The following is a 41754-nucleotide window of genomic DNA, read 5'->3' as shown; positions in this document are numbered from 1 at the left end:
CGGTATCTCCGACGAGTTCGGCATCATCCGCCACATGGTCAACCTCGAGGTGGTCAACACCTATGAGGGCACGCACGACATCCACGCCCTGATCCTGGGCCGTGCGCAGACCGGCATCGCGGCCTTCTGATCCTTGCCTCCCGGGCGGGCACGCATGAGATACTGCGCGCTCGCCCGGGGCCGCTGACCCGGGAGTCATGTGGACAGGAATGCAATGGCTTTGCGCAGTTGGAGATCGAATCGGAAGCTCGGTGCCGCCTTCGCGGCATGCACGCTGGTGCTCGTCACCGTGTCCGCCTACGCGATCGTCAAGAGCCGCCATCTGAACGAGCTGCACCGTACCCTGGCCTCGCGGGCCGAGGTCTATGGTTCCACCATCGGCGGCGTGATCGACCGCTACGAATTCCTGCCGCTGGCGATCGCCCAGAGCGACCTGGTGTCCGCCCTGCTGGAGCATGAGGGCGGCGTGTCCGCGGGCGAGGTGAATGCCTACCTCGAACGCATCAACCGGCGCGCCGGTGCCTTCGCCGTCTATGTGATCGGCCTGGACGGCACCACGCTGGCCTCGAGCAACTGGAAGGAGCCGACCTCCTATGTCGGCCAGAACTACGGCTTCCGTCCCTATTTCAAGCAGGCCGCGGCCGGCGGCACCGGCCGCTATTACGGCATCGGCGTGTCCACCGGCGAGGCCGGCTATTTCATCGCGCAGCCCGTGTGGCGGCACGAGCGGGTGATCGGCGTGGCCGTCGCCAAGGTCAACCTCGACTGGCTGGAGCGCTCGTGGCGCTCGCACGGCGGCAGCGAGCAGATCCTGGTCAAGGACGGCAACGGCGTGATCCTGCTGTCTTCCTTCGAGGGCTTCAAGTTCAAGCTCGAGGCGCCGCTGTCCGAGGCCGCCCAGCGCAGCATCCGCGAGCAGCGCCAGTTCTACCGCGAAGACCTGACCTTGTTGCCGCACCAGGTGAGGGAGCGCTTTGCCGACGGCGCCTCGGTGCTCTCCTTCGACAATCGCACCGACTACCTGGCGGTCAGCCATCGACTGGCGCCGCTGGAGTGGGACATCACCGTGCTCGCCGAACTCGACCAGGTGCGGGCGGCGGCCAGGAATGCGGCGATTGCCGCCGCCCTCGGCTGGGCCTTACTCATGCTGGGCGCCCTGTATGCCGGCCAGCGCCGCAGCCGCGTCCGCGACCGCCTGAATGCCCAGCAGGCGCTGTCTCAGGCCTATGCCGAACTCGAGGTCAAGGTGGCCCAGCGCACCGCCGACCTGCAAAGCGCCAACCTGCGCCTGCAGGCCGAGGTGAGCGAGCGCGAACGCGCCGAGCGGACCCTGCGCTATGCCCAGTCCGAGCTTGTCCAGAGCGGCAAGCTGGCGGCGATCGGCCAGATGGCGGCCGGCGTCACGCACGAACTCAACCAGCCATTGGCGGCGCTGCAGACCTTCTCCGACAATACCCGGGTGCTGCTGGCGCGCGGCCGCATCGACGACGCGCTGGACAACCTGAGCACCATTTCCGACCTGGTCAAGCGGCTCGGCTACATCACTTCGCAACTGAAGGGGTTTGCCCGCCGCAGCGACGACGGCAAGCAGTCGGCCAGCGTGCGCACCGCCTTTGCCCAGACCATGCTGCAGATCCGCACCCGTCCGGGCAGCGAGCGCCTGGTGCTGACGGAGGAATGGCCCGGGCACGACGTACTGGTGCCCTGCAATCCGATCCGGCTCGAACAGGTGTTCACCAACCTGGTGTCGAACGCGATCGAGGCGGTGGCGGCGCCGGGCGAAGTGCATATCGCCGTCGTCGTGCGGCAGGACGGGGAGCAGGTCACGATCGAGGTCAGCGACAACGGTCCGGGCGTGCCGGTATCCCTCATCGACCGCATCTTCGAACCCTTCTACACCACCAAGGAGCAGGGACTGGGACTCGGCCTGTCGATCAGCGCCGGCATCGTCCGCGCCGCCGGCGGCGCGCTGACGGTCCGCAACCGCACCGCGAGCGAAGGCGGCGGCGCCCAGTTCATCATCAGCTTCACCTGCCATAGGGAATCCCATGCTTGAAACCAGCTCCGACGGCATGCAAGTGCTGTACGTGGAAGACGATGCCGTGGTCCGCAAGGGCGTGCGCCAGGCGCTCGAACTGGCCGGGCTGAACGTCATCGCCTGCGCCACGGCCGAGGAGGCGCTGCCCCACCTGTCGCCGGCCTTCCGCGGCATCCTGCTGAGCGACGTCAGGCTGCCGGGCATCGACGGCCTGAAGCTGCTGAAGATGGCGGTCGAGGAGGATGCGACCCTGCCGGTGATCCTGGTGACCGGCCATGGCGACGTCTCGATGGCGGTCGACGCCATGCGCCAGGGCGCCTACGACTTCATCGAGAAGCCGTTTTCCACCGACCTGCTGCTCGAAGTCTGCCGGCGCGCGCTCGACAAGCGGCGCCTGGTGCTGGAGAACCTGGACTTGCGGCGCCAGCTGGACAACCGCGCCGGCATCGAGGCCCGGGTGATCGGGCGCAGCAGTGCGATGACCCGGGTGCGCCAGCTGGTGCTGAACCTGGCCCCCAAGGATGCCGACGTGATCATCCTGGGCGAAACCGGCACCGGCAAGGAATTGATCGCGCGCTGCCTGCACGAGTTCAGCGAACGCAGCCAGCATCCCTTCGTGGCCCTGAATTGCGGCGCCCTGCCGGAGTCGATGTTCGAATCGGAACTGTTCGGCCACGAGGAGGGCGCCTTCACGGGCGCCCAGCGCCAGCGCATCGGCAAGATCGAGTATGCCAACGGCGGCACCCTGTTCCTCGACGAAATCGAAAGCATGCCGCTGGCGCTGCAGGTCAAGCTGCTGCGCGTGCTGCAGGAACGCAAGGTCGAGCGGCTCGGCTCGAACCGCCTGATTCCGGTGAACTTCCGCGTCATCACCGCGGCCAAGGAAGACCTGGCGGCGCTGGCGGAGCAGGGCAGCTTCCGCGCCGACCTGTATTACCGCCTGAACGTGGCCAGCCTGACCCTGCCGGCCCTGCGCAACCGGCGCGAAGACATTCCGCTGCTGTTCGAATTCTTCGTGCTGCAGGCGGCGCGGCGCTACGGCCAGCCGGCCCCGCTGGTGGGCGAGGAACTGCTGCATGCGCTGATGGCGCATCGCTGGTCCGGCAATGTGCGCGAACTGCAGAACGTGGCCGACCGCTTCGTGCTGGGACTGCTCGACGATAGCCTGGCGCCGGCCGAAGCCAGGCGCGAAGTCTCGCTGGCGGAACAGGTCGACGCCTTCGAGCGCTCGATCATCGAAGAGGCGCTGCGCCGCCATGGCGGTAACATCATCGATGCCGCGCAAAGCCTGAACATCCCGAAAAAGACCCTGTACGACAAGCTGAAGCGTTTCGACATCTCAACCGCGCAATTCCGCTGACGCGTATTGCTTATCGCTAAGGCCTGGGCCTATGATACGCAACGCTTTCAGGACCCCGCCATGCCGATACCCCGATTCCTCGCCGCCGCTGCCTCCTTGTCTTTCTCGTTCGCCCTGCTGCACTCGCCGGTCCAGGCCGCGCCAGCCGGCGAGCCGACCAAGGTCTTGCACATGTTCCTGTCGACCAGCGAGGCCGGCCTCGATCCGGCGGTCGGCTCGGATCTGGCCACCTTGTCGCTGCTGGAAAACCTGTTCGACCCGCTCCTGCGCTACGACTACCTGGCGCGGCCGGTAAAACTGCAGGGGAATACGGCAACCGGCCTGCCGACGGTGGACGACGGCGGCCGCACTTACACCTTCCGCATCCGTCCCGGCATCCATTTCACGCCGGACCCGGCCTTCAAGGGCGGCAAGCGTGAAGTCACGGCCCAGGACTATGTGTACAGCTTCAAGCGCCTGTACGACCCGACCCTGCATTCGCCCTTCGGCTACATCTTCGACGGCAAGCTGGTGGGCGACGAAGCGCTCAAGAAGAATTTCAGCTATGCCACCGAGATCCCGGGCCTGCAGGCGGTCGACCGCTACACCCTGCGCATCCGCCTAAAGGAACCCGACAACAACTTCCTGTTCTACATGGCGATGCCGGCGGCGTCCGTGGTCGCGCGCGAGGTGATCGAAGCCTATCCGGGCCAGGCCGGCAACCACCCGGTCGGCACCGGTCCCTTCATGATCGGCGACTGGAAGCACAGCGACCGCATCGTGCTGCTGAAGAATCCGGCCTCCAGCGCCGTCTTCCACACCAGCCTGGGCGAGCAGAACGATGCCGGCGACAAGGCCCTGGCCGCGGCGCTGGAAGGCCGGCAGCTGCCGCGCGTGGACCGCGTCGAGGTCAAGATTGCCGAGGAATTCCAGGGCCGCATGCTGGGCTTCCTGAACGGCGAATACGATTACCTCGAGCAGGTGCCGGAATCGATGACCGACATGGTGATCCAGGACGGCAAGCTCAAGTCCGAGTTGAGCGCGCGCGGCATGCAGCTGACCCGCTTCCCGGTGCTGCAGACCTACTATATGTGGATGAACATGCAGGACCCGGTCGTCGGCGGTTATACCAAGGACAAGATCGCGCTGCGCCGCGCCATCTCCCTCAGCTACAACAACGCCGAAGACATCGCCCTGCTGAAGAAGGGCTTCGCGATGAAGGCGGATTCGCCGCTGCCGGCCGGCGTGCTGGGCTACGACCCTGATTACCGCAGCCCGGTACCCTACGATCCGGCCCTGGCGAATGCCCTGCTGGACCGCTACGGCTACGCCAAGCGCGACCCGGACGGCTTTCGACGCCAGCCGAACGGCGAACCCCTGACCCTGGTGATGAGCAGCGAAGCCACGGTCGGCGGCCGCCTGCGCGACGAGCTGTGGCGGAAGTGCCTGAACGCGATCGGCCTGCGCGTGGTCTTCAAGTCGGACAAGAAGCCCGAGATCATCAAGGCTTCGCGCCTGGGCAAGGTGCAGATGTTCGAGAGTAACTGGGTGGCCGACTTCCCCGACGGCGACAACTTCTACCAGCTGCTCTACGGCCCCAACGCCGGCCGCGCGAACTATGCGCGCTTCAACCTGCCGGCCTATAACGAGCGCTACGAACAGGCGCGCGCCCTGCACGACGGTCCCGAGCGGCAAAAGCTGTATTTCGAGATGAACCAGCTGATCCACGCCTATAACCCATGGGTGCCCCTGACCCATGTGCTCTCGGCCGATATCCGTCAACCGTGGCTGAAAAACTACAAACGCCACCCGGTCGAATTCACGCAATGGCGTTATCTGGACGTCGATGTTGCGGAAAGAGCACGCGCTACCCGAGGGAAATGATAGTTTTTGCTAGATTTTCCCTAGCTAAACATTCCCTGTAGTTATACTCAGCTCCGGATTTTTCATTGGAACGCGCAAATACGTCCGCGTACCCTCGAAATCAAAATAACGTAATGCAAAGACATTACTTGACAGTACAAAATCCCAAAAGACAGTCGCAGCACTACCCAAGGAGAGACGCGTGAAGTTGAAGAAGTTAGCACAGATGATCGCCCTGATCGGCATCGTCAGCCCGGCCGTTGCACAGGAAGTGCCGGCGGATAAGCCGATCCAGCGCGTTGAAATCACGGGTAGTAGCATCAAGCGCATCGCCAAGGAAGGCGCGCTGCCGCTGGAAATCATCAGCCGCAAGCAGATGGAAGACCAGGGCATCGTCACCGCCGAGCAGTTGATCGCCAACCTGAACGTCAACGGCAACGGCTCGGACAACCTGGCCTCGAACTCGGACGTCACCTCCGGCGCCCAGCGCGGCAACAACGGCGCCTCGAGCGCCAACCTGCGCGGCCAGGGCGCCGACTCGACCCTGGTGCTGCTGAACGGCCGCCGCGTGGCGACCTATGGCATGAAGGGCTCGGCGGTCGACCTGAACTCGATCCCGTTCGCCGCGGTGGAGCGCGTCGAGGTGCTGAAGGACGGCGCTTCGGCGATCTACGGTACCGACGCGATCGGCGGCGTGATCAACTTCATCACCAAGAAGAATTACCACGGCCTGGAAGCCCAGGCATTCGAAGATGCCACCCAGCACGGCGGTGCGAACATCGCACGCGCCTCCCTGACCGGCGGCTGGGGCGACCTCGACAAGGACGGCTACAACCTGCTGGTGACCGGCGCGCGCGCCGAGAACAATGCCTTGAAGGGCAGCCAGCGCGACTTCGTCAACACCTTCCAGCCGAACCGCGGCGTGTCGGTCGACACCCGCGGCGCACCGTTCGCGAACGTGTTCGGCGTGTCGCCGACCTCGTACGGCAAGACCCTGCTGGGCACCAACGCCAGCGGCGTGGCGGCGGCAGGCGGTACCCAGCTGTACAACGGCATCAGCGTGCTCGACCTGCCGGGCGGCAAAGGCTGCAACAGCATCGACGGCATGGCCGCCTATGACGAAAAACTGTGGGACACCCCGAGCGCCGCTTACGGCTGCGCATGGGATACCGGCCGTGCGGCCGTCCTGCAGCAGCCGGTGACCAGCAACAATGGCCTGGCGCGCCTGACCATCCAGCGCGGCGAGCACCAGCTGTTCGCCGAACTGGTCGGTTCGCAAGTGACCTCGAAGAAGAGCTTCTCGCCGAACCAGATTTCGCCGTCGACCGTCAACTTCCCGTACAGCTCGTTCTACCCGAGCACCGGCTCGGCGTACAACATGGTGTACAACGAGCTGGTCAAGGTATTCCCGAGCATTGCCGCCAACTATGGCTCGCCGATCGCCTACCGCTGGCGCTGCATGGAGTGCGGCAACCGCGAGATCGAGACCGAAAGCAAGGCAGGCCGCCTGCAAATCGGCGCCGATGGTCCGCTGACCCTGTTCGGCCGCCGCTTCGACTACCGCGTCGGCCTGTCGAAGGCCTACAGCGAAGCCGAATCGCACCTGGGCAAGGGCTATAACTACACCGCCGCCCTGGCCAATGCGCTGGGTACCGGCATCATCAACCCCTTCCTGCTGCCGGGCGAGAAGCAGAGCCAGGCCGCGATCGACCTGATCAAGAGCACCTCGGCCGAAGGCGTCACCATGTACGGCGGCCGCACCACCCTGACGCAGGCCGACGCCGCGCTGTCGGGCGAGGTGTTCCAGCTGCCGGCCGGCGCCGTCATGGCCGCGATCGGTACGGACCTGCGCCGCGAAGGCTACTCGTTCAACGGCGACGGCCGTGCCGCGTCAGCCCGTCCGGCCATCCTGAACGCGCCGTTCGACGACCAGAACGCGCTGAAAGAACAGAAACGCGACATCAAGGCGGTCTACTTCGAGTTCCTGATCCCGGTCACCAAGTCGCTGGAGCTGAACATCGCCGGCCGCCAGGATCATTACTCCGGCTTCGGCAACACTTTCAACCCGAAATACTCGTTCCGCTTCCAGCCGATCGATTCGCTGATGTTCCGCGGTTCGTACAACACCGGCTTCCGCGCACCGTCGTTCAATCAGCTGTTCAACGGCATCACCGAGTCGCAGTACGCCGGCAAGGACTTCGCCGACCCGGCCAAGTGCCCGACCCTGAAGGTCGACAGCAGCAAGCCGGGCTGCGAATCGGTCACCCCGGTCATCTGGACCGGCGGCAGGACCAACCTGGGTCCGGAAACCGCCAAGCAGGGCACGCTGGGCGTGGTCTGGCAGCCGCTGGCCAACTTCTCGATGAATGCCGACCTGTGGGAAATCCGCAAGCAGAACACCATCGACTCGTTCACGCTGGCGACCATGACCGCGAACTACAACCTGTTCAAGGACCAGTTCCTGCGTGACGGCGCCGGCAACCTGACCGTCGTCGACCAGCGCTGGGTGAACGCCGGCGAGCGCATCACCCGCGGCCTGGAACTGGGCGCCCGCACCAACGGCAAGCTGGGCCAGGGCACCTGGACCGCCAGCATCGACGGTACCCGCCTGCTGGAGAAGAAGTCGCGCGCGACCACGAACAGCGCCTTCGGCCCCAGCGAAGTCGGCCTGTTCACCTTCACCGGCGACCTCGGCCTGAAGTGGAAGCACACCGCCTTCCTGACCTACAAGCAGGGCGACTGGAACACCACGCTGACCAACGTCTACCGCGCGGGCTACAAGGACCAGRTGCTGCCGGGCGTGGCCAACGGCGTCGTCCATCCGGCCGACCTCAATCCGGACGTCAAGGCTTACTCGATCTTCCACCTGAGCCTGAGCTACACCGGCGTGCCGAACACCACCATCACGGCCGGCATCAAGAACCTGTTCGACAAGGACCCGCCGTTCGCGATCACCTACGACAGCAACTCGGGTGCGGGCAGCACCTGGGAGCCGCGTGTGGCCGATCCGCGTGGCCGTTCCTTCACGCTGCTGGCGAACTACAAGTTCTTCTGATCGCCCGTATCGCCAACGGCCCGTCGACCGGGGAGCATGTCTCCCCGGCCCGCGGGCCGTTTTTCATTGTTTAATTCAGACGCTAGCGCATATGTCGAGTCACAGCACCATCAGCAGGCGCGGTTTCGGCAAGCTGGCAGCCGCCTCGCTGCTGCTGCCGGCGGCGTTGTCAAGCCAGGCGGCCACGCGTCCGCGCACCTCTCCCATGAAACACCTGATCAAACCTCCCCGCCTCAACAAGGGCGACCTGGTCGGCCTGATCGCACCGGGCGGCTACACCAGCGACGCCTCGATCCAGAAGGCCGTGAAAAACATCGAAGCGCTGGGCTTCCGGGTCAAGCCGGGCAATTACCTGCGCGAGGTCTGGGGCAATTACGGCGGCACGGTCGCGGCCCGCATCGCCGACCTGCACGGCATGTATCGCGACCCCGAGGTGAAAGCCATCTGGGCGATCCGCGGCGGCTCCGGCTGCATCTCGCTGCTCAAGCACCTGGACTTCGACCTGATCCGCAAGCACCCGAAGATCCTGCTCGGCTACTCGGACATCACGGCCCTGCACCTGGCCATCCACCGCCACGCCGGCGTGGTGAGCTTCCACGGCCCGGTGGCCTCGAGCACGCCGTCCGATTACTCGAACCAGCACATGCTGGCGGTGCTGATGGATCCGCGCGCCAGCTACACGATCCCGATGTCGGCGGAGAATGCGCGCCGCGCGCTGCAGGAGCCGCAGTACGCGATCCGCACCGTGCATGGCGGCGTGGCCACCGGCCCGCTCATGGGCGGCAACCTGTCGCTGGTGAGCGCGCTGGCCGGCACGCCCTATGCCGCCGATTTCCGCGACAGCCTGCTGTTCATCGAAGAGGTGAACGAAGAGCCCTACCGGATCGACCGCTGGATGACGCAACTGGACCTGGCCGTGGGCCTGGACAAGGCGGCCGGGGTCATGATCGGCATCTGCGAGAACTGCGGTCCGCAAGGTCAGGGCTCGTCCTTGAGCCTGGATGAAACGCTCGACGTGCACCTGCAGTCCCTGCACGTGCCGGCGGTGAGCGGCTATTCCTTCGGCCACATCCGCAACCAGTTCACGATTCCGGTGGGCGTGCGCGCTACCCTCGATACGGCGGCGCAGACTTTGACCTTGCTGGAGCCCGCGGTAAGCTGATTCAGCGGGCGTTGAAGACCATGCAGGTGGTGGTCGCATGCGCATACAGCCTGCCCTGCGCATCGACGATCTTGCCTTCGGCGGTGGCCAGCTGGCGGCCGCAATGCAGGACGGTGCCGATCGCACGCAGCGGCCCGCCGTCCAGGCGCGCGCCGCGCACCAGGTTCACGCTCAGTTCCGCCGTGGTGTAGGCCTGGCCCGGCTCCAGGCTGGTCTGCACAGCGCAGCCGACCGCCGAATCGAGCAGGGTGGCGTACCAGCCGCCGTGCACGGTGCCCATCGGGTTCAGGTGCTTCTGCTGCGGCGTGCCCTGGAAGACCGCCTCCCCGCGGCTGACGTCGACGAGGCGGAAGTCCAGGGTCTCGGCGATCGGCGCGTAGGGAAAGCGGCCTTCGAGCAGGGCCTGCATGATGGCCAGGCCCGTCATCGAACGCGCCTGATCGGCCGGCACCACGCCGGCACGCGCGCTGTTCCGCTCCGCCCGTGCCCGCACTTCCTCCAGCTGCCGCTGCCATTGTTCCATCGTCGCCTGTGCGTCCATGCCGCCTCCTTTTCATGATCAAAGGAGCATTCTGCACCGGCGGCGCCAAGTCTGCTGGCGGCGGCTTCAGCTGCCCAACAGCGTCCTGCAGCGGCTCACCAGGAATTCGCGCAGCACCCGCACCGCCGGCGACACCTGCTTGCGGTTCGCCACCAGCATCGTCAGCGGCGCATTGACGCCTTCCCACTCCGGCAGGATCAGGCGCAGGCGGCCGCTGGCAAGGTCGGCATGCACGTCGAGGCGCGAGCGGTAGCAGATGCCGAGGCCCGCCAGCGCCCAACGTTTGACGATCTCGGAATCGTCGGCCACGCGGTCGCCCTGCACGGCGATCTCGATCTCCTCGTCTCCCTTGCGGAAGCGCCAGCGGTCGTTGACGGCTTCGTCCAGCATGAAGCACAGGCAGTTGTGGTCTTCCAGTTCGCGCGGCGAGGCCGGCACGCCATGCCGCGCCAGGTAGGCGGGCGACGCGCACAGCACGCGCCGGTTCTCCGCCAGCAGCGGCAGCGCCACCATGCTGGATTCCGGCTGCACGCCGAAGCGTAGCGCGATGTCGACCGGCTCGCGGTAGATGTTGGCGAGGCGGTCGGTGAGTTGCAGCTTCAGCTTCACGCCCGGATAGCGCGCCTGGAAATCGTTCAGCCAGGGCAGCACCACGTGGCGCCCGAGGTCGGAGGGCATCGAGATCTGCAGCTGGCCTTCGATGGCGTCCTGACCGGCCCGTACTTCGTCTTCCGCTTCGCGCAGGCCGTCGAGTAAAGGCTTGCTGCGCGCGAGCAGGCGCTCGCCGGCCAGGGTCAGGCGCATGCTGCGCGTGCTGCGGATGAACAGGGCCGCGCCGAGGTCGGCCTCCAGGCGCTTCAGGCTGGCGCTGGCCACCGCCGGCGAGGTGTCGAGCATTCTTGCGGCGGCCGACAGGCTCCCCTGTTCGGCGGTGGCGACGAAGGTTTCCAGGTCCTGCAGCTTCTTGATTTTCAAGATTTCTTTGAAAGTGATATCCGGATTGCCCAGTTTATCAAAAAGCCGCGGCTGGTCAGAATGGCATCCATCGCATCGTTATTTCGACAAGGAGCCTGCACATGAAAGCCATCGGATACCAGAACAACCTGCCCATCGACCAAGCTGAGTCGCTGGTCGACATCACGCTGCCGGACCCGGTCGCCGAAGGCCACGACCTGCTGGTCGAGGTGCGCGCGGTGTCGGTCAATCCGGTCGATACCAAGGTGAGAAAGAGTGCAAAGCCGGAAGCGGGGCAGTGGAAGGTGCTGGGCTGGGATGCGACCGGCGTCGTAAAAGCCGTCGGCCCGGACCTCACGCTGTTCAAGCCGGGCGACCGCGTCTGGTACGCCGGCTCGATCGCCCGCGCCGGCAGCAACAGCGAGCTGCAGCTGGTCGACGAGCGCATCGTCGGCCGCATGCCGGCCTCGCTGGATTTCGGCGCCGCCGCGGCGCTGCCGCTGACCGGCCTGACGGCCTGGGAGATGCTGTTCGACCGTCTGCAGGTGCCACGCGACGATAGCGGTAAAGGGAAGACGCTGCTGGTGATCGGCGCGGCGGGCGGCGTCGGCTCGATCCTGGTGCAGCTGGCGAGCCAGCTCACGCAATTGACCATCATCGGCACTGCCTCGCGCCCTGAAACGCGGGAATGGGTGCGCGAACTGGGCGCGCATCACGTGATCGATCACAGCAAGCCGCTGGCTTCGGAAATTGCGGCCGCCGGCCTGCCCCAGCCGGCGTACGTGGTCAGCCTGACCCACAGCGACCAGCACTTCGACCAGGTCGTCGAGGCCATCGCGCCGCAGGGCAAGTACGCGCTGATCGACGACCCGACCACGCCGCTCGACATCATGAAATTCAAGCGCAAGGCGGTGTCGCTGCACTGGGAGCTGATGTTCACGCGCTCGCTGTTCAATACGCCCGACATGATCGAGCAGCACCGCATCCTGGATCGGCTGGCGGAGCTGGTCGATGCGGGGACGATCCGCACCACGGCGAACGAAAACTTCGGGCGCATCAATGCGGAGAATCTGCGGCGGGCGCATGCGCTGATCGAGTCGGGGCGGGCGCGCGGGAAGATCGTGCTGGAAGGGTTTTGAAGCGGTGATCAGAAACGATGCTGGATGCCGGTGGTGATACCGCTTTGCGTCGTCCCGCTGCCCGGCTCGTCACGCGACAGGCCGACCCGCTGGCCATGCTCGGCCCTGGCGTGGGCCGCTACCAGATAGAGGTCGGTGCGCCTGGACAGGGCGTACAGCGCGCGTGCCACCAGCATGGTCGGGTCGGCATCCCGGGCTGCCGGCAGGTTCCTGGTGTTGATGTGGTAGGCGGCACCGGTCAGCGTCACCTTTCCTGCCACGTAGGTGATACCGCCCCAATAGGTATCGCCGCGCACGTCCGCGGTCGCGGCCCTGCTCGCCTGCAGCTTGTAACCGCGCATGGCAGCGGTGTAGCGCCACCGGCCGGTCTGGTAGCTGGCGCCCAGGTGGAAAGCGGTGCTCTTGTCGCGATTGCCCGTGGCGGCAACGGTGCTGCCGTTGATCTGCTCGTAGGCGGCCATCAGGCCCAGGCCATTGGAAAGCCAGGAGCCGCCCACTGCATACTTGCGGCCGTCGGCCGCGTTGCCGGCCTGTTCGCCCAGGCCGATGCTGGCGCCATAGGTGAAGCCACTGCTATGGCCGGTGTACTTGACCAGGTTGTCGAAGGCGGTCGTCATGCCGTACTTCGAGGGGCCGGTCGCGGAGCCGGTGGTGGCCCACGAATACCTGGATGCGTAGCCCAGCGGGTCGAACTTGCCAACCAGGTCATAGGTCGTGGTGAAGGAACGGCCGATGACCACGCGGCCGAAGGCACCTTCCAGGCCCACGTTGGCCTGGCGCTTGAACAGCGGGCCGTCGGTGGCGCCGGTGTCCATCAGGATGCCGCCCTCGAGGTTGAACACCGCCTTCAGGCCGTCACCCAGCTCTTCGCTGCCGCGCAGGCCCCAGCGCGCGGTGTTCTTGCCACCCGAGATCACCCGTACCATGCCGCCGTCATTGGCGCCGCTGTGGTTTACGGCTTCCACGCCGGCATCGACCAGGCCATAGACCTGCACCCTGCTCTGGGCATTCGCGGAATTGTTCAGGAAAAGCGCTGCCAGGACGGCGAGCGCGAGGGCCGACTTCTTCATATTGTCTCCGGGAGTAGATGTGATGCACGGCTGGTTCTTGCCGGCTGTTAGGCCGCCGGCTTCGAGTCCGCTGGTTACTGCACGCCCAGGACTACGCGCCGGCAACCCTGGGCCTGGTGTGGGGGAGGTGTCAGCGCACCGTCGGACGGCGCGCCAGCGCCACAGCCTCGGGCTCCGCTTCATGCTTCCGGGACGAGCCGCGATACAGGATACAGGTGGCGAACAGGCCGCACAGCGCCGCAGCCGTCAGCCAGTAGCCCGGGGCAGCCTTGTCGCCGGTCTGCTGAATCAAATAAGTCGATACCGCCGGCGTGAAGCCCCCGAATACGGCCGTGGCGAGGCTGAAGGCCAGCGAGAACCCGGCGACGCGGATTTTCTCCGGCATGACTTCGGTCAGTGCCGCCATCGCGGCACCGTTGTACATGCCGAAAAAGAACGAGAACCAGAGCAGCACCATCAGCATGCGGGCGAAGCTGGGTGCGGAAGCCAGCCAGGACAGCGCCGGGTAGGCGGTGCAGATGGCCAGCAGGGTAATGGCGATCATGATGGCGCGGCGCCCGATCCGGTCCGACAGCGCGCCGCCGACCGGCAGCCAGAAGAAGTTGGACAGCCCGACGAACAGGGTGACGGCCAGGCTTTCCGCGGTCGACAGTTTCAGCACCGTCTTGCCGAACGTCGGCGTATAGACAGTGATCAGGTAGAAGGTGGTGGTGGTCATCGCCACCAGCATCATGCCCGCGATGACGGTCTTCCAGTTCTGGAGCATGGTCCGGTACACCTCTCCGGCGGATGGGCGGTGCGTGCGTGCCTTGAACTCCTCCGTTTCCGTCAGCGAACGGCGCAGGAAGAAGATGAGCGGCACGATCATGCAGCCGACGAAGAAGGGAACGCGCCAGCCCCAGGCAGCGATTTCATCCGCGCTCAGCCATTTGTTGATCCCGTAGCCGAGTGCTGCCGCCACGACGATGGCAACCTGCTGGCTGGCCGATTGCCAGCTCGTATAGAAGCCTTTGCGTCCCGGCGTGGCGATTTCGGCGAGATACACCGAGACGCCGCCAAGCTCGGCGCCGGCGGAGAAACCCTGCAGCAGCCGGCCGACCAGCACCAGGGCCGGCGCCAGCAGGCCGATGGTCTGGTAGCCGGGAACGCAGGCAATCAGGACCGTACCGCTGGCCATGATGGCGAGCGTGACGATCAGGCCCTTGCGCCGCCCCACCCGGTCGATGTAGGCTCCGAGGACGATCGCGCCGAGCGGCCGCATCAGGAAGCCGGCACCGAAGACGGCGAAGGTCATCATGAGCGAGGCGAATTCGCTGGCCGCAGGGAAAAATACCTTCGAAATATAGGTGGCATAAAAGCCGAACAGGAAAAAGTCGAACTGTTCCAGGAAGTTGCCGCTGGTGACGCGCAGGACCGCGCCGATGGTCGAGCCGCGGCTGGCCCTGCCGTGTGCGTGTGCCGAAGGTGTATGCATGCTGTTGTCTCCTTGTGTTGTATGCATGGCGCGCGGCGGTCGGCCGCGCGCGAATTAATCCGCGCCCAGGTTCGGTCCTTTCGCCTGCCGCTTCTCGATGGCGGCTTTTAACAGGGATGCGGAACGATAGATGCCATGTGCAAACTTGCCGTAGGGGAGTGTTGCAAACAATGCCATCACGACACCGAGGTGCAGGGCGAGCAGCAGTGCCATCGAAGCCGTGTCGCGCCAGGCCAGCAGGGCCAGCCCGGTGATGCTGATGAGCAGCAGCAGCACGATGAAGCCGCGGTCCATCGGCCGCTGCGCCGTGTCGCCGTGGTTCGGGTCGCGGCGCAGGTTCAGCCACAGCAGTCCGGCCGGCCCGATCAGCAGGCCGATGCCGCCCGCGGTGCCGAGCAGCACCGGCACGCTGAAGAAGGGGTAGGGCGCTTCCAGTCCGAGAACATAATGGTAGAGCGTGGCCACCGAGGTGGCGGCGAAGCACAGCATGAAGCCGTAGAAGGTGGCATGGTGGAAGCGGCGCCGGGCCAGGGTGAAGCCGTCGTCGGCCTCGTTGCAGCCCTCGCCGTGTCCGCCGTCCAGGTAGGTGAGCGTCAGGACATTCTTGGTCGCTTCGGCCACGGCGGGCGCCGTCGCCGTGCCGGCCTCGACGTCGCGCCAGAAGCCGGTCACGCCAATGCCGAGGGCAAGCACCGCGAATCCGAACACCGCGCCGAACATGGCGGCAAGCTGGTTGTGCGGGAAGATCGCGTAGAAGTTGCTACCCGACGGGGAGGCGCCGAGGCCGCCGTTGGCCATGACGGAAAGCACCAGGAACAGCGCCAGGCTGGCGGCCAGGGCCAGCGCCACCGCCAGGCCGTTGCGCTTGTAGAGCGCGCCGGCGGCGGCCGGCCAGGCATAGGCCGAATAGGTATCGAGGCGTACCTTGGCCATTGCCTTCGGGACGTTCACCGCGAATTCATGAGGCGGTGCGTATTGGCACGAGTGGTAGCAGGCTCCGCAGTTGTGACACAGGTTCGCGAGGTAATGCACGTCGGCCTTGCCGAACTCCAGCCGGCGCGTCATGGCAGGAAAGACGGCGCAGAACCCTTCGCAGTACCTGCAGGCGTTACAGATCTGCATCTGGCGCGCGACCTCGGTCTCGTTGTCGGTCATGCGGGCAATCGGAATGACCCGCGAACGGCCCGTTGCCGCGGGCAGCGGCGATGCGCTGTCGTGGGCCTCGCGGACCAGTGCTTCAAGCTTCTGCATGTTGAACTCCAGAATGGCGCGATGTTGCTTGCGTTGCCTGTGCCGCCTGTGCGGCCTGGCTGCCGGCAATGCGGCCGAAGGCGGTGCCGATGGACATCCCCACCCCTGCCGTGTAGCCCTTGCCCAGCACATTGCCGGCCATCATTTCGCCGGCGACGAACAGGTTGTCGCTGGGCTGTCCGTCGAAGTGGACCTGCGCCTTGTCGTTGACCTTCAACCCCAGGTAGGTGAACGTCACCCCCGGCCGCAAGGCGTAGCCGTAGAATGGCGCGGTGTCGATCGGACGCGCCCAGTGGGTCTTGGGCGGGGCCAGTTGCTCCGTATGGCAGTCGTCCAGCCTGGTGTGATCAAAGGTGCCGGTGCGGCAGGCCGCATTGTAGGCGCTGATCGTGGCGACGAATTCGGCTTCCGGCAGGCCCAGCTTCCTGGCCAGTTCGGGCAGGGTGTCGGCCTTCTCGCCCGGGAACACCGGCGGCATGAAGCGGCCGACCGCCTTGGCGTCGATGATGGAATAAGCGATCTGCCCCGGCTGCTGGGCGACCAGGCGGCCCCAGATCGCATAGCGCTTCGGCCAGAAGTCCTCGCCCTCGTCATAGAAGCGCTGCGCATCGCGGTTCACGACCACGCCCAGCGACACGCAGTCGATGCGGGTGCAGATGCCGCCGTCGTACAGGGGCGCGCGGGCATCGATGGCAACCATGTGCGCCTGGGTCGGATCGCCGATCTTGTCGGCCCCGGCGTCGATCATGAACTTGAGCAGGTTTCCACTGTTGAAGCGCGTGCCACGGATCAGGAAATTATCTGCCGGCCATTCACCGCGCTCGTTCTGTCCCCATGCTTCGCGCAGCCATTCGCGGTTGGACTCGAAACCGCCGGCAGCCAGGACGCAGGCCCGGGCTTGGAAGCGTCGGCTGCCGCTGCGTGCGGCGACGAACCTGCCGCCCTCCAGTTCGATCGCGTCCACCGGCGTGTCGTACAGGACGTGCACGCCGAGCGCCTCGGCGCTGCGGTAGTAGGCATTTACGAGCGCCTTGCCGCCACCCATGAAAAAGGCGTTGGTTCGGGCCACGTGCAGGGCGCCGGACAGTGGCGGCTGGAAGCGCACGCCATGTTTCTGCATCCACGGGCGGCAGGTGGACGATGCGCGGATGGTGAGGCGCGCCAGGTGCTCGTTGGTGATGCCGCCGGTAACCTTGAGCAGGTCTTGCCAGTATTCTTCTTCCGGGTAGGCCTCCACGAGCACGTCCTGCGGACCGTCGTGCATGCAGCGCAGGTTGCGCGTATGTTGGGAATTGCCGCCGCGCCATTCGCGTGGCGCCGATTCGAGCAGTAGTACCGAGGCGCCTGCTTCGCGCGCCATGAGGGCTGCGCACAGCGCCGCATTACCCCCGCCAATGACAAGAACGTCAACCATCCTCGCCGTCTCCTTGATGATATCGAGAGGCGACTGTAGACGTCAGCAGTTTCTGCCGCTATCACATGCGCGGCAATAGGTCTTCAGTTTTTGTGAAGACTTGGTTCGCGCAGCGTCGCGCCCGGCCAGCGGCCGTCCGCCACCAGGGCCCTTGCGACCTCGATAAGCAGGACGCGCGCGGCCAGTCCGGCCGGCGACAATTCGTCGTCGGACACACTGACGATGAGGTTGGGCCGGGTCGCATCGCTGTCGGCGACCGGGACACTGGCCAGCTCCGCGTTTTCCGCCCGCGCCAGCGCGGCACCCGGCTGGATCGTGGCGCCTATGCCACCACGGACCGCATCCATCAGCATCGCCAGGCCGTCGACTTCGGCCGCGATGTGCGGCTCGTACTTGGCGTGCCTGAACGCCGTGTCCAGCAAGGACCGCAGTCCGTGCTTGCTGGTCGGCAGTACCAGTGGCAGCTCGCCCAGTTGCCCAAGCCGCGCTTCCCCGTCCTGGGGCATGCCAGGCAAGTTGGTGTGTCCGATCACGAACAGCTGCTCATCGAGGACCGGCAACACGCTCCAGCGTTGCGCCGGTTCTTCCTTGAACAGGATCGCCAGGTCGATCTGGCGTGCGCCGAGCATCGATGCGAGGTGTCCGGACAGGCTTTCCACCATCCGCAGCCGCACATGCGGATAACGCTCGCGCATCGCCTTCATGAAGGCCAGCCCCATGACGCCGGCTGTGCTGGGCGCCATGCCGACGCTGACGTGGCCGGAAAGGCGGGCTTGGCGAGCGGCGACGGCGGCGTCGTCGATGTGGCGCAGTGCGAGTTGGGCCTGGCGCAGGAACGCAATACCCGCGTCGGTCGGCACCACGCCGGTGGAAGTACGCTGCAGCAGCCGCGTCGAGAGCTCGTTCTCCAGCCGTGTGATCTGCTGGCTCAATGCGGACGTGACCAGTCCGAGTTCGAGCGCCGCCTTGCCGATGCTGCCGTGTTCGACCACGCTGGCAAAATACCGTAGCTGCCGTATTTCCATGGATTCCTTGATAGTCCTTAGCGCAGTGCGCGCGTCATGTAGCTGATGTCGTGGCTCGCATCGTCGATCCTCACCATGTCGGCGATGCGCGCGATCGTGGTGAAGCCCGAATGCAAATAGAGTTCGACGGCTGGATGATTGTCCGAAAGGACCTCGAGGTCAATCCAGGCCAGTGCAGTATCGCGCCGCGCCCAGTCGACGGCAGCATCGACCAGCCGCGCCCCAAGCCCACGCCGGCGCCGGGCGCGATGCACGCCCATCCCCAGCATCGCGCGATGCCGCGCCAGCGGTTCCGGCCGCGCACGCAAGTCGATGTGACCCGCGATCGAGCCGCGGCTATCGACCGCCAGCCACAGGCGGCGCCAGCCCGGCTCGCCGACCGGGATGGCGAGACCTTCGATGAAGGCCACCTTCAGGCCGGGCGGGAGCTGCGACTGCGCCCTCGACAAGGGCTGGAACAGCGGGGCGCCATCACGACCGTTGTCGCGCAAATGATCGTCCAGGTAGACGAAGAAGGGCGGCAGGTCGGCCGCACCTGCCGGCCGGATGTTCACAGCGCCCGCGCGATCAGGATCTTCTGGATGTCGCTGGTGCCTTCGTAGATCTGGCACACGCGCACATCGCGGTAGATGCGCTCGACCGGGAAGTCGGCCACGTAGCCGTAGCCGCCGAACACCTGCATGGCGCTGGAGACGACGCGCTCGGCCATCTCGGAGGCGAACAGCTTGGCCATCGCCGCTTCCTTCAGGCAGGGCAGGCCCGCGTCCTTCATCGATGCCGCATGCAGGATCAGCTGGCGCGCGGCCTCGATCTGCATCGCCATCTCGGCCAGGCGGAACTGCACGGCCTGGTGGTCGAAGATGGCGGTGCCGAAGCTCTCGCGTTCCTTCGCATAGGCCAGCGCTGCTTCGAAGGCCGCGCGCGCCATGCCGACCGATTGCGAGGCGATGCCGATGCGTCCGCCCTCCAGGCCGGACAGGGCGATCTTGTAGCCTTGCCCTTCTTCGCCGATCAGGTTCTCGGCCGGGATGCGGCAGTTCTCGAACACGATCTGCGCCGTATCCGACGAGTGCTGGCCCATCTTGTGTTCGATGCCGGCGACGATGTAGCCGGGGGTATTCGTCGGCACCCAGAAGGCGCTGATGCCCTTCTTGCCGGCAGCTTTATCCGTGACGGCCATGACGATGGCGACGTCGCCGTTCTTGCCRCTGGTGATGAACTGCTTGGTGCCGTTGATGATGTACTCATCGCCATCACGGACGGCGGTGGTGCGCAGGGCGGCGGCATCGCTGCCGGTATGCGGCTCGGTGAGGGCGAAGGCGCCCAGCATCTCGCCTTGCGCCAGCGGGCGCAGCCACTTTTCCTTTTGCGCCTCGTTCGCGTACATCATCGCGATCGAGCATACCGGGCAGTTGTTCACCGAGATGATGGTCGAGGTGCCGCCGTCGCCGGCCGCGATCTCTTCCAGCACCAGGGCCAGCGACACGTAGTCGAGGCCCGCGCCGCCGTACTGTTCCGGCACCGCGACACCGAAGGCGCCCAGCTGGGCCAGTTCCTTCAGTTCCTCTTTCGGAAAATGCTGCTCGCGGTCCCAGCGCGCTGCGTTGGGTGCGAGGCGCTCCTGCGAATAGCTGCGCAGGGCGTCGCGGATCATCTGGTGTTCTTCGCTCAGAATCATATGTCTCGTATCGTTATCGTTGTTCGTGACGGCTTACCAGCTGATCGGTGTACCGTCGTGGTTCAGGAAGGCGCCGTTCTTCGAGGCGTCGGCCCCGGCCAGGGTGGCGCGCAAGGTGCGCACGCTTTCTTCGACGCTGAGCGGGGCGCCGGCGCCGCCCATGTCGGTCTGCACCCAGCCCGGGTGGAAGCTGAGGCAGGTGACGCCTTGCGGCCCGAAGCTCAGCGCGGCGTCCTTCAGCACCGAATTCAGTGCCGCCTTGCTGGCGCGGTACAGCGAGCCGGAGGCATTGCTGCGCTCGCCGATCGAGCCCATGCGCGAAGAGATCACCGCCAGCCTGCCGCGCGCGTTCGCCACCAGCGGGCCGACGATGGGCAGCAGGCGCATCGCCGCCAGCACGTTGGTGTGCATGACGGCGTCGAACTCCTGCTGGGTCGGAAAGCCGTCGTGGCGCGGACCGTAGACACCGGCCACCAGCCAGGCGTGATCGATCTTCTCGTCGTCCAGTTTCCATCCCAGGCCGCCGATCGCTTCGGGATTGGTCACGTCGAGCTGGTGGGCTTCGGCGCCCAGTTCGCGCAGCGCGTCGCAGTCCTGCGGTTTGCGGGCGGTGGCGATCACGCGCCAGCTGTCGGCGCGGTACTGGCGCACCATTTCGTGGCCGATGCCGCGCGAGGCGCCGATGATCAGGGCTGTAGACATGAAAATTCTCCTTCAATTCCGTGGGGTGGGCACGGGGTGCCCACCCTACCACGATGCATCGTGTACTGCTTACACCATCTCGATCGCCATCGCGGTCGCTTCGCCGCCGCCAATGCACAGCGAGGCCACGCCGCGCTTGCCGCCGGTCTTCTTCAGCGCGCCCAGCAGGGTGACGATGATGCGCGCGCCCGAGGCGCCGATCGGGTGGCCCAGCGCGCAGGCGCCGCCGTGGATGTTGACCTTGCTGTGCGGGATGTCGAGGTCGCGCATGGCGGCCATCGGCACCGCGGCGAAGGCTTCGTTGATCTCGAAGAGGTCGACGTCGCTGGCCTTCCAGCCGGTCTTTTCGAACAGCTTCTTCATCGAGCCGATCGGCGCGGTGGTGAACAGGTTCGGTTCCTGGGCGAATGTAGCGTGGCCGACGACGCGGGCGATCGGGGTCAGGCCCAGCTCCTTGGCGGTCGACTCGCGCATCATGACCAGGGCGGCGGCGCCGTCGTTGATCGACGAGGACGAGGCGGCGGTCACGGTGCCGTCCTTCTTGAAGGCGGGCTTGAGCGACGGGATCTTGTCGATCTTGGCCTTCAGCGGGCCTTCATCCTTTTCGATGATCTGTTCGCCCAGGCGGTTGGCGACGGTCACCGGCGCGACTTCCCATGCGAAGCTGCCGTCGTTGTTGGCGGCTTGCGCGCGCTTGACGGATTCGATCGCGAAGTTGTCCTGCTCTTCGCGGGTGAACTGGTAAGTCGCCACGCACTCTTCGGCGAAGGTGCCCATCGAGCGGCCTTCGCCGGTCTTTTCGTTGCGCGAGTAGGCGTCTTCGAGGCCGTCCAGCATCATGTGGTCGAACATCGGCGCGTGGCCGATGCGGTAGCCGCCGCGTGCTTTCGGGATCAGGTAAGGGGCGTTGGTCATCGACTCCATGCCGCCGGCGACGATCACGTCGGCGCTGCCGGCTTTCAGGGCGTCGTAGCCGAAGATCGCGGCCTGCATCGCCGAGCCGCACATCTTGGAGAGGGTCACGGCGCCGGTGGACATCGGCAGGCCGGCCTTGATCAGTGCCTGGCGCGCCGGGGCCTGGCCCTGGCCGGCCATCAGGCAGTTGCCGAAGTAGACGTGTTCGACCTTGATTGGGTCGACGCCGGCGCGTTCGACGGCGGCCTTGATCGCCACCGCGCCCAGGTCGCTTGCGGTCTTGGAGGAGAAATCGCCCTGGAAGGCACCCATCGGGGTACGGGCTGCGCCGACGATAACGACTGGATCATTCATTGTAAGGTCTCCAAGTTGGAAGATGGCGGACTGGCCGCCGGGTTAAATGGGTGAAAACGGATCTGCTGCGGATACGGGAACACGTCCTCGACCACGCCGGCCTGGATGCGTTCCTTGTGCGACTGCCACCATGCGCGCGTGAGAAGTTCTGCGTGATGGCGCATGAAGACTGCGCGGATCTTCGGGTTGGCGAGCAGGAAGCGTTCGAACTGCTCGGGAAACACGTCGTGCCGGCCGATCGGGTACCAGGGCTCGGCGGCCATCTCGTCCTCTTCGTTGCGCGGGGCCGGGATGTCGCGGAAGTTGCAGTCGGTGAGGTACTCGATCTCGTCGTAATCGTAGAACACGACGCGGCCGTGGCGGGTGACGCCAAAATTCTTGTACAGCATATCGCCTGGAAAAATATTCGCGGCGACCAGGTCGCGGATCGCGTTCCCGTACTCGAGCACGCCGTGCTCGAGGCGGGCTTCGTCGCCGCTGCGCTCGGCGTCCTGCAGGTACAGGTTCAGCGGCACCATGCGGCGCTCGATGTACAGGTGCCTGATGACGACGCGGTCGCCCTCGATCTCGAGCAGCGAAGGGGCGTCGCGCCGCAGCTGGTCCAGCAGCTGCTCCGGGAAGCGCGCCAGCGGGAAGGCGACGTCCGAGTATTCCAGCGTGTCGGCCATGCGGCCCACGCGGTCGTGGTGCTTCACCAGCAGGTATTTTTCCTTGATTCTCTCGCGCGTGGTTTCCTTCGGCGGCGGATASCAGTCCTTGATCRCCTTGAACACRWASGGGAAGGACGGCAGCTCGAACACCAGCATCACCAGGCCGGGAATGCCGGGGGCGATGCGGAACTCGTCCGAGCTGTGCTTCAGGTGCTGCAGGAAGTCGCGGTAGAACAGGGTCTTGCCCTGTTTCTGCAGGCCGAGCACGGTGTAGAGTTCGCTTCTCGGTTTCTTCGGCATCAGGCTGCGCAGGAACTGCACATAGCTCGACGGGACTTCCATGTCGACCAGGAAGTAGGCGCGCGTGAACGAGAACAGGATCAGCACCTGCTCGGGTTCGGTGAGCACGGTGTCGAGGACCAGCCGCCCGACGCGGTCGTGCAGGACCGGAATGACGAAGGGGACTTCGCGCGCGCCGTTGATGGCGCGGCCGACGATGTAGGCACCCTTGTTGCGGAAGAACAGGTTTGAGAGCACCTGCAGCTGCTGGTTCGGTTCCGCCTTGTCCAGCCCGAACTTCTCGACCATGCGCCGCTCGACCAGGGCGACGTCGCGGTCGAGGTCGGCGAACGGGCAGGCCAGCTGGAAGTTGGTGACGATGCGGCGCAGGGCGAAACGCAGGCCGTCCGCCCGCGGGTAGTAGACGCGGTAGGTCGGCTGCGGTTCATCGGTCTCGATATAGTCGGTCGAGACGGCCGGGCGCACGAAAATGAAATCGTTGCGGTAGTAGCGGCGGTGCAGGATGTGGCAGCTGACGGAGTTGAAAAAGCTTTCCGCCAGCTCGGGACGCTTGTGGCCGGTCAGCAGGCCGATATAATGCAGCTTGGTCTCGCGCCAGGTCTCGTCGTTGAAGTCCCCGGGCGCGTAGGCTTCTTCGAGGACGTGCACGCACTCCTGCACGCGCTTGTCGTAGAAGTCGATGCGCTCACGCGCGGCGCGCTGGGCGGTGCTCCAGTCGGCCTTCTCGAAATAGCCCTTGGCCGCCTGGCTGGCCTGGCGGAACAGCGAGTAATGGCGGTCGAAGCCGTCCAGGATGGTCCGCGCGATGTCGAAGGCGACCTGCGACGAGAGCAGTTTGGGGAAACTTGCCTGGGTCATCGGTTTTCTGCGCGGTGGAGGGTGGACGGGAATATTGTAAGGCTGGACGTTTACTGCGGGGAGAACCCCAGTATTTCTACTAGCTCTACCGTCGTTCCCGCGGAGGCGGGAACCCAAGTTCTGCATGAGTAGTCGGAACGCACACAAACCTGGATCCCCGCCTTCGCGGGGACGACGTTCATGAGCCGCGGGAACGACGTATTCGGGGTGCGGGCCGGCAGCGGTCTTTTCGACTCTATGCACCAGCCCGCGTCTCCTCTCCGCTCTCTGCGTTGAAGCCTTTAGTCGATCAAGCCGTCTCGCCGAACAGCTCGCGGCCGATCAGCATGCGGCGGATTTCGCTGGTGCCGGCGCCGATTTCATACAGCTTGGCGTCGCGCCACAGGCGGCCGACCGGATACTCGTTGATGTAACCATTGCCGCCCAGGGTCTGGATCGCTTCGCCGGCCATCCAGGTCGCCTTCTCGGCGCTGTACAGGATGGCGCCGGCGGCGTCCTTGCGCAGGGCGCGCACGGCGGCCGGGTTGTCGGCGCGGTCGCAGGCCTGGCCGACGGCGTAGACGTAGGCGCGGCAGGCCATCATGGTCGAATACATGTCGGCGATCTTGCCCTGCATGAGCTGGAACTCGCCGATGGCCTGGCCGAACTGCTTGCGCTCGTGGATGTAGGGGACGACCACGTCCATGCAGGCCGACATGATGCCCAGCGGACCGCCGGACAGCACGGTGCGCTCGAAGTCCAGGCCCGACATCAGCACGTTGACGCCTTTACCGACGCCGCCCAGCACGTTCTCGACCGGCACTTCGCAATCCTGGAACACCAGTTCGCCGGTGTGCGAGCCGCGCATGCCCAGCTTGTCCAGCTTCTGCGCGATCGAGAAGCCTTTGAAACCTTTTTCGATCAGGAAGGCGGTCATGCCGCGCGCGCCGGCTTCGATGTCGGTCTTGGCGTAGACGACCAGGGTGTCGGCGTCCGGGCCGTTGGTGATCCACATCTTGGTGCCGTTCAGCACGTAGCGGTCGCCCTTGAGCTCGGCGCGCAGCTTCATGCTGACGACGTCGGAACCGGCGTTCGGCTCGGACATGGCCAGCGCGCCCACGTGTTCGCCCGAGATCAGCTTGGGCAGATATTTACGTTTTTGTTCTTCGCTGCCGTTGCGCTTGATCTGGTTGACGCACAGGTTCGAGTGGGCGCCGTAGGACAGGCCGACCGAGGCCGAGGCGCGCGAGATCTCTTCCATCGCGACGATGTGGGCCAGGTAGCCCATGTCGGCGCCGCCGTATTCCTCGCTCACGGTAATGCCCAGCAGGCCCAGCTCGCCCATCTTCTTCCACAAATCCATCGGGAACTGGTCGGTACGGTCGATCTCGGCCGCGCGCGGGGCGATTTCGCTCGCCGCGAACTGTTGCACTGCTTCGCGCAGCGCGGCGATGTCTTCGCCGTGGTCAAAGGTCAAGCCTGGAAGATGCAGCATGTCGTCCTCTCGTGTCTCGTGTGTCGTTATGGCTGGATGGCGGATGGCTAGACCGGATGATAGCGCGGAGTGACGTTAACGTAAACGTCAAGCGACATGCGGCGTTGCTCTTTCCATGACGACAAGGTGTTGCCGCAAACAGGACGTTCTTGTCAGGCGGCGTCGCGCTGCGAATCGGCGGGTTGCGGCGCGGTGCCCGCCTCGGCCAGCAGGCGCCGGCATTCGTCCTCGTGGACGGCGATCTCGGCCAGCGACATCTCGATGTCGGCGCGTTGCTGCTCGAGGGTATCGCGCTGGTGGGCCAGGACGCCGAGGAAGCGGTTGATCTGGGCCACGGTGTCCTTCGGCGTTTCGTACATGTCGATGATGCTCTTGATCTCCGACAAGGTCAGACCCAGGCGCTTGCCGCGCAGCGTCAGCTTCAGGCGCGTGCGGTCGCGCGGGGTGTAGACGCGGTTGCGGCCGCCCTGGCCTTCGCGCATCGGGCTGAGCAGCCCCTGGTCTTCATAGAAGCGGATGGCGCGGGCGGTAATGTCGAATTCGCGTGCCAGTTCGGCGATGGTGTAGGTCGGGCCCATATTATTCTGCATAGTCGAAAATCACATAGAATCGCAGTCTGCGCTTTTGTTTCCGTTTACGTCAACGTCAATGTTGCATGCATTGTAGCCTGCGGCGCCCGCCCAACACGAAAGATTCTCCGCATGAACCTTCTCGAATCCCAGCTGTCCTATCCCTTCGGCGACGACATCCCGGCGCCCGGCACCGTGCACGAACTCGCGCCCGGCCTGCGCTGGTTGCGCATGCCGCTGCCCTTCGCCCTCGACCACATCAACCTGTGGCTGCTGGACGACCGCGCCGGCGACCGGGCCGGCTATGCGCTGGTCGATTGTGGCGCCGGCACCGACGCTACCCGCGCCGCCTGGGAACAGGTGATCGCCGGGCCGATGGATGGCCGGCCGCTGCTGCGCGTGTTCGCGACCCACTGCCATCCGGACCACGTCGGCTTGTCCGGCTGGCTGTGCGAGCGTTTCGCGGCGCCGTTCTGGACCAGCGCCGCCGAGTTCGGCTTTGCGCGCATGATGGCGGCCGCGCTGCCGGGCGTGGACGGCCCGTCGGCGATTCCCCACTTCCAGCGCCACGGCCTGCTGGACGCCGGCCTGCTGGCGCAGATGCAGGGCCGCCGCAATTACTACCCGAGCCTGGTGCCGGCCGTGCCGCCGAGCTATACGCGGCTGCAGGATGGCCAGCGTGTGAAGATGGCCGGCCGTGAATGGCGCGTGATCACGGGCTTCGGCCACTCGCCCGAGCATGTGTCGCTGTATGCGGAGGAGGGCAGGATCCTGATCTCCGGCGATATGGTGCTGCCGCGCATCTCCACGAATGTCTCGGTGTTCGCGGTCGAGCCGGAAGGCGATCCGCTCACACAATATCTGGCTTCGCTCGACAAGTTCGCCGATCTCCCGGAGGACACCCTGGTGCTGCCCTCGCACGGCAAACCCTTCCGCGGCCTGCACGTGCGCATCCGGCAGTTGCGTGAACACCACGCGGCCCGCCTGGAAGAGGTGCGCGCTGCCTGCACCGAGCCGCGCTCCGCAGTTGACATTGTTCCGCTGATGTTCCGGCGCCAGCTCGACGGCCACCAGCTCGGCTTTGCGATCGGCGAGGCCCTGGCCCATCTGCATGCGCTCTGGTACGCCGGTATCCTCACGCGTGTAACCGGCGCCGACGGTGTCATCCGCTTCGGATTGGCCTGATTTCGGTCCTGTTTCTTTCATATGATGTCTTGCAGGCAAGCCTTGGGCTTGCCTTTTTCGTTTACACGACTGAAATCCGACAAGCAAACGTTTTCTTTTTCCTGTAGGATATTTTTCACACTTACCTATTCTCTTGGCCCAAAGCGCGATAATTGCTGGACAGCACTGTGAGAATTGGTCAATACTCACACGTTTGTTACTTTCAGACTTTTCATCTGTTACACAAGGTCTGAACCATGGAGAAACCATGACGGCCCTGCATGAACCACTAGTACCACCGATGAATTCGACTAACGAGCGCGAAAGCTTCAGCGAACGTCTGCAGCAAGCCTTGAAGAATGCCCATTACTCGCCGGACAGCCCGACGCGGCTGGCGCGCGAATTTAACATTCGCTTCGAAGGCCGGCCGATCACGGTCCACGCCGCACGCAAATGGCTGGTCGGCGAAGCCATCCCGACCCAGGAAAAACTGCGCATGATCGCCCAGTGGCTGGGCGTGCCGGCCGACTGGCTGCGCTTCGGCGGCTCCGAAAACGCCCCGGCCGGCGGCGAAACCGCCGATGCATCGGCCCGTTTCGAATCGGCCGACGTCAAGCTGATCGCCGACCTGCAGCGCCTGGACGAGCACCACAAGCAGCTGGCACGCGAGTTCATCCGCATGCTGGTGCGCATGAACCACCAGCCGAAGTAAGCCCTGCCTGTATGGCATTGCGGCCCGCCCGGAGCACGTCCGGCCGGGCCGTTGTCTATTTATTCTCTACTGCAATTTTTCTTCAACGGGACGGGACAAACTGCCGAGTCTCGCGCATAATCTACCTGCTACTGGCGCCCGCCAGCGTTATCGGTCATATAAGGATGCAGTGCCCTCATGATTAATAACTACAGCAGTACCGCGCAGTTGAAAGACCTCATGACCGCGCCGCCGATGACGGCGGCCCAACACGCAGAAATCATGCGCAAACGTAACGAGCAGCGCAGAAAAATCGAAGACGCAAGAGAAGCAAGGGAGGCAGAGCAGGAGCGCTACGGAGAACCCCGCTAGTCAGGCGGTGTCGTTCTTCATGCCCGCCCAGCGCGGCGCGAGCTCGTTCTCGATGCCCAGCAGGTCGATGACGCGCGCGACCGTGTGGTCGACCATCTCGGCGATGCTGCCCGGGTTGTTGTAGAAGCTCGGCAGGGGCGGGAACACGATGCCGCCCATCTCGGTGACGGCCGTCATATTGCGCAGGTGCGCCAGGTTGAACGGCGTCTCGCGCACCATCAGCACCAGGCGCCGGCGTTCCTTCAGGATCACGTCGGCCGCGCGTGCGATCAGGTTGTCCGACAGCCCATGCGCCACCGCGGCCAGGGTCTTCATCGAACAGGGGGCGATCACCATGCCGTCGGTCTGGAAGGAACCGCTGGCGATGGAGGCGCCGATCTCGCGGTTCTTGTGCACCACATGGGCGAGCGCTTCCACGTCGCGCCGTTGCAGGCCGACTTCCTGATGCAGGGTGAGGGAAGCGGCGTCGGAAATGACCAGGTGGGTCTCGACGCCGGGAATCGCGCGCAGCCGCTCGAGCAGCCGCACGCCGTAGATCGCGCCGGTCGCGCCGGTGATGGCGACGACGATCCGGCGAGGGCGATCAGCCATTCTTTTTCAGCAGGGTCTGCAGTTCGCCGGATTCGTACATCTCGGTCATGATGTCCGAGCCGCCGACGAATTCGCCGTTCACATACAGTTGCGGGACGGTCGGCCAGTTCGAGAATTCCTTGATGCCCTGGCGGACTTCCGCATCATCGAGCACGTTCACGGTGGCGATGTTGTCGACGCCGCAGGCTTTCAGGATCTGGATGGCGCGGCCGGAAAAGCCGCATTGCGGGAACTGGGCGGTGCCCTTCATGAACAGCACGACCGGCGTGTTGGTCCTCGTCGTCCCCGCGAAGGGGGGGACGACGTTGGGTGTTCAATGTCTTTCCCAGGCAGACAGCCTCGGCCCGGCCAACATACTTGCCGTAGTTGGGAATGACAAGATAGCCATGCTTCCCATAAAACCCTACCGCCCGCGCATTCACCCTGCGCGTCTCCAGCCAGACTTCGGTGTAGCCGAAGGCTGAAGCCTGCCGCTCCAGCGCCGCCAGTAAACACCGTCCGGCACCGCTCCCGGGCCGCGCATACATCCGCTTCAGCTCGGCCACGCCATCGGCCAGCGGCCGCAGCGCCCCGCAACCCACCGCTCGCCCATCCGCATCGCGGGCAAGCAGGAAGCAGGCGCGCTCGCCGCGCACGTCGGCCGCATCGAAGGAGGCGGTGCCGTCGCTGCCGGTGATCGCCGCCAGCGCCGCGCCGAGTTCACGGAGCAGGGCCCGGCTCTCGGGACTGTCCGGATCGGCGGGCGTGATGGCGAACACGGGCAGCTTACTTCTTCAGCTTGGCAAACGCCGCCGCCATCGCGCCGCCGGCCGGTGGGGAAGAACGGTCCTGGCGCTGGTTATCGCGCTGGTGCTTATTTTGATGATCAGCCAGGCGCTTGCGGTCGTCGCGGTCGCCGCGCTGCTGCGGCTGCGAGCCCGCCTGCGGTGCGGAATCCGACAGGCGCATGGTCAGCGCGATACGCTTGCGCTTGACGTCGACTTCCAGCACTTTCACTTTCACCACCTGGCCGGCCTTCACCACCGTGTGCGGATCCTTGACGAAGGTGTTCGACAGGGCCGAGATATGCACCAGGCCGTCCTGGTGCACGCCGATGTCGACGAAGGCGCCGAAGGCGGCGACGTTGGTCACCACGCCTTCCAGGATCATGTCCGGGCGCAGGTCCGAGATCTCTTCGACGCCCTCCTTGAAGGTGGCGGTGGTGAATTCCGGACGCGGGTCGCGGCCCGGCTTTTCCAGTTCCTTCAGGATGTCGCTGACGGTCGGCACGCCGAACTTCTCGTCCGCGTACCTGGCCGGGTTCAGGGTCTTGACCAGCGAGCCGTCGCCGATCACGCTCTTGATGTCGCGCTTGATGTCGGCCAGGATCTTTTCGACCACCGGATACGACTCCGGGTGCACCGCCGAGGCGTCCAGCGGATTATCGCCGTTCATCACGCGCAGGAAGCCGGCCGCCTGCTCGAAGGTTTTATCGCCCAGGCGCGGCACGTTCTTCAGCGCTACGCGCGAGGCGAAGGCGCCCTTCATGTCGCGGTAGGTGACGATGCTCTGGGCCACGCTGCTTGATAAGCCGGATACGCGCGCCAGCAGCGGCGCCGAGGCCGTGTTGACGTCCACGCCCACCGCATTCACGCAATCCTCGACCACGGCGTCGAGCTGGCGCGCCAGCTGGGTCTGGGAGACGTCGTGCTGGTACTGGCCGACGCCGATCGATTTCGGGTCGATTTTCACGAGTTCCGCCAGCGGATCCTGCAGGCGGCGCGCGATCGAGACCGCGCCGCGCAGCGAGACGTCCAGCTCCGGCAGCTCGCGCGACGCGAATTCCGAGGCCGAATACACCGAGGCGCCCGCTTCCGACACCACGATTTTCGTCAGTTTCAGTTCCGGACGCTGCTTGATCAGGTCCTGGGCCAGCTTATCGGTCTCGCGCGAAGCGGTGCCGTTGCCGATCGAGACCAGGGACACATCGTGCTTCGCGGCCAGCTGGCCCAGCACGTGCAGCGAGCCGTCCCAGTCGTTGCGCGGCGCGTGCGGGTAGATGGTGGCGGTATCGACCACCTTGCCGGTGGCGTCGACCACGGCCACTTTCACGCCGGTGCGCAGGCCCGGGTCCAGGCCCATGGTGGCGCGCGGACCGGCCGGCGCCGCCAGCAGCAGATCCTTCAGGTTGCGCGCGAAGACGTGGATGGCATCGCTCTCCGCCTTTTCGCGCAGCAGACCCATCAGCTCGGTCTCGATGTACATGAAGCTCTTCACGCGCCAGGTCCAGCGCGCGGTGTCGAGCAGCCATTTGTCGGCCGGACGGCCGGCGCCCTTGATGCCGAAGCGGGCCGCGATCCGGCTCTCGCAGGGATTGTGCGGGGCGTCCCATTTCGGCTTTTCTTCTTCGCTGTCGAGGCGCAGGGTGACGTCCAGGATGCCTTCGCGGCGGCCGCGCATCAGCGCCAGCGCGCGGTGCGAGGGGACGGTCGACAACGGTTCCGCGTAATCGAAGTAGTCGGCGAACTTCTCGCCTTCTTCCTGCTTGCCCTCGACGACTTTCGATTCGACCACACCATGTTCCTGCACGTATTCGCGCAGCGACTGCAGCAGTTCGGCATCTTCGGCGAAGCGCTCCATCAGGATCTGGCGCGCGCCGTCCAGCGCCGCCTTGGTGTCCGCCACGCCGGGATTGTTGACGCCGTCGGCATTGACGAAGGCTTCGCGGACATAGCGGGCAGCCACTTCGTCCGGATTCTGCGACGGGTCGGCCAGCAGGGAATCGGCCAGCGGGGCCAGGCCGGCTTCGATCGCGATCTGGGCCTTGGTGCGGCGCTTCTGCTTGTAGGGCAGGTAGAGGTCTTCCAGGCGGGTCTTGTCTTCCGCATGGGTGATGGCGTCGAGCAGTTCCGGCGTCATCTTGTTCTGCTCGGTAATCGAGGCGATCACCGCGGCGCGGCGGTCTTCCAGCTCGCGCAGGTAGCGCAGGCGCTCTTCCAGCAGGCGCAACTGGATGTCGTCGAGGCCGCCGGTGGCTTCCTTGCGGTAGCGGGCGATGAAGGGGACGGTGGCACCTTCGTCGAGCAGGGCGACGGCAGCAGCCACCTGGACCGGTTTGGCGGACAGTTCTTGGGCGAGGCGTTGTTCGATCGAAGGCAGCATGGTATGGAAATCAGTGAGTCAGACGGGCAATGATACGCAAACGCGACGGATGCGCCAGTCTTGACAGTTGTTGCCCACCGAATTATTGGCCGTGCTCGTTCGTGTAGGGGTGGTGTAAACCCGCGGAAGAGTGTAACTTTTCTCTCTTTTGCTTTCTTTCGGCCGGTAAAGATTTCTTGGCAAGGTGCGATTCCGAACAAAACAGAACGGACCGCATGAAGGATAATATCGGTTGTTGTTTTTTTTCATACAGACTCGTGAGACCCATGCACACAGTTGATCTTCATCGCGACGACACCAGCGAGGCACCTCCGGCTCGAGCGCCAGCACGCGCGCCGGCCCTGCCTGCCCCGGTGTTGAGCTGGCTGCAAAGGGTCGAAGCGGCAGCACATCCCCAGCCGAAGCTGACCGCGGAAGTCGCCGACCCCAAAGCTGTCCAGTACAAATTCGTTTATGTCATGGCCCCGACCAGCGGCGGCCGTCACGTCGCGGTGTGCCTGTGCAAGGCGCGCCTGCGTCCAAACGGCGACGTGGCCGCGGCCAGCCCGGTGGGCGAAGTGTTTTCCCTGCTGTCGGCGCCGCCGGCTTACCTGGAGGGCGACGACGAGGATCTAGTTCGTTTCTTTATTGCAATGCGCAGCGGGTCGAACCAGAGCACCAGCGCCACCGAGCCGAAGGGCAAGGTGGGCGCCATCCTGCTGGAGCAATTGCTCGCGCAGGGCAAGCTGCTGTGGGCGAATTCCTGGTCCGACATGACCAATGGCCTGCTGTATCCCTTGCAACAGGGACCTGTGCGCAAGGCCAGCCTGGCCTGGCGCGACGAGGGTCGTACGGCCAAGCTCGGCTGGTCGGTGGAACCGGCCAAGGGCGCGACCCACGCCGGCGCCGACCTGGTCGACTACATGCTGCCGACCGATCCGCCGTGGTACATCGACAACCTGTCCTGCGGTCCTCTCGAGCTGAACCGTGGCGGCATCGACATCTCGCTGGCCGAGCTGCAGGCCCTGGTGGCGCAAGCCCCGGCCCTGGGCGGCAACGACAAGAAGCGCGTGTCGCAGCTGCTGCTGGCGCACGGCCTGCAACAGTTGATGCCGTTGCCGCAGCCGCTCACCCAGCGCCTGCGCGACGACGTCAAGCCGGTGCCCCACCTGCTGCTGGACGCGATTCCTGTGGCCGAGGGCAATGGCCAGCGCTGGCAGGACTTCGCCGTCCTGTCCTTCGACTATGACGGCCAGCGCATCTCCTTCGACCCGGCCCAGCGCGTGGTGCGCCAGATCGGCGACGTCACCGAGATCATCGCCCGCGACGAAGCCGCCGAGGCGAAGGCGCTCGACATCCTCAACAAGATGGGCTTCCGCAAGCCGGCCACGATGCCGCTGAGCTCGCTGTCCGGGGCGCTGCTGCTGGACGGCCAGGCGCAGTGGCTGCGCTTTGCCGGCAACGACCTCGAATCCCTGGCCGATCTCGGCTGGCAGATGCAGAAATCGGCCAAGTACCGCTACGACGTGGTGCCGGTCGAAGACTGGTATGCCGACATCGACGAGCCGGCCGAGGCCGGCAACGCCTGGTTCGAGCTGGAGCTGGGCATCGTCGTCAACCGCAAGCGGGTGCCGCTGCTGCCGGTGCTGGTCCAGCTGATCCGCAGCGCACCGCTGGATTTCAATCCGGAAGTGCTGGCCGCCCACCTTGAAGCCGACCAGATGCTGGCGACCCTGCCCGACGGCCTGCGCGTGGCGCTGCCCTGGGGCCGCGTGAAACCCATCCTGTCGACCCTGGGCGAGCTGTATTTCAACGACAAGATCAAGGCCAGGGTGCGCCTGTCGACCCTGGACGCGGCGCGCCTGGAAGAGCTGGCCCGCGGCGCAGAGTTCACCTGGACCGGCGGCGAACGCCTGCGCGAGACCGGCCGCAAGCTGAGCCAGTTCGGCAAGGTCAAGAAGGTCGACGCGCCGACAGGCCTGCGGGCGACCCTGCGCGACTACCAGCTCGACGGTCTGGCCTGGATGCAGTTCCTGCGCGAATACGACCTGGGCGGCATCCTGGCCGACGACATGGGCCTCGGTAAAACCGTGCAGACCATCGCCCACATCCTGACGGAAAAGGAAGCGGGCCGCCTGACCAGCCCGGCGCTGGTGATCGCGCCGACCAGCCTCATGATGAACTGGATGGAAGAAGCCGCGCGCTTCGCCCCCAGCCTGAAGGTGCTGCTGCTGCAAGGCAAGGAACGCATGGAGCTGTTCGACCAGATCGACGGCGCCGACATCGTGCTGACCACCTACGCCCTGCTGCCGCGCGACGAGGAAAAGCTGCGCGAGCACGAGTACCACCTGGTGATCCTGGACGAATCGCACTACATCAAGAACACCCGCTCGAAGGCGGCACAGACGGCCGGTTCGCTGAACGCGCGCCACCGCCTGTGCCTGTCCGGTACGCCGCTGGAAAATCACCTGGGCGAGCTGTGGTCGCAGTTCCACTTCCTGCTGCCGGGCCTGCTCGGCGACGAGAAGACCTTCAACAGCCAGTTCCGCCATCCGATCGAACGCCAGGACGATCCGGTGCGCCGCTCGCTGCTGAGTCGCCGCATCAAGCCTTTCCTGCTGCGCCGCACCAAGGACCATGTGGCCAAGGAACTGCCGGAAAAAACCGAGATGATCCGCCGCATCGAGCTCAGCGGTCCGCAGCGCGACCTCTACGAGACCGTGCGCCTGGCAATGGACAAGAAGGTGCGCGAGGAGATCGACCGCAAGGGCGTGGCGCGCAGCCAGATCGTGATCCTGGAAGCGCTGCTGAAACTGCGCCAGGTCTGCTGCGACCCGCGCCTGGTGAAAGCCATGCCGTCGCGCAAGAACACGGCGGCGATATCGGCCAAGCTGACCGACCTGATGCAGATGATCGACGACCTGCTGGGCGAGGGCCGCAAGATCCTGGTGTTCTCGCAGTTCACCAGTATGCTGGCCCTGATCGAGGAAGAGCTGGAAGCACGCGGCATCCGCTATGCGCTGCTGACCGGCGAAACCCGCGACCGCTCGGCCCAGGTGGCCGCCTTCCAGCAGGGCGCGGTGCCGATCTTCCTGATCAGCCTGAAGGCCGGCGGCGTCGGCCTGAACCTGACTGCGGCCGACACCGTGATCCACTACGACCCGTGGTGGAACCCGGCAGCCGAAAACCAGGCCACTGACCGTGCCTGGCGCATCGGCCAGGACAAGCCGGTGTTCGTCTACAAGCTGATTGCGAAAGGCACGCTGGAAGAGAAGATCCAGCTGCTGCAGCAGAAGAAGTCGGAACTGGCGCAGTCGATCCTGTCCGAAGGCGAATCGCAGAAGATGGCGTTGACGCAGGAAGACCTGCAGGCGATTTTTGCGCCTTTAGAAGACTAAAAGTTGCCGTCGTGCCGGGCATGGCCCGACACGACTCCCCGCGAAAGCGGGGACGACGTTCATGCGGAGTAGGTACTCAAAAGCAACGTCTTAGAGTCACCGTTCTATACAAATGACTAAACAGCGCACTATACTTCACGACTGAACATACTTTCGTGAAGGGTTCCATGGCCCGCAGCGCCCACCTTCCTCTGTCTGGCCGTGCGGAGCCGGTAAATACCCTGGCGACGGCCGACGCCTTCCGTACCATTGCCGAACTCGGCGGCGACCTGGCCTTCATCCTCGATTGCGCGAGCGGCTTGCCGATCTATATCAGTCCAAACGTCAACGAAATGCTGGGTTATTGCGTTCTCGATGTTCATGAACATTTGTTAACTAATAAGGAGGGACCGCTGGCACCCTTGTGCGCCGGCTTGCAGGAGCGCCTGCGCCGCTTTGCCGCTGGCGACGGTTCGCGCCTGCGCGTGGTGCGCGAGTTCGACATCCTGCGGCCGGATGGACGCGAAGTGCCGGTGGAAGTGATCTCGACCCTGCTGCTGGACGAGGCGGGCAGGGCGCAGGCGCTGGCCGGCCTGGTGCGCGACCAGTCCGCGCGGCGCGAGCGCGAACGCGAGCAGAAGCATTTCGCCAGCATGCTGAACCACGAGTTCCGCACGCCTCTGTCGACCATCGACGGCGCCATCCAGCGGCTGGAAGCGACCAATACGAAAGCCGACGAGCCGACGCGCCAGCGCTACCGCAAGATCGCGACCGCAACCGACCGCCTGATCGCGATGCTGGACGACTACCTGTCGCCGGAACGGATGGCGGCGCTGGGGCGCCAGCGCCAGGAGAAATCGGTGGCGCCGCGCCTGCTGCTGGAAGAGCTGGTGGCGCAGGCGCGCGTGGCCGGCAGGAAGGTGGCGCTGGAGGTGGACGAGCTGCCGGCCCAGTTGCGCGGCGAACCCGCCGGCCTGCGCCTGGCGCTGAAGATTTTGCTCGAGAACGCGCTGCGCTACACGCCGGCCGACGCAGCCCTGACGGTGCTGGGACGGCGCAGGGAAAGCGGCGTCGAGCTGGCGCTGCGCGATGCGGGGACGGGCGTGCCGCCGGCCGACCTGCCGCGCATCTTCGACAAGGGCTATCGCGGCAGCAATGCCGCCGGCCTGCCGGGCAGCGGCCTGGGCCTGTACATGGCGCGCTCCGTCGTCGAAGTGCACGGCGGCACGCTGGAGCATGCGGCGGCGCCGCAAGGCGGGGCGGAATTCCGCCTGTGGCTGCCGGTACAGGATGCGCCGGGGAAAGGTCTTGCTTCCTGACAGACCAGCAGTGATAATCGGACGGCCTACGGGATCGCCGCCCGAACAGAGAGAGACCGGGAAAACGAATAAAGACATGGCCAACCCATGACGCAAATACTGATTGTTGAAGACAATGGCGAATACGCCGGCGACATGGCCGACTTCCTCACGGAGCTCGGCCACGACGTCACGATCGCGACCACCGCCGGCGACATGTGGGCGGCGCTGACCCGCACGCCCGCCGCCGTGGTGGTGCTCGACCTCGGCTTGCCGGACGAAGACGGGTTCAACGTCATCCCGCGGATGCGCCAGCTGTATCCGGAGATCGGCCTGCTGGTCTTGACCGGACGGGTCGCGTTCGACAACCGCATCCTCGGCCTGCGCCTGGGGGCGGACCACTATCTCACCAAGCCGATCAAGTTCCCCGAGCTGGCTGCCCACATCGAGGCGCTGGATCGCCGCGTGCGTCCCTCGGCGCCGCCCCCGGCGCCGAGCAAGTGGACGCTGCGCGTGTCCGCCCGCCAGCTCGAGCTGATGGGCAAGGTCATCGACCTGACGGAAAAGGAATGCAATTTCCTGCACCTGCTGACCATCAATACCCGGCCGGTGCCGCGCCAGGTGATCGTGGCCGGCATGGGCGGCGACGATCCGGATGCCAGCCGCCGCGTCGACATGCTGGTCTACCGCCTGCGCAAGAAGGCGCGCACCGGCCTCGGCCAGGACTTGCCGCTGCGCAGCGCCTACGGCGAGGGCTACAGCCTGTCGGCCGGTTTCACGCTGGCCTGAAACCCTCGAGCGCATGAGGCGCAAGGCCTGGCTCTTGCTTGCATGCGCGGCTGGCGCCGGCGTGCTGCTGGCCTGGCAGTCGCTGCACCAGGAAGCTGACGGCGATCCGTCAACTTGCAGCGCTTCGACGGAAAAGTTCATGGCCTCGCTCGGCCCGGGGATGCCTTATCCCGAGGTCGTGAAGGAAATCCAGCACAGGAAGCTGCGCTACGAGGCGCCCGAACCGCTGCCGGGGTACGACGCCGACGATACACGCCGGCTGTACGTGAGGCTCAGGGAAACCGGTTTCCTGGTCAGCCGGCGCGAGGATGTCCGCGTCGAATTCGACAGCGCCAGGAAATTGGTCCGGCTCGACTGCATGGTCGTCTTGACCGGACCCTGATACCCTAGGCTGTCGATCGCGCGCATGGAGGCAATCCGCCATGAAGTTTCCCTGCCCCTGGGAAGAAGTCGACGGTTTTACCGGCCTGGTCGAATTCCGCAGCTTCGAACGCTGGATGACCGGGCAGGTCAGCGGTGGGCTGGCCAGGCAGGTGCCGGTGGCCGTTCCCTACCGCCACGGCGATGGCGATGGCAGCATCGTGCTGGTCGAGGTCTGGTATCTGCACCTGCAGAGCCGCGAAACCTGGCGCCTGGTATGGCCGGAGCCGCCTTTCGACGGCATTTTCAAGAAAATCCGATAATTGGGGACATGGTGATGCACTTTTTTCGTGCGCACGGATATAATCGGGGACAGAGTTCATTTCCGATGATGCCATGGCCCGCCAACCCCGCCTGATCCTGCCGAACCAGCCCCACCTGATCCTCCAGCGCGGCAACGACAACCAGCCCATCTTCCGCGACGACGAAGACCAGGAGCGCTTCCACGACTGGCTGAAGGAGTGCGCGCGGCTGTACAAGGTGGCGGTCCACGCCTGGGTCCTGATGCCGAATCACGTCATCCTGCTGGCCACGCCCGCGGACGAAGACGGCCTGGCGCTGATGATGCAGAAGGTCGGCCGCCATTACGTTCCCTGGTTCAACAGCAAGTACGGCCGCTCGGGCACGCTGTTCCAGGGCCGCTTCCGTACCTCGCTGGTCGACGCCCCGCACTACCTGCTGGCCGCAAGCCGCTACCTCGAGCTGGCGCCGGTGCTCGCCCAGCTGGCGCCGGAACCGGCCGACTACCGCTGGTCCAGCTATGCCCACCACGCCGGCCTGCGGTCCGATACACTGGTCACCGACCACATGCTGTACTGGGGACTCGGCAACACGCCCTTCCAGCGCGAAGCCGCCTACATCGAACTGGTACGGCAGGGCTATGGCAGCGAGGAGGGGGAACTGATCGGCGGCGCGCTGGCGAAGGGCGCGCCGGTGGGCTCCTATGCCTTCAAGGCCGAGCTCGAAAAAAAGACCAAACGGCAGATTCTGCCAGCCAAGCGTGGACGCCCTTTCAAGACCAGGCAGCCGGAAGAGCTGCTCGACTGAGCCTTCTATTCCAGCAATCCCTTGATTTAAAAAGCATTTTGATATCGTGGATGCCGTTGGTGTCCCCGTTATTACTATGTCCCTATTTATTTTGAGGGGAGAATTTTCCAAATTTAATTCGACTCCGACCCTAATTGTTGTGATTGATGTTTACTTGACTCTGCTCTATTCTCGGCCTTCACTTCTTCAAAAATGCCGTGGAGTCCCTCATGATTGCCCAAGGTTTATACGATCCCGCCAATGAACACGATGCCTGCGGCGTCGGCTTCATCGCCCACATCAAGGGCAACAAGAGTCATTCGATTATTGAACAGGGTCTGCTGATCCTGAAGAACCTGGACCACCGCGGTGCGGTCGGTGCCGATGCGCTGATGGGCGACGGCGCCGGCATCCTGATCCAGATTCCCGACCAGTACTACCGAGACGAGATGGGCAAGCAGGGCGTCGACCTGCCGCCGCCCGGCGAATACGGCGTCGGCATGATCTTCCTGCCGAAGGAACACGCCTCGCGCATCGCCTGCGAACAGGAAATCGAACGCGCCGTACGTGCCGAAGGCCAGGTCGTGCTGGGCTGGCGTAATGTGCCGGTCGACGAGACCATGCCGATGTCGCCGACCGTGCGGGCCAAGGAACCGGTGATCCGCCAGATCTTCATCGGCCGCGGCCCCGACGTCATGGTCACCGATGCGCTCGAGCGCAAGCTGTACGTGATCCGCAAATCGTCCGGCCACGCGATCCAGGCCCTGAAACTCATCCACGGCAAGGAATTCTTCGTGCCCTCGATGTCGGCCCGTACCGTCGTGTACAAGGGCCTGCTGCTGGCCGACCAGGTCGGCGTCTACTACCGCGACCTGCAGGATCCGCGCTGCGTCTCGGCCCTGGCCCTSGTGCACCAGCGCTTCTCGACCAACACCTTCCCGGAATGGCCGCTGGCCCACCCGTATCGCCTCATTGCCCACAATGGCGAGATCAACACCGTCAAGGGCAACTTCAACTGGACCCGCGCCCGCGAAGGCATGATGAAGTCGGCCGTGCTGGGTGAAGACCTGAACAAGCTGTTCCCGCTGATCTATGAAGGCCAGTCCGACACCGCCTGCTTCGACAACGCGCTCGAACTGCTGGTGATGGCCGGCTATCCCGTAGCCCAGGCGATGATGATGATGATCCCGGAAGCGTGGGAAAACCATGCGACCATGGACGAGAACCGCCGCGCCTTCTACGAATACCACGCCGCGATGATGGAGCCGTGGGACGGTCCGGCCGCGATGGCCTTCACCGACGGCCGCCACATCGGCGGCACCCTCGACCGCAACGGCCTGCGTCCGGCGCGCTACGTCGTCACCGACGACGACCTGGTGGTGATGGCTTCCGAGTCCGGCGTGCTGCCGATCCCGGAATCGCGCATCGTCAAGAAATGGCGCCTCCAGCCGGGCAAGATGTTCCTGATCGACCTCGAAGCCGGCCGCATCATCGACGACAAGGAATTGAAGGACACCTACTCGAACGCCAAGCCGTATAAAGCCTGGATCAAGTCGGTGCGCATCAAGCTCAACGAAATCAAGGTCACCGACAGCCAGCTCGCCCACAGCCGCGTGAAGGATACGCCGGCCCAGGGAGAGAAGGCGGCGATCTCGCTGCTGGACCGCCAGCAGTCCTTCGGCTATACCCAGGAAGACCTGAAATTCCTGATGGCGCCGATGGCGGTGCTGGGCGAGGAAGCCACCGGCTCGATGGGCAACGACTCGCCGCTGGCGGTGATGTCGAACAAGCTCAAGCCGCTGTACTCCTACTTCAAGCAGCTGTTTGCGCAGGTGACGAACCCGCCGATCGACCCGATCCGCGAAAGCATGGTGATGTCGCTGGTGTCCTTCATCGGCCCGAAGCCGAACCTGCTGGACACGAACAACGTGAACCCGCCGATGCGCCTCGAAGTCTCGCAGCCGATCCTCGGTTTCGACGACATGGCGCGCCTGCGCTCGATCAGCCTGCACACCGGCGGCAAGTTCAAGTCCTATGAGCTGAACATCTGCTACCCGACCAGCTGGGGCAAGGAAGGCATCGAAGCCTCGCTGGCCTCGCTGTGCGCGGAAGCCGTGGACGCGGTCAAGTCCGGCCACAACATCCTGATCGTCTCGGACCGCGCGATGTCGGCCGAGCAGGTCGCGATCCCGGCCCTGCTGGCCACCTCCGCCGTCCACCAGCACCTGGTGATGCGCGGCCTGCGCGCCTCGACCGGCCTGGTGGTCGAAACCGGTTCGGCCCGCGAAACCCACCACTTCGCCCTGCTGGCCGGCTACGGCGCCGAAGCCGTGCACCCCTACCTGGCGCTGGAGACCCTGGTCGACCTGGCGGCCCACCTGCCGAAGGCGATGTCGCCGCAGGACGCGACCTACAACTACACCAAGGCGGTCGGCAAGGGCCTGATGAAGGTGATGTCGAAGATGGGCATCTCGACCTATMWGTCCTAYTGCGGYGSCCAGATCTTCGAAGCCGTGGGCCTGAACAAGTCGCTGGTCGACAAATACTTCCGCGGCACCTCGTCGACGGTGGAAGGCATCGGCCTGTTCGAAGTGGCCGAGGAAGCGCTGCGCCTGCACCACCTGGCCTTCGGCAAGGACCCGGTGCTGGCCAACAGCCTGGACGTCGGCGGCGAATACGCCTTCCGCGTGCGCGGCGAAGACCACTTGTGGACTCCGGACGCGATCGCCAAGCTGCAGCACTCGACCCGCGCCAACAACTTCAACACCTATAAAGAGTACGCCCAGATCATCAACGACCAGAGCAAGCGTCACCTGACCCTGCGCGGCCTGATGGAATTCAAGATCGACCCGGCCAAGGCGATCCCGCTGGGCGAAGTCGAACCGGCCAAGGAAATCGTCAAGCGCTTCGCCACCGGTGCGATGTCGCTCGGTTCGATCTCGACCGAAGCCCACGCGACGCTCGCCATCGCCATGAACCGCATTGGCGGCAAGAGCAATACCGGCGAAGGCGGCGAAGATCCGCGCCGCTACATGGGCGAGTTCAAGGGCATCAAGATCGCCAAGGGCGAGACCCTGGCCT

At 65.1% G+C, this 41754-nt stretch carries 34 protein-coding genes and 1 pseudogene; 17 read left to right on the top strand and 18 right to left on the bottom strand.

Annotation, left to right across the window (positions count from 1 at the left end; genetic code table 11):
* The 6 genes and pseudogenes from AC1DIX_RS25265 to AC1DIX_RS25240 form a co-directional block, all read left to right on the top strand.
* Positions 1-130, top strand: a pseudogene (locus AC1DIX_RS25265) (acyl-CoA dehydrogenase); the annotation flags it as partial.
* 84 nt (positions 131-214) lie between these two features.
* The gene (locus AC1DIX_RS25260; protein WP_477328105.1) at positions 215-2056 is read left to right on the top strand and encodes a sensor histidine kinase; all 1842 of its coding nucleotides are present in this window, start codon (positions 215-217) and stop codon (positions 2054-2056) included.
* Complete coding sequence (locus AC1DIX_RS25255) at positions 2049-3398, top strand: sigma-54-dependent transcriptional regulator (RefSeq protein WP_477328104.1); 1350 nt, start codon at positions 2049-2051, stop codon at positions 3396-3398. The genes AC1DIX_RS25260 and AC1DIX_RS25255 overlap by 8 nt, the downstream gene beginning before the upstream one ends.
* Before the next feature lie 60 nt (positions 3399-3458).
* A complete protein-coding gene (locus tag AC1DIX_RS25250; RefSeq protein WP_477328103.1) occupies positions 3459-5261 on the top strand; it encodes an ABC transporter substrate-binding protein in 1803 nt (600 codons plus the stop codon).
* 181 nt (positions 5262-5442) lie between these two features.
* Entirely contained in the window at positions 5443-8295 is a 2853-nt protein-coding gene (locus AC1DIX_RS25245) for a TonB-dependent receptor domain-containing protein (RefSeq protein ID WP_477328102.1), read from the top strand.
* Positions 8296-8386: 91 nt separating this feature from the next.
* Positions 8387-9457, top strand: a complete 1071-nt coding sequence (locus AC1DIX_RS25240) for a S66 peptidase family protein (RefSeq protein ID WP_477328101.1) — start codon at positions 8387-8389, stop codon at positions 9455-9457.
* 1 nt (position 9458) lies between these two features.
* Here AC1DIX_RS25240 and AC1DIX_RS25235 read toward each other — a convergent pair whose 3' ends face one another.
* Both AC1DIX_RS25235 and AC1DIX_RS25230 read right to left on the bottom strand, forming a co-directional pair.
* The gene (locus tag AC1DIX_RS25235) at positions 9459-9998 is read right to left on the bottom strand and encodes a PaaI family thioesterase (protein ID WP_477328100.1); all 540 of its coding nucleotides are present in this window, start codon (positions 9996-9998) and stop codon (positions 9459-9461) included.
* A gap of 66 nt (positions 9999-10064) precedes the next feature.
* Positions 10065-10973, bottom strand: coding sequence for a LysR family transcriptional regulator (locus AC1DIX_RS25230; protein ID WP_477328099.1), 909 nt, complete (start codon positions 10971-10973; stop codon positions 10065-10067).
* A gap of 101 nt (positions 10974-11074) precedes the next feature.
* Here AC1DIX_RS25230 and AC1DIX_RS25225 point away from each other — a divergent pair, with 101 nt between their 5' ends.
* A complete protein-coding gene (locus AC1DIX_RS25225) occupies positions 11075-12091 on the top strand; it encodes a zinc-binding alcohol dehydrogenase family protein (RefSeq protein WP_477328098.1) in 1017 nt (338 codons plus the stop codon).
* Positions 12092-12099: 8 nt separating this feature from the next.
* On the opposite strand, the gene AC1DIX_RS25220 is transcribed toward AC1DIX_RS25225, so the two are convergent.
* From AC1DIX_RS25220 to AC1DIX_RS25165, 12 genes are all read right to left on the bottom strand, one after another.
* A complete protein-coding gene (locus tag AC1DIX_RS25220) occupies positions 12100-13161 on the bottom strand; it encodes a porin (protein ID WP_477328097.1) in 1062 nt (353 codons plus the stop codon).
* Between the two features lie 130 nt (positions 13162-13291).
* On the bottom strand, positions 13292-14635 hold the full coding sequence (gene tcuC, locus AC1DIX_RS25215; protein ID WP_477328096.1) for a tricarballylate/proton symporter TcuC: 1344 nt from the start codon (positions 14633-14635) through the stop codon (positions 13292-13294).
* A 54-nt stretch (positions 14636-14689) separates the two neighbouring features.
* On the bottom strand, positions 14690-15886 hold the full coding sequence (gene tcuB, locus AC1DIX_RS25210) for a tricarballylate utilization 4Fe-4S protein TcuB (protein ID WP_477328095.1): 1197 nt from the start codon (positions 15884-15886) through the stop codon (positions 14690-14692).
* Entirely contained in the window at positions 15873-17300 is a 1428-nt protein-coding gene (tcuA, locus tag AC1DIX_RS25205) for an FAD-dependent tricarballylate dehydrogenase TcuA (protein ID WP_477328094.1), read from the bottom strand. The genes tcuB and tcuA overlap by 14 nt, the downstream gene beginning before the upstream one ends.
* Before the next feature lie 83 nt (positions 17301-17383).
* Positions 17384-18325: a LysR family transcriptional regulator gene (locus AC1DIX_RS25200; RefSeq protein WP_477328093.1), complete on the bottom strand. Its 942-nt coding sequence runs from the start codon at positions 18323-18325 to the stop codon at positions 17384-17386.
* 17 nt (positions 18326-18342) lie between these two features.
* Entirely contained in the window at positions 18343-18879 is a 537-nt protein-coding gene (locus AC1DIX_RS25195) for a GNAT family N-acetyltransferase (protein ID WP_477328092.1), read from the bottom strand.
* Positions 18876-20003: an acyl-CoA dehydrogenase family protein gene (locus AC1DIX_RS25190; protein WP_477328091.1), complete on the bottom strand. Its 1128-nt coding sequence runs from the start codon at positions 20001-20003 to the stop codon at positions 18876-18878. The genes AC1DIX_RS25195 and AC1DIX_RS25190 overlap by 4 nt, the downstream gene beginning before the upstream one ends.
* Positions 20004-20036: 33 nt before the next feature.
* Positions 20037-20705, bottom strand: a complete 669-nt coding sequence (locus tag AC1DIX_RS25185) for an SDR family oxidoreductase (protein WP_477328090.1) — start codon at positions 20703-20705, stop codon at positions 20037-20039.
* A 69-nt stretch (positions 20706-20774) separates the two neighbouring features.
* The gene (locus tag AC1DIX_RS25180; protein ID WP_477328089.1) at positions 20775-21974 is read right to left on the bottom strand and encodes an acetyl-CoA C-acyltransferase; all 1200 of its coding nucleotides are present in this window, start codon (positions 21972-21974) and stop codon (positions 20775-20777) included.
* Positions 21971-23782 carry a bifunctional isocitrate dehydrogenase kinase/phosphatase gene (gene aceK / locus AC1DIX_RS25175; protein WP_477328088.1) on the bottom strand — a complete coding sequence of 604 codons (1812 nt, stop codon included), beginning with the start codon at positions 23780-23782 and terminating at the stop codon, positions 21971-21973. The genes AC1DIX_RS25180 and aceK overlap by 4 nt, the downstream gene beginning before the upstream one ends.
* Before the next feature lie 289 nt (positions 23783-24071).
* Complete coding sequence (locus AC1DIX_RS25170) at positions 24072-25256, bottom strand: isovaleryl-CoA dehydrogenase (RefSeq protein WP_441935228.1); 1185 nt, start codon at positions 25254-25256, stop codon at positions 24072-24074.
* A gap of 152 nt (positions 25257-25408) precedes the next feature.
* On the bottom strand, positions 25409-25834 hold the full coding sequence (locus AC1DIX_RS25165; protein ID WP_441935229.1) for a MerR family transcriptional regulator: 426 nt from the start codon (positions 25832-25834) through the stop codon (positions 25409-25411).
* A 123-nt stretch (positions 25835-25957) separates the two neighbouring features.
* On the opposite strand from AC1DIX_RS25165, the gene AC1DIX_RS25160 reads away from it, so the two are divergent.
* From AC1DIX_RS25160 to AC1DIX_RS25150, 3 genes are all read left to right on the top strand, one after another.
* Positions 25958-27010: an MBL fold metallo-hydrolase gene (locus tag AC1DIX_RS25160; RefSeq protein WP_477252252.1), complete on the top strand. Its 1053-nt coding sequence runs from the start codon at positions 25958-25960 to the stop codon at positions 27008-27010.
* Between the two features lie 280 nt (positions 27011-27290).
* Positions 27291-27701, top strand: a complete 411-nt coding sequence (locus AC1DIX_RS25155; protein WP_441935231.1) for a hypothetical protein — start codon at positions 27291-27293, stop codon at positions 27699-27701.
* Positions 27702-27878: 177 nt separating this feature from the next.
* Complete coding sequence (locus tag AC1DIX_RS25150) at positions 27879-28052, top strand: hypothetical protein (RefSeq protein ID WP_477252250.1); 174 nt, start codon at positions 27879-27881, stop codon at positions 28050-28052.
* Here the strand turns inward: AC1DIX_RS25150 and AC1DIX_RS25145 are convergent, their stop codons facing one another.
* The 4 genes from AC1DIX_RS25145 to AC1DIX_RS25130 form a co-directional block, all read right to left on the bottom strand.
* Positions 28053-28643 (bottom strand): UbiX family flavin prenyltransferase, encoded by a 591-nt coding sequence (locus AC1DIX_RS25145; protein ID WP_441935233.1) that lies wholly within the window; start codon positions 28641-28643, stop codon positions 28053-28055.
* Positions 28636-28893, bottom strand: a complete 258-nt coding sequence (gene grxD / locus AC1DIX_RS25140; RefSeq protein ID WP_477328087.1) for a Grx4 family monothiol glutaredoxin — start codon at positions 28891-28893, stop codon at positions 28636-28638. The genes AC1DIX_RS25145 and grxD overlap by 8 nt, the downstream gene beginning before the upstream one ends.
* Positions 28787-29278, bottom strand: coding sequence for a GNAT family N-acetyltransferase (locus tag AC1DIX_RS25135; protein WP_477328106.1), 492 nt, complete (start codon positions 29276-29278; stop codon positions 28787-28789). Before AC1DIX_RS25135 ends, grxD begins: the two co-directional genes overlap by 107 nt.
* A gap of 130 nt (positions 29279-29408) precedes the next feature.
* Positions 29409-31784, bottom strand: coding sequence for a Tex family protein (locus tag AC1DIX_RS25130; RefSeq protein ID WP_477328086.1), 2376 nt, complete (start codon positions 31782-31784; stop codon positions 29409-29411).
* 266 nt (positions 31785-32050) lie between these two features.
* Here AC1DIX_RS25130 and AC1DIX_RS25125 point away from each other — a divergent pair, with 266 nt between their 5' ends.
* From AC1DIX_RS25125 to AC1DIX_RS25095, 7 genes are all read left to right on the top strand, one after another.
* The gene (locus AC1DIX_RS25125; RefSeq protein WP_477328085.1) at positions 32051-35161 is read left to right on the top strand and encodes a DEAD/DEAH box helicase; all 3111 of its coding nucleotides are present in this window, start codon (positions 32051-32053) and stop codon (positions 35159-35161) included.
* A gap of 155 nt (positions 35162-35316) precedes the next feature.
* Positions 35317-36459, top strand: coding sequence for a PAS domain-containing sensor histidine kinase (locus AC1DIX_RS25120; protein ID WP_477328084.1), 1143 nt, complete (start codon positions 35317-35319; stop codon positions 36457-36459).
* Positions 36460-36546: 87 nt separating this feature from the next.
* Positions 36547-37227 (top strand): response regulator transcription factor, encoded by a 681-nt coding sequence (locus tag AC1DIX_RS25115; protein ID WP_441935239.1) that lies wholly within the window; start codon positions 36547-36549, stop codon positions 37225-37227.
* A gap of 13 nt (positions 37228-37240) precedes the next feature.
* Positions 37241-37609, top strand: coding sequence for a hypothetical protein (locus AC1DIX_RS25110; protein WP_477328083.1), 369 nt, complete (start codon positions 37241-37243; stop codon positions 37607-37609).
* Positions 37610-37649: 40 nt separating this feature from the next.
* Positions 37650-37910, top strand: a complete 261-nt coding sequence (locus tag AC1DIX_RS25105) for a hypothetical protein (protein WP_477328082.1) — start codon at positions 37650-37652, stop codon at positions 37908-37910.
* A 73-nt stretch (positions 37911-37983) separates the two neighbouring features.
* Positions 37984-38694 carry a transposase gene (locus AC1DIX_RS25100; RefSeq protein WP_441935242.1) on the top strand — a complete coding sequence of 237 codons (711 nt, stop codon included), beginning with the start codon at positions 37984-37986 and terminating at the stop codon, positions 38692-38694.
* A 209-nt stretch (positions 38695-38903) separates the two neighbouring features.
* Positions 38904-41754 (top strand): glutamate synthase central domain-containing protein (locus tag AC1DIX_RS25095; protein ID WP_477328081.1); only part of this gene is annotated, 2851 nt, incomplete at its 3' end.

It is taken from the genome of Massilia sp. 05N420 (assembly GCF_056397205.1).
This window is presented reverse-complemented; position numbering and strand designations above follow the sequence as displayed.

Excerpts from the sequence above, each read along its gene's own strand:
- AC1DIX_RS25260 (WP_477328105.1), top strand. The coding sequence starts at position 215 with ATGGCTTTGCGCAGTTGGAGATCGAATCGGAAGCTCGGTGCCGCCTTC.
- AC1DIX_RS25255 (WP_477328104.1), top strand. The coding sequence starts at position 2,049 with ATGCTTGAAACCAGCTCCGACGGCATGCAAGTGCTGTACGTGGAAGAC.
- AC1DIX_RS25250 (WP_477328103.1), top strand. The coding sequence starts at position 3,459 with ATGCCGATACCCCGATTCCTCGCCGCCGCTGCCTCCTTGTCTTTCTCG.
- AC1DIX_RS25240 (WP_477328101.1), top strand. The coding sequence starts at position 8,387 with ATGTCGAGTCACAGCACCATCAGCAGGCGCGGTTTCGGCAAGCTGGCA.
- AC1DIX_RS25235 (WP_477328100.1), bottom strand. The coding sequence starts at position 9,998 with ATGGACGCACAGGCGACGATGGAACAATGGCAGCGGCAGCTGGAGGAA.
- AC1DIX_RS25225 (WP_477328098.1), top strand. The coding sequence starts at position 11,075 with ATGAAAGCCATCGGATACCAGAACAACCTGCCCATCGACCAAGCTGAG.
- AC1DIX_RS25220 (WP_477328097.1), bottom strand. The coding sequence starts at position 13,161 with ATGAAGAAGTCGGCCCTCGCGCTCGCCGTCCTGGCAGCGCTTTTCCTG.
- tcuC (WP_477328096.1), bottom strand. The coding sequence starts at position 14,635 with ATGCATACACCTTCGGCACACGCACACGGCAGGGCCAGCCGCGGCTCG.
- tcuB (WP_477328095.1), bottom strand. The coding sequence starts at position 15,886 with ATGCAGAAGCTTGAAGCACTGGTCCGCGAGGCCCACGACAGCGCATCG.
- tcuA (WP_477328094.1), bottom strand. The coding sequence starts at position 17,300 with ATGGTTGACGTTCTTGTCATTGGCGGGGGTAATGCGGCGCTGTGCGCA.
- AC1DIX_RS25200 (WP_477328093.1), bottom strand. The coding sequence starts at position 18,325 with ATGGAAATACGGCAGCTACGGTATTTTGCCAGCGTGGTCGAACACGGC.
- AC1DIX_RS25185 (WP_477328090.1), bottom strand. The coding sequence starts at position 20,705 with ATGTCTACAGCCCTGATCATCGGCGCCTCGCGCGGCATCGGCCACGAA.
- AC1DIX_RS25180 (WP_477328089.1), bottom strand. The coding sequence starts at position 21,974 with ATGAATGATCCAGTCGTTATCGTCGGCGCAGCCCGTACCCCGATGGGT.
- AC1DIX_RS25170 (WP_441935228.1), bottom strand. The coding sequence starts at position 25,256 with ATGCTGCATCTTCCAGGCTTGACCTTTGACCACGGCGAAGACATCGCC.
- AC1DIX_RS25165 (WP_441935229.1), bottom strand. The coding sequence starts at position 25,834 with ATGGGCCCGACCTACACCATCGCCGAACTGGCACGCGAATTCGACATT.
- AC1DIX_RS25160 (WP_477252252.1), top strand. The coding sequence starts at position 25,958 with ATGAACCTTCTCGAATCCCAGCTGTCCTATCCCTTCGGCGACGACATC.
- AC1DIX_RS25155 (WP_441935231.1), top strand. The coding sequence starts at position 27,291 with ATGAATTCGACTAACGAGCGCGAAAGCTTCAGCGAACGTCTGCAGCAA.
- AC1DIX_RS25150 (WP_477252250.1), top strand. The coding sequence starts at position 27,879 with ATGATTAATAACTACAGCAGTACCGCGCAGTTGAAAGACCTCATGACC.
- AC1DIX_RS25145 (WP_441935233.1), bottom strand. The coding sequence starts at position 28,643 with ATGGCTGATCGCCCTCGCCGGATCGTCGTCGCCATCACCGGCGCGACC.
- grxD (WP_477328087.1), bottom strand. The coding sequence starts at position 28,893 with ATGAAGGGCACCGCCCAGTTCCCGCAATGCGGCTTTTCCGGCCGCGCC.
- AC1DIX_RS25130 (WP_477328086.1), bottom strand. The coding sequence starts at position 31,784 with ATGCTGCCTTCGATCGAACAACGCCTCGCCCAAGAACTGTCCGCCAAA.
- AC1DIX_RS25125 (WP_477328085.1), top strand. The coding sequence starts at position 32,051 with ATGCACACAGTTGATCTTCATCGCGACGACACCAGCGAGGCACCTCCG.
- AC1DIX_RS25115 (WP_441935239.1), top strand. The coding sequence starts at position 36,547 with ATGACGCAAATACTGATTGTTGAAGACAATGGCGAATACGCCGGCGAC.
- AC1DIX_RS25110 (WP_477328083.1), top strand. The coding sequence starts at position 37,241 with ATGAGGCGCAAGGCCTGGCTCTTGCTTGCATGCGCGGCTGGCGCCGGC.
- AC1DIX_RS25105 (WP_477328082.1), top strand. The coding sequence starts at position 37,650 with ATGAAGTTTCCCTGCCCCTGGGAAGAAGTCGACGGTTTTACCGGCCTG.
- AC1DIX_RS25100 (WP_441935242.1), top strand. The coding sequence starts at position 37,984 with ATGGCCCGCCAACCCCGCCTGATCCTGCCGAACCAGCCCCACCTGATC.